At 36.1% G+C, this 55,437-nt stretch carries 66 protein-coding genes and 2 pseudogenes (1 of these 68 only partly in view); 27 read left to right on the forward strand and 41 right to left on the reverse strand.

The window, feature by feature from the left end:
* Positions 1-340 precede the first annotated feature (340 nt).
* Together MRBLBA3_RS03175 and MRBLBA3_RS03180 are read left to right on the forward strand one after the other, a co-directional pair.
* A complete protein-coding gene (locus MRBLBA3_RS03175) occupies positions 341-1,021 on the forward strand; it encodes an MgtC/SapB family protein (protein WP_000386680.1) in 681 nt (226 codons plus the stop codon).
* Positions 1,022-1,114: 93 nt separating this feature from the next.
* Positions 1,115-2,110, forward strand: coding sequence for a potassium channel family protein (locus tag MRBLBA3_RS03180; RefSeq protein WP_328022453.1), 996 nt, complete (start codon positions 1,115-1,117; stop codon positions 2,108-2,110).
* On the opposite strand, the gene MRBLBA3_RS03185 is transcribed toward MRBLBA3_RS03180, so the two are convergent.
* Both MRBLBA3_RS03185 and MRBLBA3_RS03190 read right to left on the reverse strand, forming a co-directional pair.
* Positions 2,097-2,510 (reverse strand): YugN-like family protein, encoded by a 414-nt coding sequence (locus MRBLBA3_RS03185; RefSeq protein ID WP_000612348.1) that lies wholly within the window; start codon positions 2,508-2,510, stop codon positions 2,097-2,099. The two genes, MRBLBA3_RS03180 and MRBLBA3_RS03185, sit on opposite strands and share 14 nt — an antisense overlap.
* A 108-nt stretch (positions 2,511-2,618) precedes the next feature.
* A complete protein-coding gene (locus MRBLBA3_RS03190; RefSeq protein WP_000103668.1) occupies positions 2,619-3,971 on the reverse strand; it encodes a glucose-6-phosphate isomerase in 1,353 nt (450 codons plus the stop codon).
* A 283-nt stretch (positions 3,972-4,254) separates the two neighbouring features.
* Here MRBLBA3_RS03190 and MRBLBA3_RS03195 point away from each other — a divergent pair, with 283 nt between their 5' ends.
* On the forward strand, positions 4,255-4,488 hold the full coding sequence (locus MRBLBA3_RS03195) for a DUF378 domain-containing protein (protein WP_000105788.1): 234 nt from the start codon (positions 4,255-4,257) through the stop codon (positions 4,486-4,488).
* A 112-nt stretch (positions 4,489-4,600) separates the two neighbouring features.
* Here MRBLBA3_RS03195 and yugI read toward each other — a convergent pair whose 3' ends face one another.
* The 3 genes from yugI to MRBLBA3_RS03210 all read right to left on the reverse strand — a co-directional run bounded on the left by yugI (position 4,601) and on the right by MRBLBA3_RS03210 (position 6,883).
* The gene (yugI, locus tag MRBLBA3_RS03200; RefSeq protein ID WP_000003767.1) at positions 4,601-4,945 is read right to left on the reverse strand and encodes a S1 domain-containing post-transcriptional regulator GSP13; all 345 of its coding nucleotides are present in this window, start codon (positions 4,943-4,945) and stop codon (positions 4,601-4,603) included.
* A gap of 253 nt (positions 4,946-5,198) precedes the next feature.
* Positions 5,199-6,389, reverse strand: coding sequence for an aminotransferase (locus MRBLBA3_RS03205; RefSeq protein WP_016130770.1), 1,191 nt, complete (start codon positions 6,387-6,389; stop codon positions 5,199-5,201).
* Positions 6,386-6,883 carry an Lrp/AsnC family transcriptional regulator gene (locus MRBLBA3_RS03210; protein WP_000255687.1) on the reverse strand — a complete coding sequence of 166 codons (498 nt, stop codon included), beginning with the start codon at positions 6,881-6,883 and terminating at the stop codon, positions 6,386-6,388. The genes MRBLBA3_RS03205 and MRBLBA3_RS03210 overlap by 4 nt, the downstream gene beginning before the upstream one ends.
* A 118-nt stretch (positions 6,884-7,001) precedes the next feature.
* On the opposite strand from MRBLBA3_RS03210, the gene MRBLBA3_RS03215 reads away from it, so the two are divergent.
* Complete coding sequence (locus MRBLBA3_RS03215) at positions 7,002-7,994, forward strand: 2-hydroxyacid dehydrogenase (RefSeq protein ID WP_328022451.1); 993 nt, start codon at positions 7,002-7,004, stop codon at positions 7,992-7,994.
* A gap of 109 nt (positions 7,995-8,103) precedes the next feature.
* On the forward strand, positions 8,104-8,943 hold the full coding sequence (locus MRBLBA3_RS03220) for an alpha/beta fold hydrolase (protein WP_212088351.1): 840 nt from the start codon (positions 8,104-8,106) through the stop codon (positions 8,941-8,943).
* Positions 8,944-9,008: 65 nt separating this feature from the next.
* Here MRBLBA3_RS03220 and MRBLBA3_RS03225 read toward each other — a convergent pair whose 3' ends face one another.
* A complete protein-coding gene (locus MRBLBA3_RS03225) occupies positions 9,009-9,260 on the reverse strand; it encodes a YugE family protein (RefSeq protein WP_000537628.1) in 252 nt (83 codons plus the stop codon).
* A gap of 117 nt (positions 9,261-9,377) precedes the next feature.
* Here MRBLBA3_RS03225 and MRBLBA3_RS03230 point away from each other — a divergent pair, with 117 nt between their 5' ends.
* Positions 9,378-10,529, forward strand: a complete 1,152-nt coding sequence (locus tag MRBLBA3_RS03230) for a MalY/PatB family protein (RefSeq protein WP_363379728.1) — start codon at positions 9,378-9,380, stop codon at positions 10,527-10,529.
* A 28-nt stretch (positions 10,530-10,557) separates the two neighbouring features.
* Here the strand turns inward: MRBLBA3_RS03230 and sodC are convergent, their stop codons facing one another.
* Both sodC and MRBLBA3_RS03240 read right to left on the reverse strand, forming a co-directional pair.
* Positions 10,558-11,097, reverse strand: a complete 540-nt coding sequence (gene sodC, locus MRBLBA3_RS03235; RefSeq protein ID WP_000746500.1) for a superoxide dismutase [Cu-Zn] — start codon at positions 11,095-11,097, stop codon at positions 10,558-10,560.
* Positions 11,098-11,165: 68 nt separating this feature from the next.
* Positions 11,166-11,342, reverse strand: coding sequence for a hypothetical protein (locus MRBLBA3_RS03240; RefSeq protein ID WP_000982769.1), 177 nt, complete (start codon positions 11,340-11,342; stop codon positions 11,166-11,168).
* A gap of 171 nt (positions 11,343-11,513) precedes the next feature.
* Between MRBLBA3_RS03240 and MRBLBA3_RS03245 the strand changes: the two genes are divergently transcribed.
* Positions 11,514-11,897 (forward strand): kinase-associated lipoprotein B, encoded by a 384-nt coding sequence (locus MRBLBA3_RS03245; protein ID WP_016130772.1) that lies wholly within the window; start codon positions 11,514-11,516, stop codon positions 11,895-11,897.
* Positions 11,898-11,938: 41 nt separating this feature from the next.
* Here MRBLBA3_RS03245 and kapD read toward each other — a convergent pair whose 3' ends face one another.
* Positions 11,939-12,562, reverse strand: a complete 624-nt coding sequence (gene kapD, locus MRBLBA3_RS03250; protein WP_212088355.1) for a 3'-5' exonuclease KapD — start codon at positions 12,560-12,562, stop codon at positions 11,939-11,941.
* 290 nt (positions 12,563-12,852) lie between these two features.
* Between kapD and MRBLBA3_RS03255 the strand changes: the two genes are divergently transcribed.
* On the forward strand, positions 12,853-14,178 hold the full coding sequence (locus MRBLBA3_RS03255) for an ArsB/NhaD family transporter (RefSeq protein WP_128856443.1): 1,326 nt from the start codon (positions 12,853-12,855) through the stop codon (positions 14,176-14,178).
* 177 nt (positions 14,179-14,355) lie between these two features.
* Here MRBLBA3_RS03255 and MRBLBA3_RS03260 read toward each other — a convergent pair whose 3' ends face one another.
* Positions 14,356-14,823, reverse strand: a complete 468-nt coding sequence (locus tag MRBLBA3_RS03260) for a hypothetical protein (RefSeq protein ID WP_363379730.1) — start codon at positions 14,821-14,823, stop codon at positions 14,356-14,358.
* Between the two features lie 118 nt (positions 14,824-14,941).
* Between MRBLBA3_RS03260 and MRBLBA3_RS03265 the strand changes: the two genes are divergently transcribed.
* Complete coding sequence (locus MRBLBA3_RS03265; protein WP_044740545.1) at positions 14,942-15,655, forward strand: DNA alkylation repair protein; 714 nt, start codon at positions 14,942-14,944, stop codon at positions 15,653-15,655.
* Positions 15,656-16,002: 347 nt separating this feature from the next.
* Positions 16,003-17,379 (forward strand): glycine--tRNA ligase, encoded by a 1,377-nt coding sequence (locus MRBLBA3_RS03270; protein ID WP_128281981.1) that lies wholly within the window; start codon positions 16,003-16,005, stop codon positions 17,377-17,379.
* A gap of 39 nt (positions 17,380-17,418) precedes the next feature.
* Here MRBLBA3_RS03270 and MRBLBA3_RS03275 read toward each other — a convergent pair whose 3' ends face one another.
* Complete coding sequence (locus tag MRBLBA3_RS03275) at positions 17,419-17,802, reverse strand: hotdog fold thioesterase (protein ID WP_000047694.1); 384 nt, start codon at positions 17,800-17,802, stop codon at positions 17,419-17,421.
* A gap of 97 nt (positions 17,803-17,899) precedes the next feature.
* Between MRBLBA3_RS03275 and MRBLBA3_RS03280 the strand changes: the two genes are divergently transcribed.
* Both MRBLBA3_RS03280 and MRBLBA3_RS03285 read left to right on the forward strand, forming a co-directional pair.
* Complete coding sequence (locus MRBLBA3_RS03280) at positions 17,900-18,643, forward strand: DUF3298 and DUF4163 domain-containing protein (RefSeq protein WP_000810380.1); 744 nt, start codon at positions 17,900-17,902, stop codon at positions 18,641-18,643.
* Between the two features lie 50 nt (positions 18,644-18,693).
* Positions 18,694-19,287: a biotin transporter BioY gene (locus MRBLBA3_RS03285; RefSeq protein WP_363379733.1), complete on the forward strand. Its 594-nt coding sequence runs from the start codon at positions 18,694-18,696 to the stop codon at positions 19,285-19,287.
* 41 nt (positions 19,288-19,328) lie between these two features.
* Here the strand turns inward: MRBLBA3_RS03285 and galU are convergent, their stop codons facing one another.
* Together galU and MRBLBA3_RS03295 are read right to left on the reverse strand one after the other, a co-directional pair.
* Positions 19,329-20,216: a UTP--glucose-1-phosphate uridylyltransferase GalU gene (gene galU / locus MRBLBA3_RS03290; protein WP_363379735.1), complete on the reverse strand. Its 888-nt coding sequence runs from the start codon at positions 20,214-20,216 to the stop codon at positions 19,329-19,331.
* A gap of 152 nt (positions 20,217-20,368) precedes the next feature.
* Positions 20,369-22,093, reverse strand: coding sequence for a phospho-sugar mutase (locus MRBLBA3_RS03295; protein WP_363379736.1), 1,725 nt, complete (start codon positions 22,091-22,093; stop codon positions 20,369-20,371).
* 143 nt (positions 22,094-22,236) lie between these two features.
* Here MRBLBA3_RS03295 and cdaS point away from each other — a divergent pair, with 143 nt between their 5' ends.
* Entirely contained in the window at positions 22,237-22,842 is a 606-nt protein-coding gene (gene cdaS, locus MRBLBA3_RS03300) for a sporulation-specific diadenylate cyclase CdaS (protein WP_001158736.1), read from the forward strand.
* Positions 22,843-22,986: 144 nt separating this feature from the next.
* Here the strand turns inward: cdaS and pepA are convergent, their stop codons facing one another.
* The 5 genes from pepA to MRBLBA3_RS03325 form a co-directional block, all read right to left on the reverse strand.
* Positions 22,987-24,471, reverse strand: coding sequence for a cytosol aminopeptidase (gene pepA / locus MRBLBA3_RS03305; RefSeq protein ID WP_000487971.1), 1,485 nt, complete (start codon positions 24,469-24,471; stop codon positions 22,987-22,989).
* Positions 24,472-24,597: 126 nt separating this feature from the next.
* Positions 24,598-25,224: a 3D domain-containing protein gene (locus MRBLBA3_RS03310; protein WP_002094369.1), complete on the reverse strand. Its 627-nt coding sequence runs from the start codon at positions 25,222-25,224 to the stop codon at positions 24,598-24,600.
* A gap of 86 nt (positions 25,225-25,310) precedes the next feature.
* Positions 25,311-25,628, reverse strand: coding sequence for a YuiB family protein (locus tag MRBLBA3_RS03315; RefSeq protein ID WP_000027018.1), 318 nt, complete (start codon positions 25,626-25,628; stop codon positions 25,311-25,313).
* The gene (locus MRBLBA3_RS03320) at positions 25,625-26,131 is read right to left on the reverse strand and encodes an NUDIX hydrolase (RefSeq protein WP_363379739.1); all 507 of its coding nucleotides are present in this window, start codon (positions 26,129-26,131) and stop codon (positions 25,625-25,627) included. Before MRBLBA3_RS03320 ends, MRBLBA3_RS03315 begins: the two co-directional genes overlap by 4 nt.
* 123 nt (positions 26,132-26,254) lie before the next feature.
* Positions 26,255-27,463, reverse strand: coding sequence for an NAD(P)/FAD-dependent oxidoreductase (locus MRBLBA3_RS03325; RefSeq protein ID WP_212088365.1), 1,209 nt, complete (start codon positions 27,461-27,463; stop codon positions 26,255-26,257).
* 462 nt (positions 27,464-27,925) lie between these two features.
* On the opposite strand from MRBLBA3_RS03325, the gene MRBLBA3_RS03330 reads away from it, so the two are divergent.
* The 4 genes from MRBLBA3_RS03330 (at position 27,926) to MRBLBA3_RS03345 (ending at position 31,619) form a co-directional block, all read left to right on the forward strand.
* Positions 27,926-28,915: an NAD(P)/FAD-dependent oxidoreductase gene (locus MRBLBA3_RS03330; RefSeq protein WP_212088366.1), complete on the forward strand. Its 990-nt coding sequence runs from the start codon at positions 27,926-27,928 to the stop codon at positions 28,913-28,915.
* Positions 28,916-29,099: 184 nt separating this feature from the next.
* Complete coding sequence (locus tag MRBLBA3_RS03335; RefSeq protein ID WP_363379742.1) at positions 29,100-29,576, forward strand: GyrI-like domain-containing protein; 477 nt, start codon at positions 29,100-29,102, stop codon at positions 29,574-29,576.
* A 164-nt stretch (positions 29,577-29,740) separates the two neighbouring features.
* Positions 29,741-30,988, forward strand: a complete 1,248-nt coding sequence (locus MRBLBA3_RS03340; protein WP_363379744.1) for an MFS transporter — start codon at positions 29,741-29,743, stop codon at positions 30,986-30,988.
* 169 nt (positions 30,989-31,157) lie between these two features.
* On the forward strand, positions 31,158-31,619 hold the full coding sequence (locus MRBLBA3_RS03345) for a DUF523 domain-containing protein (protein WP_044740536.1): 462 nt from the start codon (positions 31,158-31,160) through the stop codon (positions 31,617-31,619).
* A 28-nt stretch (positions 31,620-31,647) separates the two neighbouring features.
* Here the strand turns inward: MRBLBA3_RS03345 and MRBLBA3_RS03350 are convergent, their stop codons facing one another.
* From MRBLBA3_RS03350 to MRBLBA3_RS03380, 7 genes are all read right to left on the reverse strand, one after another.
* A complete protein-coding gene (locus tag MRBLBA3_RS03350) occupies positions 31,648-32,001 on the reverse strand; it encodes a YxeA family protein (protein ID WP_212088370.1) in 354 nt (117 codons plus the stop codon).
* A 105-nt stretch (positions 32,002-32,106) separates the two neighbouring features.
* Positions 32,107-32,745, reverse strand: a complete 639-nt coding sequence (locus MRBLBA3_RS03355; RefSeq protein WP_098215849.1) for an O-methyltransferase — start codon at positions 32,743-32,745, stop codon at positions 32,107-32,109.
* Positions 32,732-33,073 (reverse strand): hypothetical protein, encoded by a 342-nt coding sequence (locus MRBLBA3_RS03360; RefSeq protein ID WP_363379747.1) that lies wholly within the window; start codon positions 33,071-33,073, stop codon positions 32,732-32,734. Before MRBLBA3_RS03360 ends, MRBLBA3_RS03355 begins: the two co-directional genes overlap by 14 nt.
* A 173-nt stretch (positions 33,074-33,246) precedes the next feature.
* Positions 33,247-33,435 (reverse strand): hypothetical protein, encoded by a 189-nt coding sequence (locus MRBLBA3_RS03365; protein ID WP_000888620.1) that lies wholly within the window; start codon positions 33,433-33,435, stop codon positions 33,247-33,249.
* 127 nt (positions 33,436-33,562) lie between these two features.
* Entirely contained in the window at positions 33,563-33,916 is a 354-nt protein-coding gene (locus MRBLBA3_RS03370; protein ID WP_000573823.1) for a HesB/IscA family protein, read from the reverse strand.
* Positions 33,917-33,957: 41 nt separating this feature from the next.
* The gene (gene dapF / locus MRBLBA3_RS03375) at positions 33,958-34,824 is read right to left on the reverse strand and encodes a diaminopimelate epimerase (protein WP_000077412.1); all 867 of its coding nucleotides are present in this window, start codon (positions 34,822-34,824) and stop codon (positions 33,958-33,960) included.
* Between the two features lie 239 nt (positions 34,825-35,063).
* The gene (locus tag MRBLBA3_RS03380) at positions 35,064-35,303 is read right to left on the reverse strand and encodes a YuzB family protein (RefSeq protein ID WP_000595027.1); all 240 of its coding nucleotides are present in this window, start codon (positions 35,301-35,303) and stop codon (positions 35,064-35,066) included.
* Between the two features lie 351 nt (positions 35,304-35,654).
* Between MRBLBA3_RS03380 and MRBLBA3_RS03385 the strand changes: the two genes are divergently transcribed.
* The 4 genes from MRBLBA3_RS03385 to MRBLBA3_RS03400 all read left to right on the forward strand — a co-directional run bounded on the left by MRBLBA3_RS03385 (position 35,655) and on the right by MRBLBA3_RS03400 (position 38,655).
* Positions 35,655-36,725 carry an NAD(P)/FAD-dependent oxidoreductase gene (locus MRBLBA3_RS03385; RefSeq protein ID WP_000682082.1) on the forward strand — a complete coding sequence of 357 codons (1,071 nt, stop codon included), beginning with the start codon at positions 35,655-35,657 and terminating at the stop codon, positions 36,723-36,725.
* Between the two features lie 223 nt (positions 36,726-36,948).
* Positions 36,949-37,149 (forward strand): aspartyl-phosphate phosphatase Spo0E family protein, encoded by a 201-nt coding sequence (locus tag MRBLBA3_RS03390; protein ID WP_044740531.1) that lies wholly within the window; start codon positions 36,949-36,951, stop codon positions 37,147-37,149.
* A 68-nt stretch (positions 37,150-37,217) separates the two neighbouring features.
* Entirely contained in the window at positions 37,218-37,877 is a 660-nt protein-coding gene (locus tag MRBLBA3_RS03395) for an ABC transporter ATP-binding protein (protein WP_363379750.1), read from the forward strand.
* Positions 37,861-38,655, forward strand: a complete 795-nt coding sequence (locus tag MRBLBA3_RS03400) for an ABC transporter permease (protein WP_363379751.1) — start codon at positions 37,861-37,863, stop codon at positions 38,653-38,655. Before MRBLBA3_RS03395 ends, MRBLBA3_RS03400 begins: the two co-directional genes overlap by 17 nt.
* 50 nt (positions 38,656-38,705) lie before the next feature.
* Here MRBLBA3_RS03400 and phnA read toward each other — a convergent pair whose 3' ends face one another.
* From phnA to MRBLBA3_RS03425, 5 genes are all read right to left on the reverse strand, one after another.
* Positions 38,706-39,047 (reverse strand): alkylphosphonate utilization operon protein PhnA, encoded by a 342-nt coding sequence (gene phnA, locus MRBLBA3_RS03405; RefSeq protein WP_000212734.1) that lies wholly within the window; start codon positions 39,045-39,047, stop codon positions 38,706-38,708.
* A gap of 203 nt (positions 39,048-39,250) precedes the next feature.
* A complete protein-coding gene (locus MRBLBA3_RS03410; RefSeq protein WP_212088379.1) occupies positions 39,251-39,928 on the reverse strand; it encodes a hypothetical protein in 678 nt (225 codons plus the stop codon).
* 92 nt (positions 39,929-40,020) lie between these two features.
* A complete protein-coding gene (locus tag MRBLBA3_RS03415; RefSeq protein ID WP_328022433.1) occupies positions 40,021-40,815 on the reverse strand; it encodes a DUF2628 domain-containing protein in 795 nt (264 codons plus the stop codon).
* Between the two features lie 276 nt (positions 40,816-41,091).
* Positions 41,092-41,466, reverse strand: a complete 375-nt coding sequence (locus MRBLBA3_RS03420; protein WP_212088381.1) for a hypothetical protein — start codon at positions 41,464-41,466, stop codon at positions 41,092-41,094.
* Between the two features lie 36 nt (positions 41,467-41,502).
* Positions 41,503-41,757, reverse strand: a complete 255-nt coding sequence (locus MRBLBA3_RS03425) for a DUF7660 family protein (protein WP_000382291.1) — start codon at positions 41,755-41,757, stop codon at positions 41,503-41,505.
* Positions 41,758-41,845: 88 nt separating this feature from the next.
* Between MRBLBA3_RS03425 and MRBLBA3_RS03430 the strand changes: the two genes are divergently transcribed.
* The gene (locus tag MRBLBA3_RS03430; RefSeq protein ID WP_363379753.1) at positions 41,846-42,316 is read left to right on the forward strand and encodes an SMI1/KNR4 family protein; all 471 of its coding nucleotides are present in this window, start codon (positions 41,846-41,848) and stop codon (positions 42,314-42,316) included.
* Positions 42,303-42,941, forward strand: a pseudogene (locus MRBLBA3_RS03435) (DUF4304 domain-containing protein). Before MRBLBA3_RS03430 ends, MRBLBA3_RS03435 begins: the two are co-directional and overlap by 14 nt.
* Positions 42,942-42,943: 2 nt before the next feature.
* Here the strand turns inward: MRBLBA3_RS03435 and MRBLBA3_RS03440 are convergent.
* The 4 genes from MRBLBA3_RS03440 to MRBLBA3_RS03455 all read right to left on the reverse strand — a co-directional run bounded on the left by MRBLBA3_RS03440 (position 42,944) and on the right by MRBLBA3_RS03455 (position 45,704).
* The gene (locus MRBLBA3_RS03440; protein WP_212088383.1) at positions 42,944-43,747 is read right to left on the reverse strand and encodes a leucine-rich repeat domain-containing protein; all 804 of its coding nucleotides are present in this window, start codon (positions 43,745-43,747) and stop codon (positions 42,944-42,946) included.
* 11 nt (positions 43,748-43,758) lie between these two features.
* Positions 43,759-44,427 carry a hypothetical protein gene (locus MRBLBA3_RS03445; RefSeq protein ID WP_363379755.1) on the reverse strand — a complete coding sequence of 223 codons (669 nt, stop codon included), beginning with the start codon at positions 44,425-44,427 and terminating at the stop codon, positions 43,759-43,761.
* A 121-nt stretch (positions 44,428-44,548) separates the two neighbouring features.
* Positions 44,549-45,349, reverse strand: coding sequence for a nucleotidyltransferase domain-containing protein (locus tag MRBLBA3_RS03450; RefSeq protein WP_363379888.1), 801 nt, complete (start codon positions 45,347-45,349; stop codon positions 44,549-44,551).
* A 46-nt stretch (positions 45,350-45,395) separates the two neighbouring features.
* Complete coding sequence (locus tag MRBLBA3_RS03455) at positions 45,396-45,704, reverse strand: YuzD family protein (RefSeq protein WP_000248590.1); 309 nt, start codon at positions 45,702-45,704, stop codon at positions 45,396-45,398.
* 206 nt (positions 45,705-45,910) lie between these two features.
* Between MRBLBA3_RS03455 and MRBLBA3_RS03460 the strand changes: the two genes are divergently transcribed.
* Positions 45,911-46,147: a NifU family protein gene (locus tag MRBLBA3_RS03460; RefSeq protein ID WP_000431159.1), complete on the forward strand. Its 237-nt coding sequence runs from the start codon at positions 45,911-45,913 to the stop codon at positions 46,145-46,147.
* A 189-nt stretch (positions 46,148-46,336) separates the two neighbouring features.
* Positions 46,337-46,552: a carbonic anhydrase gene (locus tag MRBLBA3_RS03465; protein ID WP_098499405.1), complete on the forward strand. Its 216-nt coding sequence runs from the start codon at positions 46,337-46,339 to the stop codon at positions 46,550-46,552.
* A 59-nt stretch (positions 46,553-46,611) separates the two neighbouring features.
* On the opposite strand, the gene yutH is transcribed toward MRBLBA3_RS03465, so the two are convergent.
* The gene (yutH, locus tag MRBLBA3_RS03470) at positions 46,612-47,613 is read right to left on the reverse strand and encodes a spore coat putative kinase YutH (RefSeq protein ID WP_363379757.1); all 1,002 of its coding nucleotides are present in this window, start codon (positions 47,611-47,613) and stop codon (positions 46,612-46,614) included.
* Between the two features lie 120 nt (positions 47,614-47,733).
* On the opposite strand from yutH, the gene MRBLBA3_RS03475 reads away from it, so the two are divergent.
* Complete coding sequence (locus MRBLBA3_RS03475) at positions 47,734-48,225, forward strand: phosphatidylglycerophosphatase A family protein (protein ID WP_044740520.1); 492 nt, start codon at positions 47,734-47,736, stop codon at positions 48,223-48,225.
* Between the two features lie 171 nt (positions 48,226-48,396).
* Here the strand turns inward: MRBLBA3_RS03475 and MRBLBA3_RS03480 are convergent, their stop codons facing one another.
* The 3 genes from MRBLBA3_RS03480 to MRBLBA3_RS03490 form a co-directional block, all read right to left on the reverse strand.
* Complete coding sequence (locus MRBLBA3_RS03480; protein ID WP_363379759.1) at positions 48,397-48,876, reverse strand: GNAT family N-acetyltransferase; 480 nt, start codon at positions 48,874-48,876, stop codon at positions 48,397-48,399.
* 515 nt (positions 48,877-49,391) lie between these two features.
* Entirely contained in the window at positions 49,392-51,965 is a 2,574-nt protein-coding gene (locus MRBLBA3_RS03485) for an FtsX-like permease family protein (RefSeq protein ID WP_363379761.1), read from the reverse strand.
* The gene (locus MRBLBA3_RS03490) at positions 51,949-52,737 is read right to left on the reverse strand and encodes an ABC transporter ATP-binding protein (protein WP_212088393.1); all 789 of its coding nucleotides are present in this window, start codon (positions 52,735-52,737) and stop codon (positions 51,949-51,951) included. Before MRBLBA3_RS03490 ends, MRBLBA3_RS03485 begins: the two co-directional genes overlap by 17 nt.
* A 231-nt stretch (positions 52,738-52,968) precedes the next feature.
* On the opposite strand from MRBLBA3_RS03490, the gene MRBLBA3_RS03495 reads away from it, so the two are divergent.
* On the forward strand, positions 52,969-53,550 hold the full coding sequence (locus tag MRBLBA3_RS03495) for an NAD(P)H-dependent oxidoreductase (protein ID WP_363379762.1): 582 nt from the start codon (positions 52,969-52,971) through the stop codon (positions 53,548-53,550).
* Positions 53,551-53,582: 32 nt separating this feature from the next.
* Here MRBLBA3_RS03495 and MRBLBA3_RS03500 read toward each other — a convergent pair.
* The 3 genes and pseudogenes from MRBLBA3_RS03500 to MRBLBA3_RS03510 all read right to left on the reverse strand — a co-directional run.
* Positions 53,583-54,113: pseudogene (locus MRBLBA3_RS03500) on the reverse strand (iron ABC transporter substrate-binding protein).
* 116 nt (positions 54,114-54,229) lie between these two features.
* Positions 54,230-54,994, reverse strand: coding sequence for a TIGR01457 family HAD-type hydrolase (locus MRBLBA3_RS03505; RefSeq protein WP_212088397.1), 765 nt, complete (start codon positions 54,992-54,994; stop codon positions 54,230-54,232).
* A gap of 107 nt (positions 54,995-55,101) precedes the next feature.
* On the reverse strand, positions 55,102-55,437 hold the 3' portion of the coding sequence (locus MRBLBA3_RS03510) for a helix-turn-helix transcriptional regulator (RefSeq protein WP_212088398.1). Its footprint extends 297 nt past the window's final position; only the last 336 of its 633 coding nucleotides appear in the window; the start codon falls outside the window, past its right edge; the stop codon is at positions 55,102-55,104.

Here is a 55,437-nt window from a genome sequence, read left to right on the forward strand (position 1 = left end):
TTCAAAGAACTACTTGGTCGCTCATTTGCGACTTCCTTATGTTAACATCTTCGTTTTTCGATGTCAACTAAGTTTTTTAATTTCTTTTTTGTCGTTTTCTGCGTTTCCGCATCAGCGACGGTTATTAATATATCATGCAGAAAAATGAAATGCAACACCTTTTGAAAACTTTTTTTAAAGTAACTACATTTCTTTTTTAATATCATATACTTAAACGAAATATCTCTTTCATGTATAAGTAATTCCTACATATATTCTATATAAAGTCACTCTACCCAAAAACATTTCTTTCTATATAAATGTTTTATTCATATACCATATCATACAAGGAGGAATATATATGGACTACACCGATTTATTAATCAAACTAGGTCTTTCAGCTATTTTAGGATTCGCCATCGGTTTAGAGCGCGAATTAAAACGTAAACCACTTGGTTTAAAAACGTGTTTAGTTATTTCTATAATTAGTTGCCTCCTGACGATTGTTTCTATTAAAGCAGCTTACAACTTACCGCATACCGATCATATGAATATGGATCCACTTCGACTTGCTGCACAAATCGTATCAGGAATCGGTTTTTTAGGTGCTGGTGTTATTTTAAGAAGAGGAAATGATAGTATTGCAGGGCTAACGACTGCTGCTATGATTTGGGGTGCTTCCGGTATTGGTATTGCCGTTGGAGCCGGATTCTATATCGAAGCGATTTTCGGGATGTGTTTCCTTATGATTAGTGTAGAACTTATACCATTAACGATGAAATTCGTCGGTCCTAGATCATTTCGTCAACGTGATATCGCAGTGAAACTTGTTGTACGAAATATGGACAATATCCCGACCGTAATTGAAGAAATAAAAGAAATGGATATAAAAGTTAAGAACATGAAGCTCAAAACATTGGAAAATGGTTCGCACTATTTACATTTGAAATTGTCTATCGATCAAAAAAGACATACTGCTGATGTTTATTATGCTCTTCAGCACCTTGAAAGTGTTCAACAAACTGAAGTAGAAAGTATGTAATATGAAAAAACTCTCTTTTTAATTAGAGAGTTTTTCTTTTTTCTATAATGGTAACAATGAATGTAGTCCTGCAAAGTAAGGAGGAATAAGAATTTGAAATCCCGCGCGAATTTAGTAGATACATTTCGTGATTCCATTATTTTTCGTTTAATTTGTTTTATTATTGTACTTACTGCTTTTTCTGGCTTTCTTATACATACACTCGAGCCAGCTCACTTCACCACATGGTTCGACGGGGTTTGGTGGTCAATCGTCACCATCTTCACCGTTGGATACGGCGATTTTGCCCCCCATACAACGATAGGAAAACTTATTGGTATAGGTATTATTCTATTAGGAACTGGATTTTGTTCTTATTATATGGTTCTATTCGCCACCGACATGATTAATAAACAATATATGAAAATTAAAGGAGAAGACGCTGCTACCTCTAATGGTCATATGATTATCGTAGGCTGGAATGAGCGAGCAAAACATGTTGTAAAACAAATGCACATATTACAACCGAACCTTGATATCGTTTTAATTGATGAAACACTTTCTTTACTTCCAAAGCCATTTCATCATTTAGAATTTATAAAAGGTTGTCCACATCACGATCAAACTTTATTAAAAGCTAACATCACAACAGCTCACACTATATTAATAACAGCGGACAAAGAGAAGAACGAAAGCTTAGCAGATACAGAATCCATTTTGAATATTTTAACTGCAAAAGGACTTAATCCAAACATTCACTGCATCGCTGAACTTCTTACTTCTAATCAAATTCAAAATGCAACGCGAGCTGGCGTATCAGAAATTATAGAAGGAAATAAATTAACGAGCTATGTATTTACTGCTTCTCTTTTATTCCCTTCTATTTCAGGTGTACTATTCTCACTTTACGATGAAATCTCTGATAACAAATTACAACTGATGGAAATTCCCCCGTCCTGCACCGGACAATCCTTTGCGAATTGTAGCTATACTCTTTTAAAGCAAAACATTCTCTTACTAGGCGTAAAGCGCGACGAGCAATATATGATCAATCCAGTTCATTCTTCCATTCTCATCGAAAGCGACATACTCATTGTTATTCACCATTAAAAAAATGATTTTCTAGTTCTTGTACCAATACTTTACCAATATTGACATACTTTCTTTTCACATCTCCATCTGGATCTTGCGGCTCCGCAAATTGATCCAATCCACTCGTTCCAGCTGTTAAAGCATTAACATTATCATCTAGTTCGTCTTGATATACGTGCGAAAGAATATACGGTGTTTCAAGACGGACTATTACACCAGGCACATCTAGTTCTCCATCCACTGCTGTAAATGGTACGCGTAAAAATTGATACCCTTCTTCTTCGTCAATTTTATAATCAAAGCATCCTTTATCATAATCCCAATTGCCGCCAATACTATATCCAAGTGGTTTCATAACCTCTTCTAACTTATATAACGCATATGTACGTCCTTCTAAATTTGATTGAATCGGAATCAAGCCCATCCCTCCTAGACTTTTCCTTTAGCATACCCATTCTAGTTTGAATATACCGATGTACCTTTCCGTAAAATAACAAAAAGCGATCGGAGACCCGATCGCTTTTCATTATTTTAAACGCTCTTCTAATTCTGCTTTTAATTCTTCAAATCCTGGTTTACCAAGTAAAGCAAACATGTTTTTCTTGTATGCTTCTACTCCTGGTTGGTCAAATGGATTTACGCCTAATAAATAACCGCTCATCGCACACGCTTTTTCGAAGAAGTATACAAGGTAACCAAATGTGTATTCATTTAATTCAGGGATGTTTACGATTAAGTTTGGTACTCCGCCATCGCTATGTGCAAGTAATGTACCTTCGTATGCTTTCGTGTTTACGAAGTCTATCGTTTCACCAGCAAGATAGTTTAATCCATCTAAATCGTTGTCATCTAATTCGATTTTTAGTTCGTGTGTAGATTTACCTACTTTAAGAACTGTTTCGAATAGATCACGGCGACCTTCTTGAATGTATTGACCTAATGAGTGTAAGTCAGTTGAGAAGTTTGCTGAAGATGGGAAAATACCTTTTTGATCTTTTCCTTCACTTTCACCAAATAACTGTTTCCACCACTCAGAGAAGTAGTGAAGTGCTGGCTCATAGTTAACAAGCATTTCAATTGTTTTCCCTTTATTATATAGGGCATTACGAACTACTGCGTATTGGTAAGCTGGGTTTTCTTCCAGTTCTGATGTCGCGAAGTCATCATGACCAGCAGCTGCACCTTTCATCATCTCTTCAATATTTAAGCCACTTGCCGCGATTGGTAATAAACCAACTGGCGTTAATACAGAGAAACGGCCGCCAACATCATCTGGAATTACGAATGTTTCGTAACCTTCGTTATCAGCTAATGTTTTTAAGGCACCACGCGCTTTATCTGTAGTTGCATAAATACGTTTGCGAGCTTCTTCTTTTCCATACTTCTCTTCTAATAATTTACGGAAAATACGGAATGCGATTGCAGGCTCTGTTGTTGTACCTGATTTGGAAATAACGTTAATAGAGAAGTCTTTACCTTCTAGTACGTCCATTAAATCTTTCATGTAAGTGGAGCTAATGTTTTGTCCAACAAATAGCACTTGTGGAGTTTTACGTTGTTCTTTAGAAAGCGTGTTGTAGAAAGAATGGTTTAACATTTCAATTGCTGCACGTGCTCCTAGGTAAGAACCACCGATACCTACAACAAGTAAAATGTCAGAGTCATTTTTAATTTTTTCTGCGCATTTTTGAATGCGAGCAAATTCTTCTTTGTCATATTGAAGCGGAAGCTCTACCCACCCAAGGAAATCGTTCCCAGCTCCAGTTTTTTCGTGGATTGCATGGTGTGTTACTTTTACTGCATCACGTAAATAAGTTAGTTCATTTTCACCGATGAAGGATAACGCTTTAGAATAGTCGAACGTTACATGTGTACTCATCTTTTTCCCTCCAATTATGTATATGTATTTCTGTATTCACTTTAGCGAAACTAAAGTTGTAAATCAAGCGATTCAACAATTGTAAACGTAACCATTATTTATTTTTTAGAAAAAGTTCATTTTTTGCATAAAAATTCACATTTTTCGGTATAGATGTATATACATCCTTTTCCGTACATTTTTTATGTATAAAAACACCCAAACTACACCATTCTATAAAGGAGTTAAATTTTCTTATTAACTCAGCGCTTGCTCATGCTTCACAATTAAGGGGGGCTTTTTCATGAGTACATTGCAACGTATCGCATTAGTCTTTACTGTAATTGGCGCTGTAAACTGGGGACTAATCGGGTTCTTCCAGTTTGACTTAGTAGCAGCCATTTTCGGCGGACAAAACTCAGCTCTCGCACGTATTATTTACGGCATCGTTGGTATATCTGGGCTTATCAATCTTGGTTTACTCTTTAAACCATCTGAAAATCTTGGTACACACCCAGAAACAAACGAAATTCGATAACCAGTATGTCCTCTTCACCTCCGACATACGAATATGATTGCATGCAATCATATTTGCAAATATATATATCATAAGATAAAGTAAAAGAGGAACGCTCATATGCGCTCCTCTTTTACTTTGTTAACTCGGACTCTTCAATCCATTCTGTCAGCTTTTCTCGCAACGTATTAAACCCGTCCTTAGATGGATTCGGTATAAGAATCCTTCCTTGTTTTCTTTTCGCCGCTTTTAACGATAAACTCATTTTTCTGTGCTCTTCATCAATTGAAAGTACTTTTACTTCTACTGTATCGCCGACTTTCAAAAAGTCATGAATATCCTTTACATATCCATTTGTAATTTCAGATATATGCACAAGTCCTTGTGTTTCTGCATCTAACGCTACAAACGCACCGTAATCTTGAATCCCAGTCACTTTCCCTGTTACAACCACTCCTGTTGTATATTGTTCTGACATATGAAACACTCCCATACGTTTACCATTTTCTCTACAAATGTAGATTGCAAAACAGATGTACTTATTATTAAATATCCGATTGGTGAATAAGTACCTTAAGTAAAATACCGAGGATACTCACACCTTATATTAGTAAATTATACCACTATGATAGAACTCATTCAAAATTCACGAAAAAATTTCCTGTAATACGTATAATTCTCCAATATTAGGATAGAATACTAACACATGGCTTTCTAGTATTCCCCCCCTTTTATGGACAAAACGTATTATGTTTTGTCCTTTTTTTATTCTCTATGAACCGTTCCATTCTCTTCATCGCTTCCATAAGTTGCTCAAGCGATGTTGCATATGAACAACGAATGAATCCTTCACCACTCTCACCAAACACACTTCCAGGAACAACAGCCACTTGTTCTTCTAATAATAATTGTTCTGCAAATTCTGCTGAAGATAGTCCGGTTGAAGCTATAGAAGGGAAAACATAAAATGCCCCGCCTGGTACATGACATGTTAAGCCCATTTCATTGAAAGATGCCGCCATAAAGTTACGGCGTTTCTTATAGCTATCTCTCATTCGAATTACTTCATCATTTCCCCCACGTAATGCTTCAAGTGCTGCAAATTGAGACATCGTTGGTGCACACATCATTGAATATTGATGGATTTTGAGCATTAATTCTGAAAATTGAACAGGGGCTGCAATCATCCCAAGACGCCATCCTGTCATCGCAAATCCTTTTGAAAATCCTGAAATTAAAATCGTATGTTCACGCATGTTTTGAATGCTCGCGAAACTTGTATACACTTCGTCATATACAAGCTCTGCATAAATTTCATCAGATAACACGATTAAATTATACTTCTCAACAATAACTGCTAGCTTTTCTAATTCGGATTTGTTTAACATTGCACCTGTTGGGTTATTGGGGGAGCAAAGTAATATTGCCTTTGTTTTCGCTGTAATAGCCGCTTCAATTTGTTCTGGTTGTGCTTTAAACTCGTTTTCTAAAGTAGTCGCTACAGGAACTGGAACTCCTCCAGCTAATGATACAAGCGGTGCATAAGAAACGAAGCTCGGTTCAATAATGATCACTTCATCATCAGGATTTATAATGGCGCGCATCGCTACATCTAACGCCTGGCTTGCTCCAACCGTAACAATGATTTCATCGTTTGGATCATAAGATACTGCAAATTGTTTTTTTAGATACTTTGCTATTTCTTGACGGAGCTCCAATAATCCTGCATTTGCTGTATATGACGTATATCCTTGTTCTAAAGAACGAATACATGCTTGCCTTACATTCCAAGGTGTAACAAAGTCTGGCTCTCCTACCCCAAGGGAAATAACACCTTTCATATTTGCTGCTAAATCGAAAAACTTTCGAATACCAGATGGTTGTAAAGATTCTGCCGCTCTAGATAGTTCAAATTGCTTCATGGTGTCACCACAATTCGCTTATCATCATCGTTTTTTTCATAAATAATTCCTTCATGTTTATACTTCTTCAAAATGAAATGTGTTGTCGTAGAAACGACAGATTCAATCGTTGCTAATTTCTCAGAAACAAACATCGCTACTTCTCCCATTGTCTTCCCTTCTAATGTAATAGAAAGATCATATGTCCCTGACATTAAATACACGGATTTCACTTCTGAATAACGATAAATTTGTTCAGCAACCGCATCGAACCCAACGCCGTGCTTTGGCGTAACTTTCACATCAATCATCGCTGTTAAACCAGTATGTTCTTTCACTTTTGTCCAATCGATATGTGTTACATAGTCCACAATAATCTTTTCACTTTCTAATTTCGCAACAATCTTCTTCACTTCTTCTACTTCTATATTTAACAGCTTCGCTAATGTATCTACAGATAAACGACTATTCTTTTCAAGACAAGCTAATAACTCTAATTCTTTTTCTGTCACCATATAAATCATCCTTCCTTTTCGTTTGTGTCTAAATTATACAAATACCTTTTCCTGTTTGAAAAGAAGATTTTTTTAGAGAATTATGTCAAAATGAAGTGAAACTTTAATCAGCGGAAAAATGCGTGATAAAGCGAAAGGGGATGGAACCGTGAAACCAAAAGTATATATTGCCGAACCAGTTCCAACATTTGTAGAAAACTATTTATCAGAACACTGTGATTTTGAACAATGGGATCAAAACGAGAAAGTACCTCGTGATATTCTATTGGAGAAAATAAAAGATAAAGATGGGTTATTAAATTTCGGATCTGCTATTAATGAAGAATTGTTAGATGTAGCTCCTAACTTAAAAGTAGTGAGTAACATTTCTGTTGGTTACGATAATTTTGATTTAACAGCGATGGAAAAGCGAAATGTCATCGGAACGAATACACCATATGTATTAGATGATACAGTAGCAGATCTCGTTTTCGCTCTTATGTTATCTGCTAGTCGCCGTGTTTGCGAACTCAATTCCTATGTAAAAAATGGTGAATGGAATGCTGAAATCGGAAAAGAACACTTCGGACTAGATGTACATCATAGTACGATCGGTATTATCGGAATGGGACGAATTGGAGAAGCTGTCGCAAAACGAGCGAAATTCGGATTTGATATGAATGTCCTTTATTATAACCGTCGCCGTAAAGAAGAAGCTGAACAAAAATTTGATGCTACATATTGTGATTTACAAACTCTAATCAAACAATCTGATTTTATTATTCTTCTTACTCCATTAACAGATGAAACGTATCATCTTATTGGTGAAAAGGAATTTTCATTAATGAAAGAAACAGCAATTTTCATTAATGCCTCTCGCGGGAAAACAGTAGATGAAACTGCATTAATTCATGCATTAACAGAAAAGAAAATATTTGCAGCCGGCATCGACACATTTACACAAGAGCCTATCCAAAAAGATAATCCTCTCTTATCATTACAAAATGTTGTAACTTTACCGCACATCGGATCTGCAACATTAAAAACTCGGCAGCAAATGGCAATGACAGCTGCTGAAAATTTAGTTGCAGGATTACAAGGAAAAACACCACCTAATATTGTTCGTGGGTAATAATGAATAAACGAAAGGCAAGATGACATCGTCATCTTGCCTTTTTTTGTTAACATATTTTTTTCTTACCTGGAGATGATATGAACAAAAATCAATGGAGTGACAAAAAATGAACCATGAATGCAAATGCCCTTACTTCACTTTTTCCACTCGCGGCACTACTATTCATTACGAATTGTATGAACATAATAATAAAAAAGAGCGACCTACTTTCGTACTCGTTCACGGCTTCTTATCTTCCTCATTTAGCTATCGACGACTCATTCCTTTACTAACAAAGGAAGGCACAGTAATCGCCCTTGACTTACCACCATTCGGAAAAAGTGATAAATCTCATCTCTTTAAGTATTCTTATCACAATTTAGCAACGATTATTATCGATTTAATTGAACATTTATCTCTCTCAAATATTGTATTAGTTGGTCATTCTATGGGTGGGCAAATTTCTCTCTATGTAAACCGTATACGTCCTGAACTAATCTCAAAGACGATTTTACTATGTAGCTCTAGCTATTTAGCACGCGCAAACTTCCCTTTAATGTATTCTTCTTATTTACCGTTCTTTCATTTATACGTAAAGAACTGGATTATACGGCGCGGTATTGTTCACAACTTAATGAATGTCGTTCATGATCACTCATTAATTGACGATGAAATGAAAGAAGGTTACTCCGCTCCTTTTTATGATGATCGTATATTCCCTGCCTTAACTCGAATGATAAGAGACCGTGAAGGTGACCTATCTTCAACTGAATTACAAAAAATCGAAACACCAGTATTACTCATTTGGGGTGAAAAAGATCGCGTCGTCCCTGTACATGTAGGACACCGTCTCCATAAAGATTTACCTAATTCAACATTTATCTCTTACGAAAATACAGGGCACTTACTACCAGAAGAAAAGCCCGAGCATGTTTATGAAGAAATCATGACGTTTTCCGCACTGTGAAGCGCAACTTTAATCAATCCGAACGAACTAAAATAAACAAAAAGGCTGTCGTAAATTCCGACAGCCTACAATGAACAACTTCCGCCTTCTTTTATTACAAGTAATTCCACGGCTAACTTCTCACATTTTTCAAGCGCTGGTACTTCCTCAAAAGACATAAAGTATATATGTTGAATCTTTTTTGCGATGTATTTTGGATCGTCAAACACACTTACGACGTTCACAACATCGCTCGCTTCTGTTTCATAAAACTCCGGCCCCATTTGAAACGGATCCCAATTTTTCACAAACTCTATCATCTTTTCATATGTACCCATTCGCTTCCCGCCTTTTCACTTTTTAATACTTTTCTTTATCCTATCACATCAGCTATTCTATAAGAAGAGAGAGAACTTTCATAACTTAACGGTTTTACAGAAGAAGGGGGCAAACATATGCAACTATTTCATAAAACGGTAAATCGGCGTGGTACACACAGTACAAAATGGGATACATATAAAAACGAAGAACTTCTCCATGCCTGGATTGCAGATATGGATTTTGAAGTACCAAAACCAATTCAAACTGCATTACAACAGCGTATAGAACATCCTATTTTCGGCTATACAATTCCTCCAGAAAATATTGGGGATATTATTTGCGATTGGACAAAAAGCCAATACGATTGGGATATAAAAAAAGAGTGGATTGTATTTAGTGCAGGCATCGTTCCAGCTCTTAGTACAAGCATACAAGCATTAACGCAAGAAGGAGAATCTGTACTTATACAACCTCCTATTTACCCACCATTTTTTGAAATGGTCAAAACAAATAATAGACAATTATGTGAGAGTCCCTTGTTTAAACAAAATGGCACATATAAGATAGACTTCGAGCATCTAGAAACTCAATTTAAACAAGGTGTAAAACTAATGCTTCTTTGCAGCCCTCACAATCCTATTGGACGTGTTTGGACGAAAGATGAACTAACAAAGCTCGGTTCGTTATGTACGCAATATAATGTAACCGTTGTCGCCGATGAAATTCACGCCGATATTATTTATAAAGGCCATACTCATACACCGTTTGCTTCTTTATCTGAAGAATTAGCAGCATGCACTATTACTTGTATGGCTCCGAGCAAAACATTTAATATCGCTGGATTACAAGCATCAATCATTATTATTCCGAATGAAAATCTCCGTAATGCCTTTATGTCTATCCAACATAGACAAGGATTCCACGGATTAAATACATTTGCTTATACAGCAATGCAAAGCGCGTATACAGAATGTAATGATTGGCTAAATGAAATTCGATTGTACGTTGAAGATAATGCTCAATTTGCTTGTGAGTATATTCAAAATCACATACCAGCTCTTTCTGTAATTAAACCAGAAGGTAGTTTTTTACTGTGGATTGATTGTTCCCGCTTGAACCTTTCTCAAGATGAACGAACAGCATTACTTGAAGAGAAAGGTAAAATCATCGTTGAACCTGGTGAGAAATACGGGACAGGTGGGGAAACCCATATCCGAATTAACATCGGCTGCCCACGATCTGTTTTAGAAGAAATTTTAAACAGACTACACCATACATTCTCATAACAACAAAAGCTACCTTTCACGGTAGCTTCTACTTTTTCTTCATATCCGACGCTTTTTTAACAATAACACCACAAGCAATTCGGTCACCAGATTTTCCTACTGGTTGTGTCATGCCATCATCAGCGTTTTCTGTAATAATAATAGACGCCCCATCTTTTCTATGAATCGTCGTTTTTCCTTCTTCAAGCGTTATATGCGGCGCATCGATTTCTGCTTTAATCTTCCCAGAACCATCCGCCACTACATTCGGTAAATCACCATTTTCCGCACCTTTCGGATTGAGGAGCCCATGTTTTTTATTATCTGGATTAAAATGATTCCCAGATGATTCAAAACTAGGCGCTTTACACTCTCCGATTTCGTGTACATGTAGCCCGTGTGGCCCTGGTGTAAACCCTTCCGCTTTGATCGTAATTTTCACTCCACTTGTTTGCTGAGCTACTTTTGCAGTCCCAACTTCATCACCTGAAGCATTATGTAATTTCACATCAATTTCTTTCGGCTTCCCTTGGTCACAACCCGCCATTAGAAATAATAAACAACAACTGAAAAAAAGCCGTTTTTTCATTCTATTCCCTCCAAAATACTTTCTGCCCTTAGATTGTCCGAGCATAGAGGGAAACATACAAAAATGAATTACTGTTTCTTTTCAGCTAAAAGCTTTTCTTCTACTTTCTGCAATCGCTCTGCTTCTCGTTTTGATACACGAATAAACATACGCCACGTAGCAACCGCACCGACGATAAATAGAACGCAAACAATACCTGGAATAATATACTCCGTTTTATCTTCAGGAAAATATAAAGGCATCATATACAACACTCCTTATCAGGGAATTTATGAAAAGAATCAACACCAGAATTTTCTGTCATATCATTTTAAATTATAGTTGAAGCCTGTCATATTCTCAAGGACATTCAAAAATCAACTGATTTCTTTGACTCCTTCTTATACTTTCCTTACTATAAACTTGAGGTGAAAAATATGAGAGAAACATTTGAAATTGGTGAAATCGTTACGGGTATTTATAAAACGGGAAAATACATAGGCGAAATTACAAATAGCCGTCCTGGCAGTTACGTCGTAAAAGTATTAGCTGTTTTAAAACATCCGGTGCAAGGGGATTTACATAATGTAAAACAAGCTGACGTACCATTCTTCCATGAAAGACGCGCTTTAGCTTTTCGTGAACAGACGAACATTCCAGAGCAAATGGTGAAGAAATATGAAGGGGAAATTCCAGATTATACAGAGTCACTAAAATTAGCATTAGAAACGCAAATGAATTCATTTTCTGAAGATGATTCACCTTTTGCGGGGCGTAGTCTAGAAACACTTCAGCAGTTAAAAAAAGACTACAAACTTTAAAAAAACAAAACGACCAAATTACATACTGTGCAATTTGGTCGTTACTGTGTACTCACGTTCTTTAACACTTTCGAAAAATCAACAAGTTCCCCTAATGTCGGAGGTGCTGGTTTGACTAAATACTCTTTATCTTTTTCTACTAACTTAAAAATATTATATGTCGTCATCGCATCATCAAGCGCACAATGATGCTTTCCTGTTCCTGCTTTTCCATACGCCTCAATTGCTTTCCATAGTCCTGTTTGATTTCTCTCTCCAAAAAACTTCTTATACTCAAGCGATAAATCACGACACTGTCCAAAGAATGGAAATTCTAAGCCCGCCATTTCGCAGTTATGCTTTAAGACTTTCATATCCATATTTCCCCACGTTACAATTGTCGGTTTACACCTCTTTTCATATTCTGCAAGTTTCTCAACAAGTTCATGAAAAGAAATTCCTTTGTCCACTACTTCCTGTTTAATTCCTAAAAATTTTTTACATCGATCCGTTAAGGACGGAAATGTTTTTGGCCTGACATGTGCTGCATACGTATCTTCCACCTTACAACCAACAACTGAAACGAGTCCTACCTCGATAATTTCTGGGAAAAAACCTTTTGGCTTTTTTCTATGCTGGGGCATCGTAAACTCAAAGTCTAAAAATAAAAATCGTTGTTCATCCATACGATCCCTTCCTTATCATCTTTGTCATTCCTTTCTATTTGACACTCCTTCACGAACAAGCTCGAATGCTGATTCCATTTGAAATATTCAGATTGGATGTATCTTATATATATGTCAAATGCCCACAAATATTTTTAAAAATAAGAAAAAATGACCTATGCAGAAAATATGACAAAATAAACCCTTTCATTTACATCCGCCATTTTTCTACTTTATAATGACGTTATGTGTGTTTCATCTAGTTAATTTTTTGACACACTAAGAAAAGTGAATGAAAGGAGATGAGAGTTTTGCACGAAACAACGCAAGAGCTCGCAAACTGGCAGTATTATTTCGCTATCGCAGTCTTTTTAATTACATATGCCATTATTATTTCTGAAAAAATTAACCGTGCTGTCATCGCACTTCTTGGTGCAGCATTCATGGTGATTGCAGGGGTCGTTGACTTACACAATGCCTTTACGAAACATATTGAATGGGGAACTATTACGTTACTCATCGGTATGATGATACTGGTAAATATTACAAGTAAGTCAGGTGTCTTCCAATACGTTGCCATTAAAGCTGCAAAAGGAGCTCAAGGAAATCCAATTAAAATTTTAATTTCACTTTCCTTACTTACCGCGCTTGGCTCCGCATTTTTAGATAACGTTACAACAGTACTTCTTGTTGTTCCAGTTACTTTATCTATTACGCGCATCTTACAAGTAAATCCTGTTCCATATTTACTTTCTGAAATTATTTTTTCAAATATCGGAGGAACAGCAACATTAATTGGTGATCCACCAAATATTATGATTGGTTCTGCAAATAAACATTTAGATTTCAATGCTTTCTTACTAAACTTAGCACCAATCGTAATTATTATCATTGCAGTAACAGCAACAATGCTTTACTTCATGTACCGTAAGCAATTAATTGCTGACCCTGTACAAATTAAGAAATTAATGAGCTTAGATGAAAAACAATACATTAAAGACCCAGTATTAATGAAAAAATCTTTAACAGTACTTGGACTTACGATTGTAGGTTTCATGACTCATTCTATTTTCCATATTGATGCAGCTATCATCGCCTTAACTGGTGCTACTGTTCTTATGTTAATCGGTGTGAAAGAACATGAAATTGAAGAAGTATTCGCTAGCGTAGAATGGGTAACAATCTTCTTCTTCGCGGGACTATTCGTACTCGTTGGAGGACTTATCGATATCGGTCTTATCAAAACGTTAGCTCAAAAAGTAATCGGAATAACCGGCGGGGATATTTCTCAAGCATCTATCCTTATTCTATGGGTATCTGGTATCGCCTCTGCAACAATCGATAACATTCCATTCGTTGCAACAATGATCCCACTTATTAACGATATGGCAGTTGGGCTAGGTTTATCACCTTCTGACGCACAAATCGATGTACTATGGTGGGCATTAGCATTAGGTGCTTGCCTAGGTGGAAACGGAACATTAATTGGGGCTTCTGCTAACGTAATCGTAGCCGGAATCGCAAGTCGTGAAGGACATAAATTCAGCTACATGGAATTCCTTAAAGTCGGCTTTCCAATTATGATCGTTTCATTAATCATTTCTCACATTTACATTTATTTACGCTACCTTATGTAGTAGAAAAAAGGGCTGTCCTATGTGGCAGCCCTTTTTCTCTTGGTAAATGAGATTATATTAATGATTTTTCGAATATATCTATCACAAATCACAATATATCAACGATTTTACACAAAATATCGATTTACCGATAAAGAGCCGTTCCAAAACATCTTTGGAACAGCTCCCTACATATATCTACTCGTTATATCTCACCGGCTCATTCCGAATAATGAACAAATGAATCGGCAAGAAAATCGAAAACGTGATTGTATGAATAATTGTAAATAATATAGAGTTCGTTCCGTATCTGTCTAAAATAGCGTAGATGAGATAAATGGACAACACAATCGATACAGCTGTTGCTAGTAAACTTATAATTGGTACGAAATTAAAAATGAAACATGCGACATATATGCCGAATACTTTCCACCCTGCTTCTTCTTTTAAGAAATCTGGTAATTTGTCTTTTGCCAAGTCACCCCACGTCTTACTATTTAAAAAAGGAATAAAAGCAAGAACACCATCCGTCGCCCCATCATTTTTCGCCATCGTATAAAGTGCAAAAGCCGTTAACAAATACGAAATAATTGCCCAAATTAATATAACAACAATAAACGCAAAACTAAGAGCAAAGAAACCTGCTAGTACGCTTTGATCTTCCATCTTATCCTCTCCTCTCTACTCTCAACATATTTCATTACATTGCAAGTTATGTTTTAAAATTCACCCAAACTCTCTGTATAATAAAATAAGAAAGATAATAAGAGAGGAGAACGTACTTATGCATCCATTTGTAAAAGCATTACAAGAGCACTTCACAGCAAATCAAAACCCAGAAAAAGCAGAACCAATGGCACGTTATATGAAAAATCACTTCCCGTTTCTCGGTATTCAAACACCTGAAAGAAGACAATTATTGAAAGACGTTATTCAAATACATACTCTCCCAGATAAAAAAGACTTCCAAATTATCGTACGTGAGCTTTGGGATTTACCAGAACGTGAATTTCAGGCTGCTGCACTTGATATTATGCAAAAATATAAAAAGCATATAAACGAAACTCATATCCCATTTCTAGAAGAACTTATTGTCACAAAATCTTGGTGGGACTCTGTTGATAGCATTGTCCCTACATTTTTAGGCAATATCTTTTTAAAACATCCAGAATTAATTTCCGCATATATTCCAAAGTGGATTGCATCAGATAACATATGGTTACAACGTGCCGCAATTTTATTCCAGCTAAAATATAAACAAAAGATGGATGAAGAACTTCTTTTCTGGATTATCGGACAACTACATTCTTCAAAAGAATTTTTCATTCAAAAAGCAATTGGCTGGGTCCTTCGTGAATATGCAAAAACAAAGCCAGATGTAGTATGGGAATACGTTCAAACTAACGAGCTTGCTTCACTTAGTAAACGTGAAGCAATTAAACACATTAAACAAAACTACGGAATAAATAATGAAAAAATAGGCGAGACTCTATCATAGATAGACACGTTCCTCTATTGAGATTTAAAAAAGAACGTGTTAGAATATGTTCATTATTATTAATATAAGTAGCGATGACGGACTTATAAGTACTTGCACAAAAAGCGATTTGGGGATAGTGAAAGCCTGAAGCCGCAAGGAAACGGCAGTCTCGAGCAATACATTATAAAGTGGATGCGCATTTTGTGCATCAACTAGGGTGGAACCGCGGGCAAACGCTCGTCCCTAGGCAAATAAGCCTTGGGATGAGCGTTTTTTTATGTTTTTTTAAAGCATATACTGCTCGTTTCACAAGTACCAGAGTACGTCATCGCAAATACGTTAACTTTCAAAAGGAGGATTTTATTATGTATTCAATGGAACAAGTTGTAAACTTAGCGAAACATCGCGGTTTCGTTTTCCCTGGTTCTGAAATTTACGGTGGTCTTGCAAACACATGGGATTACGGTCCACTTGGAATAGAATTAAAAAATAACGTTAAAAAAGCTTGGTGGAAAAAGTTCATTCAAGAATCTCCACACAACGTTGGTTTAGATGCAGCTATTTTAATGAACCCAAAAACTTGGATCGCTTCTGGTCACGTTGGTAACTTCAACGATCCAATGATCGACTGTAAAAAATGTAAAGCTCGTCACCGTGCTGACAAATTAATTGAAGATGCATTAGATGCAAAAGGCATCGAAATGGTTGTTGATGGTCTTACTTTCGACCAAATGGCTGACTTAATGAAAGAACATGAAGTAAAATGTCCTGATTGCGGTAGTGAAGAGTTCACTGAAATCCGTCAGTTCAACTTAATGTTCAAAACATTCCAAGGTGTTACAGAGTCTAGCACAAACGAAATTTTCCTTCGTCCTGAAACAGCACAAGGTATTTTCGTAAACTTTAAAAACGTACAACGCTCTATGCGTAAAAAGCTTCCATTTGGTATCGGCCAAATCGGTAAAAGTTTCCGTAACGAAATCACACCTGGTAACTTCACATTCCGTACACGTGAATTCGAACAAATGGAACTTGAATTCTTCTGTAAGCCTGGTGAAGATTTAGAGTGGTTCGCATTCTGGCGTGAAACTTGTAAGAACTGGTTACTTTCACTTGGTATGCACGAAGAAAGCATGCGTCTTCGTGACCACGGTGAAGAGGAATTATCTCACTACAGTAACGCAACAACTGATATTGAATTCAGATTCCCATTCGGTTGGGGCGAACTATGGGGCGTTGCATCACGTACAGACTTCGACTTAAAACGTCACATGGAACACTCTAACGAAGACTTTAACTATATCGATCCACAAACGAATGAGCGTTACGTGCCGTACTGCATCGAGCCATCTCTAGGTGCTGACCGCGTAACATTAGCGTTCTTATGTGATGCATATGAAGAAGAGCAATTAGAAAACGATTCTCGTACAGTTCTTCGTTTCCACCCTGCTTTAGCACCATACAAAGCAGCGATCTTACCATTATCTAAAAAGCTATCTGAAGGTGCTACTGAGGTATTCGCAGAACTAGCTAAAGACTTCATGGTAGACTTTGACGAAACTGGTTCTATCGGTAAACGTTACCGTCGTCAAGACGAAATCGGTACACCATTCTGTATCACATACGACTTCGACTCAGTTGAAGACAAAGCTGTTACAGTACGTGACCGTGACACAATGGAACAAGTTCGTATGCCAATTAGCGAATTAAAAGGTTTCTTAGAGAAGAAAATCCAGTTCTAATTATAAAAAAAGAGGCTGCTCATAAGAGCTGCCTCTTTTTTATTTTTCACGTTTTTCTTTAATTGCTACTGTACATCTTGAAATACATAATAAATCGTCGTTTTCATCAATGATACGAATATCCCAAACCATCGTTGAATGCCCTCTATGTATCGGTGTACCAATCGCTGTTACAATTCCATCTTTCTTTGAACGAATATGATTTGCATTAATTTCTAAACCAAAACAAATACATTTCTCTTGATCAATTAAATTGTATGAACCAACGCTTGCTACCGTTTCTGCTAATGCAAGAGATGCACCACCGTGTAAAAATCCAAATGGCTGGTGCGTGCGCTCATCAACAGGCATCGTAGCAACCACCTTATCTTCTGTCATCTCTAACAACTCAATTCCAAGCGAATCCATTAAAGTTTTTGACATATCGTTTCCCCCTTTTCCTCACTTTTAATTAAATGTATATTTTTACCTATTTACTTTCAAACTACCTATAACACTTATATAAGGAGGTTTCACCTAAATGAAACAGAAATTTTATATACTATTGCTTATGTTCTCCTTGCTGACTATTGTACCAAATTGTGCACTAGCAGCCAAAGCATCTAACCTGACAATCGATGTTCAGACTGTAACGCAAAAAGGTAAGAAACCTTATATAGAATATCAAATTAATAGGCCTTCCTTTCACAACTTTTCTGACTCAAAATTTCAAAATAAGCTGAATTCCTATTACAAAAACTCTACTGCCAAATTTAAAAGTAAATTAGAAAAAGAAGCGAAGAAATATTATAAAGAAACAGAAGGATCTAGTACACCTTTCCATCCATACGTTGCAAATGTTGACTATAAAGTAGCTTTAAACAAACGACCTTTTCTAAGTCTATATGTGAATTACTATCAATATACAGGCGGAGCGCATGGGCTTTATACGTGGAAAGCACATACATTTGATTTAAACGAAAAAAAATTATTACACTTAGACGATTTATTTCAACAAGAAGATAAATATAAAGAAGTAATCCGTGCTGAGATTGTAAGACAAATTAAACAAAATGAAGGCATTTATTTTCCTGATGCAGTCGAAAAAGTAACGAGCACAAAAAAGTTTCATTATTTTTTAGAACCAGATAATCTTGTGATTTATTTCCCTTTATATGAGATTGCTCCTTATTCAAGCGGAATCCCGCAATTTCATATTCCATATACGTTGCTAAGAGACTACTTAAAGCCTTCTTATCAAAATATTTTGATTGACAACAAGTAAATATTTTCGCTACGATAATGTTAACCTAAAAACAACAGGAGGTTAACATTATGAGAAGATTTCATGTTTTAGATTTAGCATTAGCTGCCATGTTCGTCGCTCTTATGGCTATTGGTGCAAATATTGTATCTTGGGCACCATTCCTGCAAGTGGCGGGCATCCCATTATCTATGCAACCATTTTTCGCAATTTTAGCAGGGCTTCTTCTTGGAAGTAGACTTGGCGCATTATCAATGACTGTTTACATGCTTGTTGGAGTAGCAGGTGCACCAATCTTCGCTAACTTCAAAGCTGGATTTGGAGCACTTTTAGATCCTACTGGTGGTTTTATTATTGCATTTATTATCGTTGCTTACGTATCAGGAAAAATAGTAGAACAAAAAGAACGACCAACATTCAGCACCTTTGCATTTGCTTCGTTCACAGGAATCATTTTAACGTATATTATCGGTACTACTTACATGTACGGGGCAGTCAATATTTTCATGGGTGGTAATATGAGTTATAAAGCTGCATGGATGATTATGATGTGGTTCGCAGTAAAAGATATTGCATTTACAATTATCGGCGCTATTATCGCACCTCGTATATACTATGCTGTACGTCGCTCGGCTTATCAGCATTCTCATTCGACGATTTCATAAGAAAAAGGAGTTGTTCCAGTAGGAACAACTCCTTTTTTATATTAAGACTCTTGATTCGTTTGCTCTTCTAAAATTTTCTTCATCATTGTGACCATGTCATCGCGTAATTCTGGGTGTTGCAGAGCCATTTCAATTGTCGTTTGAACGAATCCTAACTTTTCACCTACGTCGTAGCGTTTTCCTTCGAAGTCGTAAGCAAATACACGTTGAATTTCATTTAAGCTTTGAATTGCATCCGTTAACTGAATTTCGCCACCCGCTCCAACTTGTTGCTGTTCCAAGAACATAAAGATTTCAGGAGTTAAAATGTAACGTCCCATAATCGCTAAGTTTGAAGGCGCAGTACCTTGCGCTGGTTTTTCAACGAATTTACGAACTTGATAACGACGTCCCTCTTGCTCTAACGGATCAATAATTCCATAGCGATGTGTTTCTGCTTCAGGAACAGTTTGCACACCAATAACAGAAGAAAGTGTTTTGTCATACTCGTCCATTAGTTGACGTAAACATGGTGTTTCAGCTTGAACGATATCATCGCCTAATAATACTGCAAACGGCTCATCACCAATGAATTTACGCGCACACCAAACAGCATGTCCTAATCCTTTTGGTTCTTTTTGACGAATGTAATGGATATCTACCATTTTAGAAGAGGCTTGTACTTTTTCAAGTAACTCATACTTTTTCTTCTCTAATAAGTTTTGCTCTAATTCAAATGCATTATCGAAATGATCTTCGATAGAGCGCTTTCCTTTACCAGTAACGATAATAATATCTTCGATGCCTGATTTTACTGCTTCTTCTACGATGTATTGAATTGTTGGTTTATCTACAATTGGAAGCATTTCTTTTGGCATTGCTTTCGTTGCTGGTAAAAAGCGTGTTCCTAATCCCGCTGCCGGAATAATTGCTTTTCTCACTTTTTTCATGACAAATACCCTCGCTTTTCATTCTAATTCTTTTAGTAAGGTGCAAATTTATAACATTATCTCTTAATAATCCTCTACATCATACAAAACTATAAGAAAAGAGGAGGCCGTTCTCCGTTCTCCCCTTTTCCTATCAGTAGTACTCTATTCTATTATAAACGATTCATAATATCTTCTTTAATAGTAAGTAACTTTTGTTCACTATTTTGTAAAGAATCATCTTGTACACCAAAGTAGAATTTAATTTTCGGCTCTGTTCCAGATGGACGTAAGCAGAACCAAGAACCATCTTCTAATTGATATTTTAACACATTTGATTTCGGTAAGTGAATCTCTTCCTTATTTCCATCTTGTAACGTTGTAATGATGCTTTCCTTATAATCCTCAACTGCAACGACTGTTAAACCAGCCACTTCTTTCGGAGGATTCCCGCGGAATGTTGCCATCATCTTTTGAATCTGTTCAGCACCGTCTTTTCCTTTTAACGTTAACGATACAAGATCTTCACGGAAGAAACCGTACTTCTTAAATACTTCTAACAGACCATCATATAACGTTTTACCTTGTGATTTATAGTACGCAGCTACTTCACATGCGAATAGAACAGATTGCACCGCATCTTTATCACGACAGAATGGACGGATTAAATAACCGTAGCTTTCCTCATAACCGAATTGGAATTCATATTGTCCGCTTTCTTCATACTGTTTAATTTTTTCACCGATAAATTTAAATCCAGTTAACGTATCAACTGTATCTAAACCGTATGCTTTTGCGATTGTACGGCCAATTTCAGACGTTACGATTGTTTTTAAAACAACACCATTTTCTAGAAGTGTTCCGTTTTCTTTCTTTTGTGATAATAAGTAATCAAGCATTAACGCACCTGTTTGGTTACCAGTTAACACTTGGAACTCACCATCGTGATTGCGAACTGCTACACCTAGACGGTCTGCATCAGGATCTGTTGCGATTAACACGTCTGCGCCTACTTTTTCACCGTCGCGAATTGCATACTCAAACGCTGCATGCTCTTCTGGGTTTGGTGATTTTACTGTAGAGAAGTTTGGATCTGGTAACTCTTGCTCTTTTACAACCGTCACATCTGTAAATCCAACTTCTTCTAAACCACGGCGTACCGAAATATTTGATGTTCCATGTAATGGCGTAAAGACGATTTTTAAATCTTTTCCTACTTCTTTCACCATCTCTTTATTAATAATGACATTGTTCAATTCTGCTGCATATGCATCATCTACTTCTTGTCCAATAATATGTAATAAACCGTCAGCTTTTAATTGCTCCACATCAGCTACTTCAACTGTTAATTCATCTTCTACTGCATTTACGTAACTAATTAACTCATCAGCTTCTTTTGGAGGCAATTGTCCACCATCGTCACCATATACTTTATAACCATTATATTCAGGCGGATTATGGCTTGCCGTAAGAACGATTCCACTTACTGTATGTAAATAACGAACTGCGAAAGAAAGCACTGGCGTTGGACGTAAGCTTTCAAACACATATGTTGTGATACCGTGTGCACCTAGTGTAGCGGCTACTTCCATTGCAAATTCAGGTGATTTATGACGAGAATCATACGCTACAACAACACCACGTTTCTTCGCTTCTTCACCTAATTTTTCAATAAATTTCGCTAATCCTTGTGTCGCTTTACGAACTGTATATACATTTAATCGGTTCGTACCAGCACCAAGTTCACCACGCATACCACCTGTACCGAACTCTAAATTTTTATAAAAGCTATCCTCAATTTTCTTCTCATCTTGCTTCATGTTTTCTAGCTGTTTTTTTAATTCTGCATCTAATTCTGCATATGAAAGCCAGCGACTAAATTCTTGTTTCCAATCCATACTTCTATCTCCTCCCGCTTGTCATACCTTTATTATATGAAAAAAACAACCTGTACCTCAATATTTTATAAAATCTAGCAGGATTTTACTAGGAATATTTGTATACACTATGATTAAATACTCCACCAAAGGGAATGAGGATTATGCAAGAATGGGGCTTGTCAGAAGAGCTCAAAATACAAACAAAACAAATGATTGAAATTGCTGAAAAAGAATTATCAATTATGAGACAGGCAATTGATAAAGAAGATGAATGCATTTTATGCAAAATGGAAGATATTCATCACATGTTAGCAAATGTACAAACATTGGCAGCTACATACTATATTCAGGCTTATTTATCACCTTATACGGAAAGCTCACAGTTTATCACAAGAGCTGTCCAACATTTAAGCGCCCGAAAGCACGGTGCTCTAATCGTTGTAGAGCGAAACGAGACACTTGAATCTTTCATTCAAACTGGAACAACATTAAATGCTCATTTAACCGCACCGTTACTTGAATCAATTTTTTACCCAGGTAACCCTCTTCATGATGGAGCCATTCTAGTGAAAAATAATCATATTGTCTCAGCTGCTAATATTCTTCCGTTAACGAAAAGTACAGATATTGATCCTGAGCTAGGAACACGTCACAGGGCAGCAATTGGCTTATCAGAAAAAAGTGATGCACTTATATTAGTTGTCTCTGAAGAAACAGGTCGCACTTCATTCGCTTTAAATGGGACCTTATATACGATTTCTTTATAAGACGAATCCTTCACTATGTAACACTTTTTTTGAACAGTACAATAATAAATGAATGATATCGACTTACCGAAAAAATTGACAATAATCGTACCACGTCAATAATAAAAGGCTGCCTCAAAAAATTGAGACAGCCCTTTTCAAAAATTATTCTTCTCCGAAACGTTCAACAAGTGTTGCAAGTGTACGAACCATTGCACCTGTTGCTCCAGATGGCCCTAAATCATGCGCTCCTGTTGTTTCAGATGTTCCAGCGATATCTAAGTGTACCCATGGTGTGTCTTCAGCGAATTCACCTAGGAATGTCCCAGCCATAACCGCATGTCCTTCACGACCTGGTGAGTTATTTAAATCAGCAAATTTACTGTTTTTGACACGTTCTTTATCGCGCTCGAAAATCGGTAATTGCCAAATTGGCTCATCCGTTTCCATTGATGCTTCTAATACTTGTTCAAACAACTCTTCATTATTTGTCATCGCGCCTGTTGTATGATTTCCAAGCGCAACAATTACACCACCTGTTAATGTTGCAACATCAACTAAGTAATTTGCACCAAGCTTCTTCGCATACGTAATACCGTCAGCTAACGCTAGACGACCTTCTGCATCTGTATTTAATACTTCGATTGTTTTTCCGCTCATAGATGTAATCACATCATCTGGCTTGAATGCAGTACCACTTACAACGTTATCCGTTGATGGAATTACAGCGATAACATTTTGCTCTGGGCGAAGTTCACCGATAATTTCCATCGCACCAAGAACAGCTGCCGCACCGCCCATATCACCTTTCATACCAACCATGCCTTCACGTGGTTTTAAAGAGTAGCCGCCTGTATCGTATGTAATCCCTTTTCCAACGAATCCAATTACATCTGTCCACTCTTCTTTTCCTTTATAAATAAGAGCGATCATTTTCGGTGGCTCTGTACTACCTTGGTTTACTGCAAGTAATGCACCCATACCAAGATCTTCCATTTCTTCTTTCTCAAGAACTTTATAATCCATATCATACTTTTCCGCTAATTCAACCGCATACTCAGCAAGCTTTGTCGCTGTTAATACGTTTGGCGGCATATTTACAAGTGTACGAGCTGAATTCGTTGCACGTCCATGTACGTATCCTACTGTTAATGCAGCTTCAACTTCTTGTGCATCTTCCGCTGTAATAGCCGTAAACTTCTCTAACTCTACACGATCCTTTTTATCTGTTTTATACGTTTGTAATTCATATGTACCAAGACCTTGTACTTCTGCCGCAATATGAGCTACATCAATCGCATCTAATTTATCTGTCACGAAAGAATCAAGTAAGATAGCTGCATCTTGTACTTTTGCTGCTTGTAACGCTTTAAACGCCTTACCAAGAGCCGCACGTAACGTTTCCGTTGTATATGATTCTTTCTTACCTAAGCCAACGAAATAATAACGTTTCACATTTGTTTTTCCTAAACTATGTACTTTTGAAATGGCTTTTTTCTTAGTTGAAAGTTCTTTTTCTTCTAATAAAAATTGTAATTGTCCTTCAAACGCTTTGTCCAGTTCTTGTACAAAACTACTCGTTTTCTCTTCTTCAAATAAGGCAACAATTACCGCTTCATGGCTTGCTAATTCTTTTTGTACTTGAAACATGTTCAAACCCCCTAAATTTCTTTACTCTACGCCTATTATAACTTTATTTTCGATAAAATGCGACAATTCTAACTTCTAATATAATGAAATAAGACAAGAAAAAAGTCTAGTGTTATTACCACTAGACTATCTTTGTTTTAAATATTGACCTCGAAACACTTGCATCGTTTCGTCTTCATTTAACATCGTTAACTCTTCTTCTGTAAACTTACCATTTCCTATTTTCACTACGTATACATTTACCTTTTTCTTACCCCATTGGCTATAAACATCTTTCACCGTATCATAATATAGATCAAGACGGTTTCCTTTTATAGCGCCGCCCTTATCAGCAACAACACCGTATCCGTAATCTGGCACGAATAGAATCGTTCCGATCGGGAATACGCGTAAATCCGCAGCGATTGTGGAATATAAATCCCGTTTCGCTTTAACACCTGAATATGTAATACCATACTCCGGATGTCCCGGGCTCTTACCAGTTGACTCTATGCCTGATGTATAACCAGTTGCAGTCATTTCTATAACACGATATTTAGACCAGTCATTTGCCTGTTCTAAAGCATTTATCACTTCTTTACTCGGAGCAACTTTTTTCCCAATTTCTGCTGCATGTACTTCTTTTGCACTTGTTTCTTCATATGGTTTTATAATCTCTAATAAAGAAACTCCTGTGAAAGCCTTCCATGTTACGCATAATGCGAATGCAAGTAAACAAGTCATCATAATGCGAATACAATATCGTTTTAACATTTTTATATTCCACACTCCTTCATCGTTAATCATTCCCTATACGATGAAGGAATATGCAAAAAAATAATCTCCAAATTGATTGGAGATTAAAACATTTGATATCCACTTTTCCGAAGTTTCTTAATTACGATTCCCGCTAAAGCAGCACCTACTAATCCAGTAGATAGAATAAACATATCTGCTTGTCCTAAATGCGATACACTTGTCCCAAATGAAGAAAATGTTTCTTTTGGCTTTGAAAAATAATCCCACACACTCGCTTTATTAATAATAAGCATACAAACAATTGGATACACAATAACCATTACCCACGTAGCCCGCAAAATCATGTTGAGTAAAAATCCAATTCCAAAAAACAAAATAAAGAATAACATCATTGAAATAAGTAGTACCGGTATACTCACTTCTTCTCCCTCTCCTTCGCATGCGCCGTAAATACGTGATAGGCTGTATAACCAAATTGCTCTCCTGGATTTAATGTTTTGTCCATTTCAAGATGCAATTCTGATCTTCCTTCTAGCAAATATTTAATAAGTACAGACGTATTCGGATCGTCAGCAATGTTATCTGGATGTAAGAACGCCACTTCAGACAATTCCTTCTCCTGTACAATAATGTTTTCCCCTTCAGGCTCCAAAAGGAAAATAATCATATTATCACTAATCTCATTACGAATAACGCCCGATCGAATACCAATAATCCCCTTCACCTGAGCGACAATACCTGTCTCTTCTAACACTTCACGTTTCACAGCTTCATCAACTGTCTCACCTTCATTTACAAAACCAGCCGGTAAAGACCATTTCCCCTTTAATCCACTGTATTTCTTCTTAACAAATAGCCACCTGCCATCTTTTGTTGCTACTAGGCCACTAACAGCTAACCATACTTTCCCTCTTTTCTCCATGATGTAATAACCTCCTCCACCAGAACGGACAGAATATTCTTTCTTTTTTATATATTATACTATATTCTTAATACGAAAAAAGCAGAAACAGCTCTTAGCCGTTTCTGCTTTTTCTACTATATATTAAAAGAACTTCAATTTACCTTTTTTAAGAACCAATAAAGGTCCACCTAATAAGAATAGGTAACGGTTATCGATTACTTTCTTCATGAAGGAAGCTTTCCAACCTGTTAATTTTTTACCCATAACAACGCCCATTGCATCGTCATGACCTAATGAACATACAGATCCTTTATTGTCGAATGCGAATTTTTTCATTTCGCCCCTGCCACGAACTAACACAGTTAAGTTGTGAGCAATGTTGTAACCTTGCTGAATTGCGATTTGTGCTGTTGGTGGGTATGGACGGTTAATTTCTTCGTTAATGATTAACGCTGCGTCACCAACCATGAATACCTCTTCGTATCCTGGAGCGTGCATATACTCATCAACTTTAACGCGGCCGCGCATTGCTTCAAAGCCAGATTCTTCTACAATACCATTACCACGAACACCTGCAGCCCAAACTACTGTTTCAGACTTCAGTAATTCAGTGTCATCACCGTTCGCAACGATAATACCTTCTTCAGTTGCTTCTTTAATTGCTGTACCAATGCGGAATTCTACGCCTTTTTTCTCAAGTTGTTTCACAGCGTATTCTACTAATGCTGGATCGAAACCAGGAAGTGCTGTTGGAGCAGCTTCTACACAGATAATACGAGCTTTTTCACGTGGTACATTGTACTCTTTGCAAAGTTCTGGAACACGGTTTGCAAGTTCACCTACGTACTCGATACCAGTAAATCCAGCACCACCAACAACGATTGTAACTAACTCATCGCGTTGTTCAGTTGCATATTTAGCGAAACTAGCTTCCATATGCTCACGAATTTGACGAGTTGCATTAATGTTAGCGATTGAGAATGCATGCTCTTTTAATCCTGTAATTCCGAATGTTTCTGATTCGAAACCAAGACCGATTACTAAGTAATCATACTCTAATTCGCTGTCTTTTAAGATAATGCGTTTTTCAGCAGCTTTAATTTCTACTACTGTATCTTGTACAAAGTTCACTTTATTTGTATCGATAACGTCTTGAATATCTAGACAGATTTTTTCATCTTGTAATGTACCAGCTGCGCTCTCGTGTAACCAAGTCGCTTGGTAGTGATAGCTGTTGTTGTTTACTAACGTAATTTCAGCTTCATTTACAGATAATGCTTTTTGCAGACGAACAGTCGTAATCATCCCGCCATAACCTGCACCTAAAACTACGATTTTTGGAGTCTTCACCAAATCACAACCCTTTTCTTTATATAATAGTAATAAAAAATAGTACCAAGTACTAAAAACTCTATTTGTCAAGAATGTGGAATTTATCACATTCTATATCGTAACAAAACGCAGTCAAAAAATCGTACGAAATTTGTCATAGAAATTTAACATAATACTTCCCTATATTAGTCGGTTTTATTCCAGAATTCAAGCACCTAGCGAATTATCAATATTTTAAAATAACATAGCGTTTTCAAGGGTTTTTCAGCCTTTTTTTCATGTATTTTCCTTTCCTTATATTTTATACAATTAAAAAAACATCCATGCGAAAACTTACACACAATTCAGTCGTTTTCAGAAGTATTATGAACTCAAATATGCTATCATTTATTTGAAAGTGTCATCATTTGCAGGATTTTCGTGTACATATGAACAATATATGAAATCAATATCAAAATTCCATCTATAGGGGGAATGAAAGTGGCAGAAAATCAAAAAGTTTACGACATAACAATTATTGGTGGTGGTCCAACAGGACTGTTCACAGCATTTTATGGCGGTATGAGACAAGCAAGTGTAAAAATCATTGAAAGCTTACCTCAACTTGGAGGACAATTATCCGCACTCTACCCTGAAAAATACATTTATGATGTAGCTGGATTTCCAAAAGTGCGCGCACAAGAATTAGTTGATAACTTAAAAGAGCAAATGAAGAAGTTTGATCCAACCGTTTGTTTAGAAGAAGCTGTTGATACGCTTGAGAAACAAGCTGACGGTATATTTAAACTTGTTACGAATAAGCAAACTCACTATTCTAAATCAGTTATTATTACCGCTGGCAATGGTGCTTTCCAACCACGCCGCTTAGAATTAGAAGGTACAGCAAAATATGAAAAGAAAAACTTACATTATTTCATTGATGATATGAATAAATTTGCTGGTAAGCGCGTCGTAGTATTTGGCGGCGGCGACTCAGCGGTTGATTGGACAATGATGTTAGAGCCGATCGCTGACAAAGTTACAATCGTTCATCGACGTGATAAATTCCGTGCGCATGAACATAGCGTAGAAAGCTTAATGAATTCTCGTGCAGAAGTAAGCACACCGTACGTTCCAGTAGAACTCATTGGTGATGACAAGATTGAACAAGTCGTTCTTCAGCACGTAAAAACGGAAGAAAAACTTATCATCGATGTTGATGACGTAATCGTAAACTACGGCTTCGTTTCTTCTCTTGGTCCAATTAAAAACTGGGGCTTAGACATTCAAAAGAACAGCATCCTCGTGAATTCAAAAATGGAAACAAATATTCCTGGCATTTATGCTGCCGGTGACATTTGTACATATGAAGGAAAAGTAAAACTCATTGCTTGCGGCTTTGGTGAAGCACCGACAGCAGTAAATAATGCAAAAGCTTACTTCGATCCAAACGCAAAACTCCAACCAATGCATAGCTCAAGTATGTTTTAATATAGAAATGAAAAGAACTCCTTTTACATGAAAGGAGTTCTTTTCATTTAGAGATTCCTAATCGAAATTCCTCCTTTTCCTAAATAAAATACATTTCAACTTAATAAAAAACACTGCTCTCTTCCAAAATATGTTACAATAAAAACAGAACGTATGTTTCATCCAATAAAGGGAGGTTATATTAATGAAAGAACCGATTATCGTAACAAAAGAAGCTTTCCAAGCAATCGGTGTCTCTATTACGACGACAAACGAAAAAGAGGCATCTACTGAAGGAGAAATTCCAAAGCTTTGGAATCGCTACTTCCAAGAACAAATCATGCATCAAATTCCAAATCAACAAACAAAAGAAACATTCGCCTTCTATTCAAACTACGAATCGGATGAAACCGGTACATATCAATTTACTATTGGCATGCCTGTTTCTTCATTAGAAGACACTCCTGAAAATATGACAACTTTAACAATACCTGCCGCTACGTATGCGGTATTTACAACGAGAAAAGGCCCTGTGTCTGAAGTCGTGTGCGAGGCTTGGGAATATATTTGGCAATGGTCGAAAGAAAACAAACGCGCTTTTACAACAGATTTCGAACTGTATGATGAAAAAGCAACGGATCCAAATAACGTACAATTGGATATTTATATTGCTTTAGCTTAAAAAAAGATGCCCTTCGGCATCTTTTTTTGTCGTTAAATAGCCACTGTGCAAATCCAACATTATTGTCTACAATGAGAAAGTGCAGTATAGAAATATTAGAAACTGTATAAAACGATTGTTAATAGGTTTTTTAGTCTAAATTTGGTACATAGAAAGGAAGCAATATGGAGGAACTACAACAAAATAAATCTGCTTTAAAAGAAAATGCAAAACCGTTATTAAAAAATACAAACTTCCTTTTTCTTTGGGCAGCTACTCTCTTTTCAAGCTTTGCTTTAGCCTTTTTTACTTTTTCACAAACGTGGTACATAGCAAAAACATTAAACCTTGAGGCTTCACTCGGTATTGTTTTCGTGGCTCTTAGTGTTCCAAGGCTCATTTTTATGATTATTGGCGGAGCATTAGCTGATAAATTCCCCAAAAAAAACATTATGTTTTACTCAAATATTATTCGCGCTATTCTTGTTGCAACAATTCTCACTTGGTTCATCGTCGGTGATGTAACACTATATACATTTGCTTTGTTCGCTTTGTTCTTCGGACTTGCTGACGCTTTCTTCTGGTCAGCAGACGGCTCTATTCTGCCTGAACTTGTAGAAAAAAGCCGCTTAACACAAGCAAATTCACTTACTCAAATGACAAACCAAGCATCTGTCATTTTAGGACCTGTACTTGGCGGTATTCTCATTAAATTTACGAACTATGAAACAATTTTTTCGATTACAATTCTGCTACTCCTTATCGCTGCGATACTCGTTCAAAAAATACAATTTACAGTACCCGAAAAAAATGAAACAGACAAAGGCATGTTCACTTCTATTAAAGAAGGCATCTTATATGTAAAGGAATCACCATTCCTTTCAACTTTTCTTATTTGTAGCGCCTTTTTAAACTTATTTTTAATCGGTCCGATGCAAGTCGGCTTCCCGCTTTTCGTTAAAAATGTTTTGCACGGTGACTCACTCCAGTTCAGTTACTTAGAAGCATCTGTAGGCGGCGGAATGGCAATAGGCGCTGTCATCGTCGGTTTAAAAAATATTAATCGTAGACGCGGTCTATTTTGCATTATCATGATGCTACTGTCTGGTGTATTCTTCCTATCCATCAACTTTAGTACCGTACTTTGGCAAGCATTATTAGCCGGCATGTTTTACGGTATTACAATTGCGATGGCTATCGTTCCACTTATGGCAATGATTCAATCGACAGTAAAAGAAGAAATGATGGGACGCGTAATGAGTTTACTTATGCTATCATCAATGGGCTTTATCCCGCTTTCTTATGCATTCACATCAATCGCGCTTGCAATAGGAATTCCAATCGTAACCGTTATGAAAAGTGGTGCAATCGCCGTTATCGTCTTCGTACTATTTGTAGCGATTCGTGTTCCAGTTGTAAGAAAGTTTGATTAGCTACTCGGAGTCATGTATTATACGCATGGCTCCTTTTTAAACGGATCAAATAACGGTATCCCCTTACTTCTTCTCACAGCTGCTTCCCATTTTTAGCACCTCACTTATAGGTAAGAAATAGGAAGAGAAATTGGCGTGATATTTAATATTTTTTATTGGAGATGAAAATATGATTGTAATTAGCGCTTGTTTAGGTGGTATCGCTTGTCGTTATGACGGTAACGATAATCTCGTTTCAAAAATAGAAGAGTTATTACAGAGGGAAGATACCATCCTTGTTTGTCCCGAAGTATTAGGCGGTTTACCAACACCACGCCCTTCTGCTGAAATTATCGGCGGTAATGGCGATGATGTTTTAGATGGAAAAGCAAAAGTGATGACGAAAGAGGGACAAGATGTCACGGAAGCTTTCGTGCTTGGCGCTTACAAGGCATTAGAACAAATAAAAGATTTAAATCCAGAATATATTATTTTAAAAGAACGCAGTCCATCTTGTGGTAGTTCTACTATTTACACAGGAGAATTTAACGGTAATAAGCAAACTGGTTTCGGAGTGACAACTGCTTTATTTAAAAGACACGGATTTAAAGTCATTTCAGAAGAGGAGTTTGAAAATACAAAAAGGAATTGACCCTGTTCGCCAATTCCTTTTTTCTGTCTTATTTCACACCTAATTTTTCTTTCACTTTCGCAGGAAGCTCGTCCTTCTTCACTTCTTCCCAAGCTGATACACCTTTTTTATCTGAATGGTATACGCGTAAGAATGCATCTTTACGTAAGTTTTTTTCAGCTGTGAATTCTAATTCTTTTTCTGTTCCGTCTTTATCGAAGCCTTTTAATTTATACTCAAAATATTTGTATGGCTCTCCGTTATCAGACTTCCCGTTTTTTTCAATTCCATCAGCTGTAATTTGAACATAATACTGATCTTTCCCCATACGGTTAATATCACAACCAGCTAAAAGACTTGCGAATACAACTAAAATACTAAAAAGTGCAATGTATCTTTTCATTTCCTTCACCTCATGTGTTTTTCTTATATCGTTATCTTAAAGCCTGGGGCTTAAAGAAGAAATTCAAAAACATGACATGAACATTACACTTTTGTAAGATAACAATTATTTCTTCACCTTAGAAATCGTCATCCCGTCACCAATTGGAATGAGTACAGATTCTAAATTCGGATGAGTTGCTACTATTTCATTAAACTTCTTCATAACTTCTGTATAACGTTTTGATTTCACACTTTCATCAGCTACACTACCACCAGCTAGAACATTATCTGTAACAATTACAGCTCCTGGCTTAGCAAGCTCAATGCAGTATGTTAAGTAATTTTCATAATTCTCTTTATCAGCGTCGATAAAGAAAAAATCAAATCGCTTATTATCACTAGCTAATATTTCAAGACTTTGTAAAGCAGCACCAGTCATATATGACACTTGTTTTCCAAATCCGGCTTTATGTAGATTGCTATGTGCTACCTCTGCATATTTCTCTTCTAGTTCAAGAGAAGTTAACGTACCCTCTTCCCCAAAACCTTTCGCAAGACAAATTCCGCTATAACCACCTAATGCACCTATTTCTAAAATATCTTTCGCTCCAGAAATAGAAACTATCATCGTTAAAAGTTTGCCCGAAGAAGGCGATACCGATATCGGAGGCATTTCGTTTTCTTTTATGGAAGCAATCACTTCATCCAAAAGAGCATCTTGACCACAAAATACTGAATCGATATAACGATTAATTTGTTTCATCAGATGCAGTCCTTTGCTCTAGATTTGCCTTCTCATCTAACATAGGCGCGTCTTCTGTTTCACTCTCATGTATTTCAAATAGTTGTGTAAATTCATTAATAACCAGATCAATTGCCTTTAATTCCCCGATTAAAATTTGCTGAATGGACTGGAATTCTGGCTCACTTAACTGTTGTTTAATCGTAGCACGCTTTAAATTCATCATTTCTAAAAAGGCAATCGCTCTCCCGCGGCGAAATGTTTTCGGCCCGCGATGATGTGATCCATCTCTCCCTTTATGACGCTCACCACCGTGGTGTCCTTCTTTCATGAACTTATCTTTCCTCATTTTAAATCCCCCTTTCGTATACATTTGTATACACATTTTTTATATTTACAATCGTATACGTTTGTATACAAAATGTCAAAATAAAAAACCTTAAGGGAAATGAATTTTATAATTCATCTCTCTTAAGGCTTTTTATTCTCTATCTCTTTACCACCAATTTTTCTATGCATCTATTACCGCCAATAACGTCTTTCACGCCTGTTTCGCCACTTACCACAGATTTTATCACGTAATTTCCTTATACCGTTTATTACACCTTCTATTATGCATTCTATTATAATATCTATCACAATGTATCTTATAAATCTAAAAATAGGACCTATCACGTACCTCACTACAAATTCAAAAATATCTTCCAACATATATCCCCTCCTCTTTCTATCCTTCAATTATACTTGTAAGAAAGAGAACGATTAAAGTAAAATAAAAGACCTCCTTAACGATTTTATTCCATCGCTAAAAAGGTCTTTTTCTATTTCGGCCAAAAATTTAGCACTCTTCTGGCTTACCAGCATTCGACGCTGTACGGAAAGATGATCCGCATCCACATGATGCAATTGCGTTTGGATTATCGATTGTGAATCCGCCGCCAAGCATCGATTGCTTATAATCAACTTTCACTCCCTTAACAATCGGAGCACTTTCTTTATCAATAACAAATTCAACACCGAAAAATTCAAGAACTGTGTCGTCTTCTTTTGGTTCTACTTCAAATCCTAAGCCGTAAGAAAGACCACTACATCCGCCGCCATGTACAGCAAGGCGCACGTACTTCTCTCCATCTTCAGCATCTTTTAACATATCTTTAATTTGAAAAGCTGCTTGCTCTGTTACTTCAATCATGAAATACACCATCCTTTCTGTTCTCGTTCTATTATACATCTTTACGCTTCAATCTTGTACTCATACACTCCGTGGCAAATTACTTCCGCAGGTCCTTTCATTAACACATTTCCTTCTTCTGTCCATGCAATCATTAAATCGCCACCTGCTAAGTGAACTGTAATTTCTTTACCACGTTCCATTTTCCCATTGAGAATTGCCGCAACTACAGCTGCGCATGCTCCTGTCCCGCAAGCTTGCGTTACACCAGATCCACGTTCCCAAACGCGGAAATTCATTTCTTCATCATTCAAAATCTCGATGAACTCAACATTCACTCGTTCCGGGAACATTTCATGCGTCTCAAGAACTGGTCCTAACGTTGTAAGAGGCGCTTTTTCTACATCATCAACAAAGATAACCGCATGTGGATTCCCCATTGAAACAGCTGTAAATGCATAACGGTGATTATTGTATAAGAAGTTTTCACGAATAAATGGTGTGTCTCCTTCACCAAGCATCGGTATCTCTTCGCGTGTTAAACGAGGTGCTCCCATGTCGATTTTCGCTAATGTTACTTTGTCATCTTCTACCGTTACTTCTGCCGTAACGATACCAGCTAACGTTTCAATTGTGAAAACTGTATCTTCTACTAGTTTATGCTCATACGCATATTTCGCTACGCAGCGTAAACCATTTCCACAGCTCTTCCCTTCTGAACCATCGTTATTAAACATACGCATTTTTACTGGTGCCACGTCAGAAGGACAAATTAAAATCATTCCATCTGCACCAATACCAGTATTAATATTTGAAACCTTTTCTGCTACAAGAGCTAAATCTTCTTCCCTAATTTGTTCCTCAAACATATTTACATATATATAACTATTGCCAAGACCATGCATTTTTGTAAAAGAAAATTGGCTCATTTTTATTCACTCCAAAAATAATTTATTATTTCAAGTATAAAATGCATGCTTTTAGAACACAATATGAATGTCCCCCGTTTCTCATATTTGACAACGTTTTGGCGATTAGTCATTCTTACACAAATCGTGTAAGAAAAAAGCCCTTCTAAAAGGGCCTTTTTTTATTTATATTCCGTATTATCCTACCCTGTGAAATAGCGTTTTATCTAATGAAAAAGGTGTTGCCAATTCGCAACACCTTAAAACATTGGATTTTCATCCAAATACTCATATACATTATTAACAAGTTCTTCTACTGTCGACCCTTGTACTACTTCACCATTCACAAGGGCAAATGGTCCTTCAAAACAAATACCACAATATCCTAAACAACCATACTCCATTACATCTAAATTCGGATCTTTTTCTAATTTCTCTAAAGCTGCTTGTGAACCACTCGCAAGGTTACCTACACAAAATTCAATTAATGGTTTAATCAAAATTCTCCCCCCTGTACTACAAAACAAATTACCTTCTGACTTCATCTATAAGAAGAAAACTAAGCTGTTTCTTGTTGTTTTCGTTACATATTCTAAACTATTTAGTTACTTCATTACTTCACTTCAAAGTAGATGACTGTTTCTATATAACATGCTATTCATAATGAAATAGTAACTAGCAAATGAAAACAGTTTACTTTACTTTTCTTCTTATTGTACAACAGAGTATTCATTCATGCATTGTTATTTGTTCACAAATTCGATATAATTTGATTGAGTAAAGTCAAAATATTTTATTAATATAAAATTGTATGATTAGGGGATATTTCAACAGAAAAGGGGTAATCCATCATGAAACACCTCGTACTACTAGGTGGCGGCTACGGTGGAATGAGAATTCTGCAGCGGCTACTTCCAAACAACCAACTTCCAGATGATGTACAAGTGACATTAATCGACAAAGTACCATATCATTGCTTCAAAACTGAATATTATGCATTAGTTGCGGGTACAATTTCAGAAACGCATATTCGCATACCGTTTCCTGAGCACCCACGTCTCAATATTCAATACGGCACAGTAACAAATATTGACCTCGAAACGAAAGCCGTTCATCTCGATGGCGGTGAAACGATTCAATATGATGATTTAATTATTGGGCTTGGCTGTGAAGATAAATATCATAACGTTCCTGGGGCGAAGGAATATACACATAGCCTACAGTCAATTGAACAAACACGTAAGACATATGAACAATTAAATAGCTTAGAACCAAATGCAACAGTAGCTGTCGTTGGGGCTGGTTTAAGCGGCGTTGAAGTGGCAAGTGAACTTCGCGAAAGCCGTTCAGATTTAAAAATCTATTTATTTGATCGAAAAGATAGAATTTTATTCCCGTATCCAGAAAAATTAAGTAGATACGTAGAAGAATGGTTTGTAAAACATAAAGTTACCATTATACGAAACTCTAACATTACAAAAGTGGAACCAAACATTGTATACAACCATGATGAACCACTTGAGTGTGATGCAATCGTATGGACAGCTGGTATTCAAGCAAATGAAGTTGTTCGAAACCTTCCAGTTGAACAAGATGGTAGCGGACGGGTTGTTTTAACGAAATATCACAATATTCCGAATAATGAGCATGTTTATGTTGTCGGGGATTGTGCAGCACTTCCACATGCACCATCTGCTCAACTTGCTGAAGGTCAAGGAGAACAAATTGTCCAAATATTATTAAAACGTTGGAATAATGAACCACTTCCTGATGAACTGCCTGTTATAAAATTAAAAGGTGTTCTCGGTTCTCTCGGCAAAAAACACGGATTTGGTTTACTAGCAAACCAACCATTAATGGGACGTGTACCGAGATTATTAAAATCCGGTCTTCTTTGGATGTACAAATATCATAACGGTTAATACTTTAAAGGCTGTCTACTATGTAGACAGCCTTTTTCTATTCATTTTTTAAAAAATAAATTTCTCAATATAGATTCATAAAATTTATTTATTTCAATATTAAAAAATACAAATAAAAAGTGTATACTATATGTAATAGTTATTTTATTTAGGACCGAATACGTTCGGTCCTATTTTTTATGCTATAAGTACTACACATAATAGGAGGCATTTCATTTCACTTATGAACTTAACAAAACTAAATAATCGAATAGAAGTGAAAAAGAGGGAATTAATCCACCTCGTTGAAAAGTATGGATTTACTCACGATAAAGTCATTTCTCTCAGTCAAGACTTAGATCGCTTGCTAAACTTATTAATGAAGCTAACTTCCGTCTCAAGACGATCTAATCCTACAAACAAAGAAAAAAGATGTTCCCTCTGAATAGACTTTATTTTTCTATTTTTCTCTCTTTTTGATACGATATAACTAGAATCAGAAAGGAGCAATTTATGTTTATATTAAAAGACATCAAATATAAAAATATTCTACACATTCCTTATTTACAGATTCAACAAGAAAAAATAACTTGTATTATCGGTGAAAGTGGTAGTGGAAAAAGCACATTACTTCGTATGTTAAATGATTTACAATCACCAACATCTGGCACAATTGAATATAATGGAAAATCTATTTTAGATTATCCTCCCATTCAATTACGACGTGAAGTTGTCATGCTCGGACAAACTCCGCCTATTTTTGATGGAACAATTAAAGATAATTTATTAATGGGACTGCGCCTTTCTGAAAAGCCACTTCCAAATGACGATGCCCTGCGGGACGCATTAACGACTGTTAGCCTAGATAAAAAATTAGAAGATAGCGCCTCTTCTTTATCAGGCGGTGAAAAACAAAGACTTGCTTTTGCTCGTATTGTACTAATGGATCCACCCGTCTATTTATTAGATGAACCAACTTCGGCACTAGATAGTGATACAGAACGACGCGTTATGAAACAATTCACTCTACTGGCAAGAGAAAAGAAAAAAACAGTTATCTTCATCACGCACTCGCAACAACTTCCAGAAGAAATCGCAGACGATATTATTGAAATTAGTAAAACAAACGGTGCAACTAGAAAGGAAGTGCTCTTAATTGAAGGGCGTTATTGAACTACAAATTTGGCAACTTGCAGCTGCATATATTTTCATCCTTATTTTAATCGGGCTTGTGAAATTAAAAGGAATACCGCGTGAGAAACAAATTACAATTGCTACATTACGTATGACAATTCAGCTCGTACTAGTCGCATATGTCCTTACATACATATTTGAAAATAGTAATCCGTTTTATACAATAGCTCTCATTACTTCTATTACTACATTTGCGATTTTCAATATTTATAAACGAGTTAATATTCCAATGTCAAAAGAATTAAAACGAGTAGCCGCCCTCTCCATGATTGCTGGATCAATTGGCCCTCTTCTACTATTTATCTTTGTCATTATCGGACACGATCCTTGGTATGCTCCGCAGTATATCGTTCCTATTGCCGGTATGCTAATCGGTAACGCTATGACAGGCATTTGCCTCGGGGCAAATACCTTTTTAAGCAGCATGAAATCACAAAGAGACCATATTGAAGGTGCACTTATGCTTGGAGCAACTTCAAAACAAGCAGCTGCCCCGCTCATACGGGACGCTTTCGATTCTGCTATTTTACCAACAATCAATTCTATGGTCGGAATGGGAATTATAAGTCTTCCAGGCATGATGACAGGACAAATTTTATCCGGTGTATCACCATTTACAGCTATCCAATATCAAATCGCAATTATACTTGGTATTTCTGGAAGTACAGCTTTCTCTGTTATTATCTTCTTACAACTTGGGTATAAAACGTTCTTTAATAAGCGGTGTCAGTTGAAAGAAGTTGACGTACAATCATAAAAAAGACGCTCTGCAAGTTACTTACAGAGCGTCTTTTTTCTTTGCTAATCTTACGCCTTCTTAACGAATTGTGATTTTAACTTCATAGCTCCGAAACCGTCGATTTTGCAATCAATATCGTGATCTCCTTCAACTAGACGAATACTCTTTACTTTCGTACCAATCTTAACAACTGAAGAAGTTCCTTTTACTTTTAAATCTTTAATTACAGTAACAGCATCGCCGTCTTGAAGAACGTTTCCGTTCGCATCTTTTACAACTTTTGCACCTTCATTACTTTCAGCTTCTGCTTCTTTGCCCCACTCATGTGCACATTCTGGGCATACGAAAAGAACGCCATCCTCATACGTGTATTCTGAATTACATTTTGGACAATTTGGTAAAGTAGCCATAAATTCATTTCCTCCGTTCATTATTTATACGTAAAAATCAAAATTGACGTTTACATCTCGATAAATAAAATTTGTATAGCATTTCTTTATACTGCCATAGTCTCGCATTATTGACAAGCCTACCTCAAATTCTCATTTTTTATTGTATTTTACAAAATTTCAATTAGTATGCCGTTTTGTATTCACATTTTTCGTTAATTAACTTATTCGACATGTACTTCTTCCATCCAACTACTTGTCTTAGATTTCACTACTATTAAGTGCTCATTTTCCCATTTTAGTTTGCCTAAAAATCTGGAGTAGACTACTTCATTCCCTACTTCTTCTACGAGTAATTTATTTACCACTCTTAGCCCTTTATCGTTATACACTTCACACATTAGCTGAAATCCTTCCGAACGATGAATTCCTTTTAATATAGCCGTTTTCTTTCGGCTTGGGCTCTTCTTCGGTGTTTTATCCACTAAAAATACAATCTCGTAATTCTCTTTCTCTATTTCCTGAAGCGCTTCATTCACATACTCTTTAATCATTTCTAATGATATTTTTGAATATTTTTCAATAGCTGGTACAACATAGAGGTGAACCAACTCGACAAAATGCTTATATTTCTCCTCAACTGATTCCAGATTTAAAAATTGCATATAATCATAAGGCACGGATATACGAATCTTCCCCAGGGCCTCATGTAGTTCATAAGAAACATCTTTATTAGGGTTTGCTAGGCAATATATATCAATATTTTCTACAGTTTCTAATCCAAGATTGAACCTACTTAATTCCTTTGAAAAAATCAATTCAAAAATTCTCATTTCATGCAATCGATTATAATGTTTTTTGGGACGTTTCTTAGCCCAATCATAAAAATGTACATCCATCATACTCCCTTTTCCTCCTAATATTATTTGCTTTTTTAATATATAAAAAGAAGAACCCTCACAAGATTCTTCTTTTCAAAATGAACGAGTTTTCACTAGAAACTCCAACTATTTTCTTCAATGTAAAATTGATACTCTTCTAATTCTTCTTCACTTAACTTCTTATTATTTTCATATACCTCTTGCCATTCAAAATAGTCTTCACTGAAATAAACAGCAAATTTAATTTTTATATTTTTCTTCTCTTCATAATCATAACCAGTAAACTCTACTACGTCATAATCCTTTTCTTTCTTTACAAACTTCCAAGTTGGATTATCATTCATAACCTCTAAAGTAAATCCTTCATCACTTGAACGAACAACATTTTTTATATTCGGCTCAGTTGGTAACAAGGAGAGTCCAAACGTGGCTACACCAAATACTATCCCTACTATAACTTGTAAACCAATCATACCAGCAAAACTAGCGCCACCCTTTGATTGTAAGTAATACGCCTTCTCATGATCAAGCGTATCTTCTGCTTTATGTAAAATACGAACAGCGTGCTTATAATATAAACGATTTCCTTGCCATCCAGTAAATATCATCATTACTAATTGAAAAGCTAAACTAATTGATAAAAAAATCCCATCTGGAATGTCTATAAAAGGGGCTACAAGTACACTAGGTACTGATAATAATGTAAGTATAATAAATAACTTATACATTTTACGATAAGCTAACCAAAAAGACGGGAAGAAAAAGGCTACCCAATTCCATGTATTCCCTTGCGCTGGATGTTCTACTTTGCCCCATTTAAAGTCATAATAAGCTGTATTCTTTTGAACAACTTTATGTAATTCTTGCGGAGAAATTGTTTCTTGTAAAACAGTGTCCTTCACGTACATCATCCTTCTCTTATTTCTATATAATTTTTATTGTAAAGAAATAAAACAAAGGAATCTAACAAAAAGTAGCTATATTTCATAAAATTGAACGGAAATCGAATATATTCCGACAATTACCTGATTCTTATTTCATTTTACTTTTAAATATATTAAAATGATCATATATCATACCTTTAATACACTAAGTTAATTATTTTATATATTCACTAAAGGTGATTTATTAACATCACCTTTAGTGAATATATAAAATACTACACGTCGGAATACTATGTTTATTTATCCCAAATTCTCCTTCACTTTCTCAATAACATCTTCTATACGCTTAGCTATACATTCTGGCTCCCAATCTCCCTCACCATGCATAGCTGTATAAACCGGATAATTCTCATCATTACTATCTACAAAGATTGGGTCCCCGAGATATGAATCTATTCCAATTACAATCCATCCTTCTTTCCAATCTCCTTCTTCATTCCCGATTAAACTTTGACCTTCATCATCAACGCTATAACCAAGTTGTCCTTCTTCTATTTCTTCACTATTAAATAGTTCTATTGTCATTGGTTCAAATTCATACTCTAACTCAATTTCATTATCCTCAGCACGATCTACATATGCTAAAAGTTGTTTAATTTTATTGTGGTTAATCATAAGATTTTCTCCATTCTATCTTTTTAAAATTTAATTTTATTCATAATGAGCTGCCGCCAGTAACATCTGGGCAATAAACTTCCATGGAATATTTTCTGGAAGCTTCTCCCCTTGATTTATATAAACACCTTCATAAGCACCTAACCAACCATGTAATGCCTCTAAATAAGTCTCTACCTCTACATTCTCCCACTCATCTTGATTCACTTTAAAATCCTTTTGAAGATATACAAGAAACTTCAACAAGTCTTCTTTAGAATTTACATGATCAAGATATTCAAATACATCCATATCCTTTACCCTTTCTATTGCTCGTCATTTAAACTAACTATACTATATGAAATAAGATTCTTAAAACTATTATTTGAGGTGACCAAATATGAAGACTACACTTTGGACAGAAGATGACTATTTAAAATTAGCACCGATTAACGACGAACTAATAAAAAAAGCTGAAGAAGTACTAAACGTAAAGCTTCCGGAATCGTACATAAATCTTCTAAAAGAACAAAACGGAGGAACGCTGCGCCTTGATGCTCACCCTACTTCAGAGCCAAATTCTTGGGCGGATGATCATGTTAATGTTTCTGGCTTATATGGTATTTGTTTTGATGAAAATGAATCTAGCATTTTAGAGAGCCGTTATTTAATTCAGGAATGGGAAATGCCTGAGAATCTCGTACTTTTATCTGGGGACGGCCATACATGGATTGCATTAGACTATCGAAACGTAGCTGAAAATCCTCCAGTTATATTTATCGATAATGAGCTTGAGGAAATTATCGAATTAGCACCTAACTTTGAAAGTTTCTTACAAAACTTAACTACTTACGATTATGATGAAGAGTAAACCTCTCTCTAAAGGAGCGCAAGATTTCATTACAAATTTACATGCTGCTTTAAAATCACTTCGGTTTAAGAAAAAAAGACATACATTTTGCAAAGCTGATAATGGATTTTATAAGATCATTCATATACAAAAAAGCCAGTTTTGAGATGATTTCTATATAAATATAGGTGTTCATCCAATTGGTCTCCCGCAACTTATTACGGACCAATTACAAGTAAAAGAAAACATCTCAATATTCGATTGCATTCTACGAACAAGGATAGAGCCTATACATATGAAACAGAACCAGTTATTACATAATGTTTCACATGAAACTATCGACATTCCGAATTACCTTTCTACTATTTTCGACTGGTTTCAAGTGTGGGCGTCTTATGAAAATTTAGCAGAAACAAATATACATTCCATTACTCCGGTACTAGCTGTCGTTCCAATATTACAAGAAAAAGCGTTTCTGCTTCTTACTTGTTTTTCTTTCTACAACTTAAAACAGTACGAACAAGCTAATCTTTACTTACAGCAATACTTGCATTGTGCTGTGCATCTTAATACCGAGGAGAAAGAGCTAGTATTCTTTCATGAACTTGATATGTATATGAAAAAACTAGTAGAAAACGCAATGTAACTTCACATTGTGCTTTCTACTAGTGCTTTATATTCCTCTTGTAACTTTTTAAATTGTTCTTCATACTTTTGCATCTTTATCGTATCCGTTTTCGAATTAAGGAATGGTCTTCTTCTCCCGATCACCATTATATTTTTCCCTTCTATTGCATCATTCATATATACGTAAGGTTTAAAAAACTTACATTCCGTATATGGCAATGCTACAGATAATTTTGCATACTCTTCCACTTTAAATTGATTAGATAAACTTAACTCTCGCAAATTTTTTAATTGTATTAAAGGTTCTAACGAATCATCTTTAACCTTTAAGTTCATAAGGGTAAGCTTTTTCAAATGTTGTAGTGCAGCGAGTGGTTGTAAAGTTTGTACTTTCATCGTTGTATTTATCCCACCACCCATGTAAAAGGTATTGAGTTGCGGACACTTACTTAAAGCAGTTAAATCTTCTAGCTTAGAAAAATCATCAATTAGTAAGGATTTGAGTTTTTTATTATACGCAATATCCCATAACGTCTTCACTTTTGTATTCCAGCACATATACAACTGTTGTAAATCAGATAATTTTTGAAGGCTACTTAAATCCTCGACCCTCATTTCGTAAACGTACAATATATTTGGACGAGCGTACGTAAGAATATGCTCAAATTGCTTTTGATTTACTGCGAAAATCCATAACTTCTTAACTTGTAAAGATGCTAATCGTTCTATATTTTTTGTTTTCCCCTCAATCGCTAATTCATCTAAACTAGCAGTAACATTTTCCAAGTCCTTTATAATCCTCGGCTGCTCACCAATTGGAAACATTTTATCCTCTCCTACAACTCCCAAGTAATATTCATTTCTTCAAACGACTCCTTACTCACTTCCAACCCTTCGCCATCATTCGTTCCAATCATCGCTACCTCTTCTTTAGACAACATAATTTTCTCGTTTGGATTTTTGATTTTTCTCTCATACACGAATTGTAAAATTTCCATTTGCTCCTCTGTCAGTTCATACTCTTCTTCCAATCTTTCTATTGCAGATTCCGTATCAAGTAATGGGATTTCTAATAAGAATCCACCGTGCTCTTCCATCTCTTCAAATGAATCAATTGAATATGCACCGCTATCCTCAATCCAAAATGCTGTCGTAATGAAAGGAACTGTTTCGCCCTCGACTTCTTCTAATACGTATTGGAGTGCTTCCTCTTTCGCAATTCCTATCACTTCCGAAGGTGCCCCTTCAAAATAATTTGCTGCATCAATCCACTCATCAATTCTCTCACTATTCACATCTTGAAGACATACGATCGTGTACTTCGAATGAAAAGTAATTGTCCCTCTTCCGCCTTGACTATCTTGCATACTATAGTTAAATCCATCCCATGAACTTTCATGTGAGAAATCAGGAGCATGTGCTACAAAAATTGCATCTGCAATCGACTTTAAGATGCAACCTTTCCATAATTGTTCTTTACTTATATGAAAGTTATATTTACTCATTCTCTTCCCCCGCATATATGTTTTTTAATATTATCTTTCGACTTCTCATTCTTTGTAAAGCGTTTTTCGTTATATAAAAATAGTAAAGCACCCTTTATCTAAAGGATGCTTTACTATTCACCTACCACTTCCCCCTGCACTCCTCAATCAAGCACAGTAAATACCGCTTCGTCATATCAGCCCGTCTCCAACGAGAGAGCTTTCGCTTTTCTTCTGGATTATGCCGCATTCGCTCTACTTCTTTTAATAAAGGCTCCCATTCTTTCGCTGAACGTTCTAATAAGTATTGTAATCCTCTATCTTTTGAAACGATCGTTTTATAATCCAGTGTATATAAAATACGCCCCATCGTAACGACAGCTGATTCTACCCATTCTTCTATGAAAAATAAATATGGCTGCTTCGCTTTTTCACTCCAGTACTGTTCTACGTTGTATTTCATCGTATCGACTACATCATCCCACCTTATTTGAAACGAAAGATCTTCCGCTTCTTTCCCGATAACTGTAATGCCTTGATTTTTCAATGTCCACCATGTGACCGCATTAATGTCCCAATGACCAATATTCGCCTTACCATCTGCACAATACACGTACTCATTCATTTCATCATTATATTTCCCTAAGTCAGCAAGCGGAATATACATACCATCCATTCTTTTACCTAACGTACTTTTACTAATTTTTTTATGCCGTTCTATAATTTGCTTTTTTTCAGCTTCATTCACGGAATCACTTATTACCGTAACAAAATCAACATCGCTCGTTTCTATATGAAATGCTCCTAGCGCAATCGATCCGTAAATGTATACCCCGACTATTTTTTCGTCCAAAAAAATTTCTTTTAATTCTACTGTGTACTGCTCCATTAACTGTTTTACTTCTTCTGGTAAAGCATGTTTTATTCCATTCTCCACATCTATCCCTCCATATAAAAAAGCCTTTGCAAATTCGCAAAGGCTTCATGCTTTATAAATATTTCTCGATTTCTTCATAAACATCCTTCAAACGTGGATTTCCTTCTCCAACGATTTCACCATTTACAAGAACGACCGGATAAAATAGATCTTCCTCCACTACTCGCTCTGCGAATGCTTTTTTATCTTCATCCTCTTGTTCTTCTTGAAAATCAATATACTCGAAATTAAATTTATTTTCTTGTCCCTCATATTTACGACCAATTGCCGCTTGTAACCACTCAAACGTTTCTGTTGAAGATGGCATTCCAACGCAGCTCGCACAAATTACTTTCGTCCCATACACTTGCACATTAACCATTTCTTCTCCCCCAATTCTTGTTCAAACAGTATATTCAGATATCTTATTACATAAGCACATCATTTTACAAACTTATTCCATACCCCTATACTGAAAAAACACGTTGTACACATGATACAATATTTCGACAATAAAACAAGAAGAGAAAAAATAGATTTTCCCCTCTATCTTGATTATAATAAAACTGATGAAAGGAGTCGATAAAAATGGAAAACCCACATATGCAAGAACAAGTATTAGAAGTATTAGATAAATTACGTCCATTCTTACTTCGCGATGGCGGAGACGTTGAATTAGTAGACATTGAAGAAGGTATCGTAAAATTACGCCTTATGGGTGCATGCGGAAGCTGCCCAAGTTCTACAATCACACTAAAAGCTGGTATCGAACGCGCATTACTTGAAGAAGTACCAGGCGTTATTGAAGTAGAGCAAGTATTTTAATTAAAAGCGGAAGCGGCTCGTTCAGAATCGTTTTCTAAAAAGAGACCCATTTGGGTCTCTTTTTTTATTCAAATAACACTTCTCCTTTAACATCATAAAACAAAATTGGAAATCCTTCTCAAAAAATGAGATAATTAATACTATAGAATTGTTCACACATATAAAGTAAAAAACATAGGGGGACGACACATGCCAAAAATGGGGAACACTTTTGGAACAATTCAAGAACTAGAAAAGAAAAAAGAGTATTTACTAAGTCTTTCATCCGTTATACCAACATGGAATACAAGCTATCAATTTTTATTTAAAGAAATTCAGCAAGAATTATTGAGTAAAGTAAATGAGAAAATCGAAAAACATCAACTCATTTTACATATATGTGCAGATCAACAGGTAGGGGCATAATGTATTACATACAATTGTGATATAAAAAAGAGACCTCAATCGGTCTCTTTTTTATACTTTTAAGACAGCCAATCTAATTTCCTAATACCTAACTTATCAATTGGTAAACGAAGTGACCCGTAAAAATGCTTCATAAATTGCTCGGAGCGGTTCACATCGTGTAAAATGGCTTCTAAGCGATCTCTATATATGCCTTTTTGTTCTTCGTTTCCTGTTTGATAATATCGTTCAACCGTTTCAAAGTATTGGAGTGGGAACAGGAGCCTTGCAAATAATAGGCGCCAACCAAATGAGGATAGCGAATAATTCCGTTCATAATCTGTAACAAATTGGACGATTGTTTGCTCCCAATCTTTCTTTTTTTCTATCATCATATAGCGAATTAATTCTGCCATATCTCGAGTTGGGTGATCATACACCCAATTGAAAGGAAGTTTGAGGCGCTTCGTTTGATGCCATAATAAAGGTGTGAATCGTTCTTGGCAAATTGTTGCTGCATCAGTCATTTGCGGCGTATCATCCATCTCTGTATCGACAACATACTGAATTGCATTTTCTGCAACTCCTAAGTAATACGGGAAGGATTCAATAAACAATTGATCGAATATGTCTGTAGGGTGGTTCATCACTTGTGATTGCCAAAACTTTTCTAATTGATCGAGCCTTTTTTCCCATAATGCTTTCCATTCACCGATGCGGCTTAATTGCTCGATTTCTTCTGGAAAGAATGCACCTCGTTTATGGAATATAGAAAGCTCACTTCCTAATGATGTAGCATGTCGTTCTAACGCACGCATACCTTTTAATAAGCAGTAATTTTGTTCTTCTATCTCACTTACATAGTAGCCGTGTATAGTCGGAACGAAAGTCGCTACAGTTATATCCCCTTGCTGGTTCATATAATCACTGAGCTTTTTCATCTCTACAAGTACTTCTTCCTCCATTTCTCCAATTGGAACAAGTACATAAATTTTGTTGCGAATCCAAAAGCTTTTATAGGGGCCAAGGGGGATTAATTCTTTAACATGCATGTGATAATGCTCATAAATATGCTGAATCATCGCAGTCGCCACCTATGGTTTTTCTTTATATATATGAGCTTGTGCTCGCCTTTCATTCCTATGCACATGATAAAGCAACGAAACGTATACAAATACTAAAAAGAAAAAAAGGTGATAAACATGAAAGAATCAAATCAACTACAAGAAAGAGCATTACAACTATTACAAGAACGCGGTGTAACAATTGACGATATTGCTGAACTTGTTCATTTTCTTCAAAAGAAATACCATGCAAATTTAGAAATGTCAGAATGTCGCTATAACGTTGAGCGTGTACTATCGAAACGCGAAGTACAAAACGCACTTATTACAGGCATTGAACTTGATGTCCTTGCTGAAAAGGGAATGTTAAGTCAACCGTTACAAGATATCGTAAAACGCGATGAAGGACTATATGGAATCGATGAAGTTATCGCACTTTCTATCGTTAACGTGTACGGTTCTATCGGTTTCACGAACTTTGGATATATCGATAAATTAAAACCGGGTATTTTAGAATACTTAAATGATAAATCATCTGGAAAGGTTCATACCTTCCTTGATGATATCGTTGGCGGAATTGCTGCCGCTGCTTCAAGTCGTTTAGCGCACCGTGCTGAGCATTCGGAATAAAGTGAAACTTTAATCAGTGGGGATTTTGTCCATTCCCCACTGATTATTAGTTGAACCAATCGGGCTTTTATGGGCCGTTATCTCCCGCCTAACTGACTCGCATCCGCCGAATTTTGAGGTGGGGGTCTTACTGCCCGCAAATAGCGGGATAAGGTGTCTAGGCCGTCAGTTTCATACTGACGGCCTTTCGTATTCCATAAGCATAAACTCTCTTCCATGGCTCAAAAAAACAGGTCCTACTTGAAATCCAATGTTTTTATATAACCTAATTGCTCTTTTATTAAATGTCGCTACACTTAGTCGAAACATTTTTGAATTCAATTCCTCAGCAGCAAATGCAATTCCCGCTTGAAAAAATATTTCCCCCATCCCTTTCCCTGTTAAATCCGGCTTCATTCCAAGTCCGATATCTATTACATCTTCGCCCCTATATAAATTAGCATCTCTTCCGCCCGGAACTTGCGCATTTTCTCCAAAACAAAAATAGCCGATGAATTCTCCCTTCTCATCACAACAACCGTAATATGTCCCATCTAATAGCTCTTCTATTACTTCAGCCTCTCCTGAAAAACTATATAAATTGTACGGTTCCTCATACGTCCACATATTTATCTCATTCGCTTCTTCTTCAGTTAACTTATGTATTTCCATTCCTCTCGCTCCTCATCAAATATTCTATATATATTTACTCATTCATTTTTAACACTCAATTTCCCTCTAATTACAATATGCATAATTGCATACGCACAACCATTTAAAAAATGCTAAACTTTATTTGAATCGCTGTTGTTACACTTCTTGATTAAGAAAGACCGTTAACCGGAAAATTAACGTCTTATCAAATTCAAACAATTGGCACATTTTGTCATCATCAAAGACACTCAAAAGAGTGTCTTTTTTTTCTATAAATGAGCAGGACCTGCTCATTTATAAAATAAATACATAAATTAATATAACTCTTTAAACGTATTATTCCCCTTCTATACGTTGCGGTGTTCGTTGCGACAGATTCGGATAATAAAAAGCACTCCAGCCAGAGTGCTTTTTACTTTCAAACAAGGAGGTTACATATATGGATAGTACTCTTGTATTTAACTTTGGCATTGGTATTGTTATCATTTTATTCGTCTTCTTTGTTCTTTGTATGAGCGGAATATAGTAATCTTTTATGCTGATAACTCTTTTAAAGTATCACTTAATTTGAACCTTCTTAATTGTAATGAAGCAATCATTGCTGCCCCTGCCCCAAGCATCACACTAGCTAGAGCCAATATGACAACCTGATTATACGGGATGATAATAACCGTTAACTCTAAGCTCGATAACACAATATAACTAAACAAAATCCCGCCAAAAATGCCAATACAGCCAGCTATCGCTCCAAGTAAAGTCCCTTCTAATAAAACAATCCGTCTCATTTGCTTCGGAATAGCTCCTACTGCACGAATCATACTAATTTCAGCACGTCTTTCATGTAAACTAGCAACAATCGCATTCATTAATCCTATACCAGAAATAATGAAAACAATTACAACTAACAAGCGAATTAACATCATCATTTGCGATAATAACTGCTCCTGTTCTTTCAATAAATCATAACTATTAATAACCTCTACGTTCTCTTTATTATTTGTAATTTGTTTTACTTGTTTCTTAATTACTTCAAATGATTGATTAGAATTTGTCATAATTTGAATCGCTTCATATCCTTGTACATGAAACTTATCTCGTGCCCATTGTTCACTCACAAAAATATCTGATCCTCTTAACCTTAATCCTTGCTCAATTATCGAAACGACTTTAATCGTTTGTTTTTCTTTCCCTTTCCCTTGTACTTCAATCGTATCACGCAACTGAATCCCTAAATTTTTAGCCGTTTCTTTCGTAACGACTCCCTCACCATCTTGTAATGGCTTATTTAAATTTTGTCCTGAAATCACTTTCGCCTTCGTTACTTTCTGATACGCTACAATATCATTACCCACAACCTCTATTGAATCATAATTAAAATTATTTTTTCTCGCATGTTCATACCATTCTTGATTTGCCTTTTTAAAGTCATAATTTATAAGTTTTGCTGTGAAATCAGTAGCATTCCCTACACTTGCATCTACACCGTCAACTTTTTTAATCTTCTCCATCCAACTAAACGGTAAAACCTCAATTCCTTGCGAATCCATCGGTACACGCACTACTAAATCAGCTGGTAAATGCTTTTGTAATCCTTTCTTCGTACCTTCATACATAGAATTTACATACATCGTTCCAACAAGTGCTAACATAAAACCAAATGCTAATATAGCAACTGACACAGCTGCCTTATTACGATAACGAATTACATTTCGACTACTAATCGTCGTTTCAATTCGAAATATCATTTGCAAAGGTTTCGCAATAACTGGCGCTATTATACGAATAAATAGCGGAATCGCAAATAACAAACCAACTGCAAATAACAGTGCTCCAATCGCACTTGGATTAAAACCGACATACTGTTCTAATACGTTACCCGCTAGTCCAATAACAGTACCAATAATTAAAATGCTAAGGCTAAAAGCACTCCATCTTTTTTCTTTTTTCTCATTACTAGGAAGACCTGGCCGAAGTGCTTGAACTGGTGGAACCTTCCTAACCATGAAAGCTGGTATAATAGCCCCTATGACAGACATAACAATCCCTAGTAAAAATGTAATGAGTAAAATCTCACCTGAAATCGAGAATGATTCTTTCCCTGCACTCTCAATATTCACCCATTTATTAATGAATGATGCCGCGATTGTTTGCGTACCCGCCCCAAGAATAATCCCTGCTAGCGATCCAATCGCTCCGATGCATAAAGCCTCTAATAAAACGACTAATATAATTTGATTTGGGTTACTACCAAGTGCACGTAATAGTGCCCATTGCTTAAATCGACTTCTGACAGATAAGAAGAAACTTCCCATTATTAAAAGGGCTACAACAAATAAGGCAATACCACCTAAACTAAAAATTAACGGTTTCATTACATTTAGTCGTTCAAATGCCTTATCGACATAAGTACGTTGGTCCACCTTTATATTTTCTATCTTCTTATTTACATCAAGAGCAATTGCCCTTTTCACATTTACATCCTGTGCTTTCACTTGAACGAGGTTGAATTGATTTTGTAGATTTAGTTCTTTTTGAAGCCAACTAATTGGAAAATAAGAACCATGCCCCATTGCCGCCATTAACGGTGGATTCAAAATCCCAACAACTTTAACAGTCTTTTCTCCATGCGGCGGAAACGGCAGCTTGATCATATCTCCTACACGTATACTTTCACGGTCTGTATAACCTTTTGTCAGTGCTACTTCAGCACCTTCTTTCGGATATCGACCTTCTGCAATCTTATAAGAACGCATTTCTGGAGAATCTTGCTCAACACCCCAATAAGACGGCTTTCCTGATAGCTCTTTATAATTTGGTAAAGGATACGGTATAAGTACTTTTGATATTTTTTCAGCGTTTTCTAAGCCAACTATCCCTTTTAAACTTTCATTATTTAAATACATATCATTTTTTATATATCCAAATTGTAAATTATAATCTCCATAACGACTTACTACTTGTTCCTTCACACTTTGCTCGACTGATTGATTACCTAGTAATAACATAGTCGCTAACATAACACCTAACGCTGCTCCAAGGGCAATCAACATATTTCTTAGCCAATTTTGTTTCATTGATTTCACCGCATACTTAATTACCCAGCGCATCACCTTTACCTCCTACTTTAAAGTGATGATTCATAATTTCTTGAATGCGAGTAACTTGCTGCGGGATATTTCGAAATTTCCATCCCTTACTTTCAGCATGTTCATAAATCACTTCACCATCTAATAAGAAAACAACTTTATCCGCATGGGCCGCTACGAATGGATCATGCGTTACAATGACAGCTGTTTGTCCTAACTCATCACAGGCATTGCGAAGGACCGCTATTATATTTTTGCTATTTTCTGAATCTAATGCCCCTGTTGGTTCATCCGCTAATATAATAGCTGGCTCATTTGCAAAAGCTCTTGCTATCGCAACCCTTTGCTGTTGTCCACCTGATAACTGTGCTGGTAAATGCTTTTCTTTTCCCTTCAATCCAACAAGATCTAATAAGCGATTTGCTGTCACCGTCGCCTTCTTTTGCGAGACATTATCTAACAGTAAAGGCAATCCTACATTTTCCTCCGCACTAAACACTGGAATCAAATTAAACTGCTGAAAAATAAAACCGATTTTATGCCTTCTAAACAAAGCGAGCTCTTTTTCTTTTAATGTTGAAATCTCTGTACCAGCTACTCGTATACTGCCTACTGTTGGAATATCTAATCCACCTAACAACTGAAGTAAGGTCGTTTTACCCGATCCACTTGCCCCCATAATACAAACGAAATCTCCTTTTTGAATTTGAAGATTAATACCTTTTAAGATTTTTACTTTACTATCCCCAATATCAAACGATTTTTCTAACCTTTCAATCTCAATAATATTCATCCCTATATCCCCTTCTCTTTCTATTTACCAATCTATATATTCTATTTAAAATGCAAATTCCCTACTATTTTGTATTTTTTTGTCACATACTAACATGTATCCCGTATTAGCTGATTACATTTCCACTTTATTTCTCACGTCAGAAAAGTTGACTCTCACAATAAAAGTAACCATACTAGTTACACGAATTCATAAAAACTATTCACATATCCACAAATAGGAGGAAAAACAATGAAACATGTAATCGTTTATGCACACCCAAATACCGAAAGCTTCAACCATGCGATTTTAGAAACGGTAAAAAGTGAATTAGAAGAAAAAGGTCATGAAGTACGCGTTCGCGATCTATACGAATTAAACTTCAATCCAGTATTAGGCGCTTCCGATTTCATCTCATTTTCTCAAGGAAACACACCAGAAGATATTAAAGAAGAACAAGAGCATATCTCTTGGGCTGATAGCATTACATTCATTTACCCAGTTTGGTGGGCGGGTCTTCCTGCTATTTTAAAAGGATACGTTGACCGTGTATTTAGCCACAGCTTCGCTTATGCTTACGGTGAAAATGGTATTGAAAAGTTATTAAGCGGTAAAAAAGGCTTATTATTATCTACAATGGGAAATTCGAAAGAAGCATACACAGCAGGCGGGATGTTTGATGCAATGAAAAAAACAACTGATGCTGGTATTTTTGAATTTACGGGCATTGAAACACTTGAGCATACATTCTATACAAGTGTTCCTTCTGTGGATAATGCTGTGCGTAAACAATATCTTGAAGAAGTTAAAGAAGTAGTGAATCGCGTATTTTAATAAAAAAACTCCGGTTATAACAACCGGAGTTTTTATTTCATTATCAATTTCGGGATATATCTTTGAAGTATACTTTCTAATTCACTCACATCTTCCTATCTAATAAATAAATTCACATTGTCATTCATTTTTTCTCGCCCGCGATATAAAAATATATTTTCTTTTGGATTTTCCCATGTTGATGTTTTATAGCCTTTTAATTCTTCGTATGAATAAAAGTTTAATCCGTCTACTACACCTTTTTCATATATTTGTACACTTTTAATAAGATGGATAGCTATTAAAGTCATAAAACAACTTGCTACAACATAACTACCCGACTGAATAAGAAACTGTTCAGCTGTATCAATATCGCCACTTACGTACTGAGCATATATATACATACATTGTCCAATGAAATATGCTGGCCCAAGTAACGCAATCCACCGTCTCTTCACTCGAGGATACATTGCAATAAGTTTTCCCGCACTTTTTTTCATTTCATTTATTTTATATACCTTCCATAGAACAAAGAACAAAACACATAATGCCAAAACAAACATAATGCACGACATCCAATACACTCTTATTCCCTCCCTTCTATATCATTGCATACAAATTTTACATTTCATATAACTGTAATACATATGCAATTGTGCATAAAAAAAACAGGTAACCTCTTCCGGTTACCTGCATTTCATTACATCTTCTCAATCCACTCCGTCAAGTTATGCACAACTTGCGTCGGTTGTACTTCATATTCTGTTAACTTCTCCACAGTTGTGACTCCAGTGTGGACAAGAAGGGTATGCATGCCCGCATTTACTCCAGCTAAAATGTCTGTATCGTAGTTATCCCCAACCATTAATGCCTCATCTTTTCCTATGCCAAGCACTTTTAACGCTTGTTCCATAATGATTGATTCTGGTTTACCAATAAAGATTGGGTCCACACCTGTTGATACTGCAACAACTGATGTTAATGAACCGTTACCTGGTAATAATCCGCGCTCAGTTGGAATAGCAATATCCCCATTTGTAGAAATAAATGTTGCGCCGTTACGCACAGCAAGGCAAGCTTTTGCTAATTTTTCATATGTGATATCACGATCTAAACCAACAACAACGAAATCAGGATTTTCATCCACAAGTTCAAACCCTTTTTCCACAAGAGCAGCATGTAAGCCCTCTTCACCAATCATATATACAGTTGCATCTTGTTTACGCTCATAAATAAAGTTCGCTGTAGCCATACTCGTTGTGAATACTTGCTCCGCTTTCGCTGGAATATCGAAACGAACAAGCTTTTCTGCAACTTGTTCTGGTTTACGAGTTGAATTATTTGTAACGAATAAATATGGAATACCGCGCTCTCCTAACGCTTTTACGAAGTCGCTTGCTTCTTCAATTTGCTCTTCACCGCGATACATCGTACCGTCTAAGTCAATTAAATAGCCTTTATACATCTGTTTGTCTCTCCTTCTATGCTAACGTTCTCACCTATCATACCACTCTTATATTAACCCCTTTTTCAAAAGAAAAAAACGCTTTACCTTAAAGCGTCCCATAACGTTCATTTTTTCTCTTTTATTTGGTACGAACAATTACAATCGCCTTCACACATGTTCGTTAACGCTTTCACATTTGCACCTGCAAATAAACGCTTGTACATATCTTTTTCATCTTCACACACTTGCGGGAATTTCTCCGCTATTTCCTTTAACGGACAGTTTTGCTTTTCAAGTATGAAAGAGCGTTCCCCATCTCTCTTTATTTGAACCATATAACCATTTTTTTCTTGCATAGCAGCTATTTCTTGTACTTTATACGCTAAATTACTTTGGTTACTTATCTTCTTTTTTAACTGTTCTTCCATTCGTTTCGTTCTCGCTTGTAAAACATAACGAAG

It is taken from the genome of Bacillus sp. LBA3-1-1.1, from assembly GCF_040676495.1.
GTDB classification, from domain to species: domain Bacteria; phylum Bacillota; class Bacilli; order Bacillales; family Bacillaceae_G; genus Bacillus_A; species Bacillus_A nitratireducens.

What these genes read in the sequence shown, in the direction of transcription:
- MRBLBA3_RS03175 (WP_000386680.1), top strand. Translation starts at nt 341, where the DNA reads ATGGACTACACCGATTTATTAATCAAACTAGGTCTTTCAGCTATTTTA.
- MRBLBA3_RS03190 (WP_000103668.1), bottom strand. Translation starts at nt 3,971, where the DNA reads ATGAGTACACATGTAACGTTCGACTATTCTAAAGCGTTATCCTTCATC.
- MRBLBA3_RS03195 (WP_000105788.1), top strand. Translation starts at nt 4,255, where the DNA reads ATGAGTACATTGCAACGTATCGCATTAGTCTTTACTGTAATTGGCGCT.
- yugI (WP_000003767.1), bottom strand. Translation starts at nt 4,945, where the DNA reads ATGTCAGAACAATATACAACAGGAGTGGTTGTAACAGGGAAAGTGACT.
- MRBLBA3_RS03205 (WP_016130770.1), bottom strand. Translation starts at nt 6,389, where the DNA reads ATGAAGCAATTTGAACTATCTAGAGCGGCAGAATCTTTACAACCATCT.
- MRBLBA3_RS03210 (WP_000255687.1), bottom strand. Translation starts at nt 6,883, where the DNA reads ATGGTGACAGAAAAAGAATTAGAGTTATTAGCTTGTCTTGAAAAGAAT.
- MRBLBA3_RS03215 (WP_328022451.1), top strand. Translation starts at nt 7,002, where the DNA reads ATGCGTGATAAAGCGAAAGGGGATGGAACCGTGAAACCAAAAGTATAT.
- MRBLBA3_RS03220 (WP_212088351.1), top strand. Translation starts at nt 8,104, where the DNA reads ATGAACCATGAATGCAAATGCCCTTACTTCACTTTTTCCACTCGCGGC.
- MRBLBA3_RS03225 (WP_000537628.1), bottom strand. Translation starts at nt 9,260, where the DNA reads ATGGGTACATATGAAAAGATGATAGAGTTTGTGAAAAATTGGGATCCG.
- MRBLBA3_RS03230 (WP_363379728.1), top strand. Translation starts at nt 9,378, where the DNA reads ATGCAACTATTTCATAAAACGGTAAATCGGCGTGGTACACACAGTACA.
- sodC (WP_000746500.1), bottom strand. Translation starts at nt 11,097, where the DNA reads ATGAAAAAACGGCTTTTTTTCAGTTGTTGTTTATTATTTCTAATGGCG.
- MRBLBA3_RS03240 (WP_000982769.1), bottom strand. Translation starts at nt 11,342, where the DNA reads ATGATGCCTTTATATTTTCCTGAAGATAAAACGGAGTATATTATTCCA.
- MRBLBA3_RS03245 (WP_016130772.1), top strand. Translation starts at nt 11,514, where the DNA reads ATGAGAGAAACATTTGAAATTGGTGAAATCGTTACGGGTATTTATAAA.
- kapD (WP_212088355.1), bottom strand. Translation starts at nt 12,562, where the DNA reads ATGGATGAACAACGATTTTTATTTTTAGACTTTGAGTTTACGATGCCC.
- MRBLBA3_RS03260 (WP_363379730.1), bottom strand. Translation starts at nt 14,823, where the DNA reads ATGGAAGATCAAAGCGTACTAGCAGGTTTCTTTGCTCTTAGTTTTGCG.
- MRBLBA3_RS03265 (WP_044740545.1), top strand. Translation starts at nt 14,942, where the DNA reads ATGCATCCATTTGTAAAAGCATTACAAGAGCACTTCACAGCAAATCAA.
- MRBLBA3_RS03270 (WP_128281981.1), top strand. Translation starts at nt 16,003, where the DNA reads ATGTATTCAATGGAACAAGTTGTAAACTTAGCGAAACATCGCGGTTTC.
- MRBLBA3_RS03275 (WP_000047694.1), bottom strand. Translation starts at nt 17,802, where the DNA reads ATGTCAAAAACTTTAATGGATTCGCTTGGAATTGAGTTGTTAGAGATG.
- MRBLBA3_RS03280 (WP_000810380.1), top strand. Translation starts at nt 17,900, where the DNA reads ATGAAACAGAAATTTTATATACTATTGCTTATGTTCTCCTTGCTGACT.
- MRBLBA3_RS03285 (WP_363379733.1), top strand. Translation starts at nt 18,694, where the DNA reads ATGAGAAGATTTCATGTTTTAGATTTAGCATTAGCTGCCATGTTCGTC.
- galU (WP_363379735.1), bottom strand. Translation starts at nt 20,216, where the DNA reads ATGAAAAAAGTGAGAAAAGCAATTATTCCGGCAGCGGGATTAGGAACA.
- MRBLBA3_RS03295 (WP_363379736.1), bottom strand. Translation starts at nt 22,093, where the DNA reads ATGGATTGGAAACAAGAATTTAGTCGCTGGCTTTCATATGCAGAATTA.
- cdaS (WP_001158736.1), top strand. Translation starts at nt 22,237, where the DNA reads ATGCAAGAATGGGGCTTGTCAGAAGAGCTCAAAATACAAACAAAACAA.
- pepA (WP_000487971.1), bottom strand. Translation starts at nt 24,471, where the DNA reads ATGTTTCAAGTACAAAAAGAATTAGCAAGCCATGAAGCGGTAATTGTT.
- MRBLBA3_RS03310 (WP_002094369.1), bottom strand. Translation starts at nt 25,224, where the DNA reads ATGTTAAAACGATATTGTATTCGCATTATGATGACTTGTTTACTTGCA.
- MRBLBA3_RS03320 (WP_363379739.1), bottom strand. Translation starts at nt 26,131, where the DNA reads ATGGAGAAAAGAGGGAAAGTATGGTTAGCTGTTAGTGGCCTAGTAGCA.
- MRBLBA3_RS03335 (WP_363379742.1), top strand. Translation starts at nt 29,100, where the DNA reads ATGAAAGAACCGATTATCGTAACAAAAGAAGCTTTCCAAGCAATCGGT.
- MRBLBA3_RS03340 (WP_363379744.1), top strand. Translation starts at nt 29,741, where the DNA reads ATGGAGGAACTACAACAAAATAAATCTGCTTTAAAAGAAAATGCAAAA.
- MRBLBA3_RS03345 (WP_044740536.1), top strand. Translation starts at nt 31,158, where the DNA reads ATGATTGTAATTAGCGCTTGTTTAGGTGGTATCGCTTGTCGTTATGAC.
- MRBLBA3_RS03350 (WP_212088370.1), bottom strand. Translation starts at nt 32,001, where the DNA reads ATGAAAAGATACATTGCACTTTTTAGTATTTTAGTTGTATTCGCAAGT.
- MRBLBA3_RS03355 (WP_098215849.1), bottom strand. Translation starts at nt 32,745, where the DNA reads ATGAAACAAATTAATCGTTATATCGATTCAGTATTTTGTGGTCAAGAT.
- MRBLBA3_RS03360 (WP_363379747.1), bottom strand. Translation starts at nt 33,073, where the DNA reads ATGAGGAAAGATAAGTTCATGAAAGAAGGACACCACGGTGGTGAGCGT.
- MRBLBA3_RS03365 (WP_000888620.1), bottom strand. Translation starts at nt 33,435, where the DNA reads ATGTTGGAAGATATTTTTGAATTTGTAGTGAGGTACGTGATAGGTCCT.
- MRBLBA3_RS03370 (WP_000573823.1), bottom strand. Translation starts at nt 33,916, where the DNA reads ATGATTGAAGTAACAGAGCAAGCAGCTTTTCAAATTAAAGATATGTTA.
- dapF (WP_000077412.1), bottom strand. Translation starts at nt 34,824, where the DNA reads ATGAGCCAATTTTCTTTTACAAAAATGCATGGTCTTGGCAATAGTTAT.
- MRBLBA3_RS03385 (WP_000682082.1), top strand. Translation starts at nt 35,655, where the DNA reads ATGAAACACCTCGTACTACTAGGTGGCGGCTACGGTGGAATGAGAATT.
- MRBLBA3_RS03390 (WP_044740531.1), top strand. Translation starts at nt 36,949, where the DNA reads ATGAACTTAACAAAACTAAATAATCGAATAGAAGTGAAAAAGAGGGAA.
- MRBLBA3_RS03395 (WP_363379750.1), top strand. Translation starts at nt 37,218, where the DNA reads ATGTTTATATTAAAAGACATCAAATATAAAAATATTCTACACATTCCT.
- phnA (WP_000212734.1), bottom strand. Translation starts at nt 39,047, where the DNA reads ATGGCTACTTTACCAAATTGTCCAAAATGTAATTCAGAATACACGTAT.
- MRBLBA3_RS03410 (WP_212088379.1), bottom strand. Translation starts at nt 39,928, where the DNA reads ATGATGGATGTACATTTTTATGATTGGGCTAAGAAACGTCCCAAAAAA.
- MRBLBA3_RS03415 (WP_328022433.1), bottom strand. Translation starts at nt 40,815, where the DNA reads ATGTACGTGAAGGACACTGTTTTACAAGAAACAATTTCTCCGCAAGAA.
- MRBLBA3_RS03420 (WP_212088381.1), bottom strand. Translation starts at nt 41,466, where the DNA reads ATGATTAACCACAATAAAATTAAACAACTTTTAGCATATGTAGATCGT.
- MRBLBA3_RS03425 (WP_000382291.1), bottom strand. Translation starts at nt 41,757, where the DNA reads ATGGATGTATTTGAATATCTTGATCATGTAAATTCTAAAGAAGACTTG.
- MRBLBA3_RS03430 (WP_363379753.1), top strand. Translation starts at nt 41,846, where the DNA reads ATGAAGACTACACTTTGGACAGAAGATGACTATTTAAAATTAGCACCG.
- MRBLBA3_RS03440 (WP_212088383.1), bottom strand. Translation starts at nt 43,747, where the DNA reads ATGTTTCCAATTGGTGAGCAGCCGAGGATTATAAAGGACTTGGAAAAT.
- MRBLBA3_RS03445 (WP_363379755.1), bottom strand. Translation starts at nt 44,427, where the DNA reads ATGAGTAAATATAACTTTCATATAAGTAAAGAACAATTATGGAAAGGT.
- MRBLBA3_RS03455 (WP_000248590.1), bottom strand. Translation starts at nt 45,704, where the DNA reads ATGGTTAATGTGCAAGTGTATGGGACGAAAGTAATTTGTGCGAGCTGC.
- MRBLBA3_RS03460 (WP_000431159.1), top strand. Translation starts at nt 45,911, where the DNA reads ATGGAAAACCCACATATGCAAGAACAAGTATTAGAAGTATTAGATAAA.
- MRBLBA3_RS03465 (WP_098499405.1), top strand. Translation starts at nt 46,337, where the DNA reads ATGCCAAAAATGGGGAACACTTTTGGAACAATTCAAGAACTAGAAAAG.
- yutH (WP_363379757.1), bottom strand. Translation starts at nt 47,613, where the DNA reads ATGATTCAGCATATTTATGAGCATTATCACATGCATGTTAAAGAATTA.
- MRBLBA3_RS03475 (WP_044740520.1), top strand. Translation starts at nt 47,734, where the DNA reads ATGAAAGAATCAAATCAACTACAAGAAAGAGCATTACAACTATTACAA.
- MRBLBA3_RS03480 (WP_363379759.1), bottom strand. Translation starts at nt 48,876, where the DNA reads ATGGAAATACATAAGTTAACTGAAGAAGAAGCGAATGAGATAAATATG.
- MRBLBA3_RS03485 (WP_363379761.1), bottom strand. Translation starts at nt 51,965, where the DNA reads ATGCGCTGGGTAATTAAGTATGCGGTGAAATCAATGAAACAAAATTGG.
- MRBLBA3_RS03490 (WP_212088393.1), bottom strand. Translation starts at nt 52,737, where the DNA reads ATGAATATTATTGAGATTGAAAGGTTAGAAAAATCGTTTGATATTGGG.
- MRBLBA3_RS03495 (WP_363379762.1), top strand. Translation starts at nt 52,969, where the DNA reads ATGAAACATGTAATCGTTTATGCACACCCAAATACCGAAAGCTTCAAC.
- MRBLBA3_RS03505 (WP_212088397.1), bottom strand. Translation starts at nt 54,994, where the DNA reads ATGTATAAAGGCTATTTAATTGACTTAGACGGTACGATGTATCGCGGT.